This is a genomic window from Treponema rectale (genome assembly GCF_014202035.1).
GTDB classification, from domain to species: Bacteria; Spirochaetota; Spirochaetia; order Treponematales; family Treponemataceae; genus Treponema_D; species Treponema_D rectale.
Map to the genome: position 1 here is coordinate 1 of NZ_JACHFR010000002.1, position 57671 is coordinate 57671.

General features: G+C 40.3%; 44 protein-coding genes and 2 tRNA genes (1 of these 46 running past the window's edge). 14 read left to right on the forward strand and 32 right to left on the reverse strand.

Annotated features, from left to right (window positions below; all coding sequences use genetic code 11):
* Positions 1-583 precede the first annotated feature (583 nt).
* The 3 genes from HNP77_RS04600 to HNP77_RS04610 all read left to right on the forward strand — a co-directional run bounded on the left by HNP77_RS04600 (position 584) and on the right by HNP77_RS04610 (position 3575).
* A complete protein-coding gene (locus tag HNP77_RS04600) occupies positions 584-2017 on the forward strand; it encodes an MATE family efflux transporter (protein WP_184652001.1) in 1434 nt (477 codons plus the stop codon).
* Positions 2018-2131: 114 nt separating this feature from the next.
* Positions 2132-2614 carry a single-stranded DNA-binding protein gene (locus HNP77_RS04605; RefSeq protein ID WP_184652002.1) on the forward strand — a complete coding sequence of 161 codons (483 nt, stop codon included), beginning with the start codon at positions 2132-2134 and terminating at the stop codon, positions 2612-2614.
* A gap of 49 nt (positions 2615-2663) precedes the next feature.
* Positions 2664-3575, forward strand: coding sequence for a hypothetical protein (locus HNP77_RS04610; protein ID WP_184652003.1), 912 nt, complete (start codon positions 2664-2666; stop codon positions 3573-3575).
* A 113-nt stretch (positions 3576-3688) separates the two neighbouring features.
* Here the strand turns inward: HNP77_RS04610 and HNP77_RS04615 are convergent, their stop codons facing one another.
* Positions 3689-5962, reverse strand: a complete 2274-nt coding sequence (locus HNP77_RS04615; protein WP_184652004.1) for a peptidase U32 family protein — start codon at positions 5960-5962, stop codon at positions 3689-3691.
* 130 nt (positions 5963-6092) lie between these two features.
* On the opposite strand from HNP77_RS04615, the gene HNP77_RS04620 reads away from it, so the two are divergent.
* Both HNP77_RS04620 and HNP77_RS04625 read left to right on the forward strand, forming a co-directional pair.
* Positions 6093-7619 (forward strand): DUF5312 family protein, encoded by a 1527-nt coding sequence (locus HNP77_RS04620; RefSeq protein WP_184652005.1) that lies wholly within the window; start codon positions 6093-6095, stop codon positions 7617-7619.
* A gap of 1 nt (position 7620) precedes the next feature.
* On the forward strand, positions 7621-8016 hold the full coding sequence (locus tag HNP77_RS04625; protein ID WP_184652006.1) for an acyl-CoA thioesterase: 396 nt from the start codon (positions 7621-7623) through the stop codon (positions 8014-8016).
* A gap of 2 nt (positions 8017-8018) precedes the next feature.
* Here the strand turns inward: HNP77_RS04625 and HNP77_RS04630 are convergent, their stop codons facing one another.
* The 3 genes from HNP77_RS04630 to HNP77_RS04640 all read right to left on the reverse strand — a co-directional run bounded on the left by HNP77_RS04630 (position 8019) and on the right by HNP77_RS04640 (position 11004).
* Positions 8019-8216, reverse strand: coding sequence for a hypothetical protein (locus HNP77_RS04630; RefSeq protein WP_184652007.1), 198 nt, complete (start codon positions 8214-8216; stop codon positions 8019-8021).
* The gene (locus HNP77_RS04635) at positions 8213-9799 is read right to left on the reverse strand and encodes a hypothetical protein (RefSeq protein WP_184652008.1); all 1587 of its coding nucleotides are present in this window, start codon (positions 9797-9799) and stop codon (positions 8213-8215) included. The genes HNP77_RS04630 and HNP77_RS04635 overlap by 4 nt, the downstream gene beginning before the upstream one ends.
* 185 nt (positions 9800-9984) lie before the next feature.
* Positions 9985-11004, reverse strand: a complete 1020-nt coding sequence (locus tag HNP77_RS04640) for an FAD:protein FMN transferase (RefSeq protein WP_184652009.1) — start codon at positions 11002-11004, stop codon at positions 9985-9987.
* Positions 11005-11058: 54 nt separating this feature from the next.
* On the opposite strand from HNP77_RS04640, the gene dnaE reads away from it, so the two are divergent.
* The 3 genes from dnaE to recG are packed head-to-tail and all read left to right on the forward strand — an operon-like array spanning position 11059 to position 17581.
* The gene (dnaE, locus tag HNP77_RS04645) at positions 11059-14775 is read left to right on the forward strand and encodes a DNA polymerase III subunit alpha (protein WP_184652010.1); all 3717 of its coding nucleotides are present in this window, start codon (positions 11059-11061) and stop codon (positions 14773-14775) included.
* Between the two features lie 15 nt (positions 14776-14790).
* The gene (locus HNP77_RS04650; RefSeq protein WP_184652011.1) at positions 14791-15378 is read left to right on the forward strand and encodes a YggT family protein; all 588 of its coding nucleotides are present in this window, start codon (positions 14791-14793) and stop codon (positions 15376-15378) included.
* A 28-nt stretch (positions 15379-15406) separates the two neighbouring features.
* Positions 15407-17581: an ATP-dependent DNA helicase RecG gene (recG, locus tag HNP77_RS04655; protein ID WP_184652012.1), complete on the forward strand. Its 2175-nt coding sequence runs from the start codon at positions 15407-15409 to the stop codon at positions 17579-17581.
* On the opposite strand, the gene HNP77_RS04660 is transcribed toward recG, so the two are convergent.
* The 21 genes from HNP77_RS04660 to epsC form a co-directional block, all read right to left on the reverse strand.
* Positions 17555-18391 carry a sigma-70 family RNA polymerase sigma factor gene (locus tag HNP77_RS04660; protein ID WP_184652013.1) on the reverse strand — a complete coding sequence of 279 codons (837 nt, stop codon included), beginning with the start codon at positions 18389-18391 and terminating at the stop codon, positions 17555-17557. The genes recG and HNP77_RS04660 overlap by 27 nt on opposite strands.
* A gap of 312 nt (positions 18392-18703) precedes the next feature.
* A complete protein-coding gene (locus HNP77_RS04665) occupies positions 18704-18976 on the reverse strand; it encodes a co-chaperone GroES (RefSeq protein WP_184652014.1) in 273 nt (90 codons plus the stop codon).
* Positions 18977-19066: 90 nt separating this feature from the next.
* Entirely contained in the window at positions 19067-20809 is a 1743-nt protein-coding gene (locus HNP77_RS04670; RefSeq protein WP_184652015.1) for a tetratricopeptide repeat protein, read from the reverse strand.
* On the reverse strand, positions 20806-21258 hold the full coding sequence (gene nusB, locus HNP77_RS04675; protein WP_184652016.1) for a transcription antitermination factor NusB: 453 nt from the start codon (positions 21256-21258) through the stop codon (positions 20806-20808). The genes HNP77_RS04670 and nusB overlap by 4 nt, the downstream gene beginning before the upstream one ends.
* 12 nt (positions 21259-21270) lie before the next feature.
* Positions 21271-22362, reverse strand: coding sequence for an MOSP complex formation periplasmic protein, TDE1658 family (locus HNP77_RS04680; RefSeq protein WP_184652017.1), 1092 nt, complete (start codon positions 22360-22362; stop codon positions 21271-21273).
* Between the two features lie 69 nt (positions 22363-22431).
* A complete protein-coding gene (locus HNP77_RS04685; RefSeq protein ID WP_184652018.1) occupies positions 22432-24258 on the reverse strand; it encodes an alanine--tRNA ligase in 1827 nt (608 codons plus the stop codon).
* Between the two features lie 195 nt (positions 24259-24453).
* The gene (locus HNP77_RS04690; protein ID WP_184652019.1) at positions 24454-25458 is read right to left on the reverse strand and encodes an endo alpha-1,4 polygalactosaminidase; all 1005 of its coding nucleotides are present in this window, start codon (positions 25456-25458) and stop codon (positions 24454-24456) included.
* Between the two features lie 262 nt (positions 25459-25720).
* The gene (gene rpsG, locus HNP77_RS04695; protein WP_184652020.1) at positions 25721-26191 is read right to left on the reverse strand and encodes a 30S ribosomal protein S7; all 471 of its coding nucleotides are present in this window, start codon (positions 26189-26191) and stop codon (positions 25721-25723) included.
* Positions 26192-26208: 17 nt separating this feature from the next.
* Positions 26209-26583: a 30S ribosomal protein S12 gene (rpsL, locus tag HNP77_RS04700; RefSeq protein ID WP_184652021.1), complete on the reverse strand. Its 375-nt coding sequence runs from the start codon at positions 26581-26583 to the stop codon at positions 26209-26211.
* A gap of 124 nt (positions 26584-26707) precedes the next feature.
* Entirely contained in the window at positions 26708-31204 is a 4497-nt protein-coding gene (gene rpoC, locus HNP77_RS04705) for a DNA-directed RNA polymerase subunit beta' (RefSeq protein ID WP_184652022.1), read from the reverse strand.
* Positions 31197-34754 carry a DNA-directed RNA polymerase subunit beta gene (gene rpoB, locus HNP77_RS04710; protein ID WP_184652023.1) on the reverse strand — a complete coding sequence of 1186 codons (3558 nt, stop codon included), beginning with the start codon at positions 34752-34754 and terminating at the stop codon, positions 31197-31199. The genes rpoC and rpoB overlap by 8 nt, the downstream gene beginning before the upstream one ends.
* Before the next feature lie 225 nt (positions 34755-34979).
* The gene (gene rplL / locus HNP77_RS04715; protein WP_184652024.1) at positions 34980-35354 is read right to left on the reverse strand and encodes a 50S ribosomal protein L7/L12; all 375 of its coding nucleotides are present in this window, start codon (positions 35352-35354) and stop codon (positions 34980-34982) included.
* Positions 35355-35517: 163 nt separating this feature from the next.
* Positions 35518-36078 carry a 50S ribosomal protein L10 gene (rplJ, locus tag HNP77_RS04720; protein ID WP_184652025.1) on the reverse strand — a complete coding sequence of 187 codons (561 nt, stop codon included), beginning with the start codon at positions 36076-36078 and terminating at the stop codon, positions 35518-35520.
* Entirely contained in the window at positions 36078-36758 is a 681-nt protein-coding gene (rplA, locus tag HNP77_RS04725) for a 50S ribosomal protein L1 (protein ID WP_184652026.1), read from the reverse strand. The genes rplJ and rplA overlap by 1 nt, the downstream gene beginning before the upstream one ends.
* Complete coding sequence (gene rplK, locus HNP77_RS04730) at positions 36758-37192, reverse strand: 50S ribosomal protein L11 (RefSeq protein WP_184652027.1); 435 nt, start codon at positions 37190-37192, stop codon at positions 36758-36760. The genes rplA and rplK overlap by 1 nt, the downstream gene beginning before the upstream one ends.
* A 189-nt stretch (positions 37193-37381) precedes the next feature.
* On the reverse strand, positions 37382-37939 hold the full coding sequence (nusG, locus tag HNP77_RS04735; RefSeq protein ID WP_184652028.1) for a transcription termination/antitermination protein NusG: 558 nt from the start codon (positions 37937-37939) through the stop codon (positions 37382-37384).
* Positions 37940-37954: 15 nt separating this feature from the next.
* Positions 37955-38143 (reverse strand): preprotein translocase subunit SecE, encoded by a 189-nt coding sequence (gene secE / locus HNP77_RS04740; protein ID WP_184652029.1) that lies wholly within the window; start codon positions 38141-38143, stop codon positions 37955-37957.
* 36 nt (positions 38144-38179) lie between these two features.
* A tRNA-Trp gene (locus HNP77_RS04745) sits at positions 38180-38252 on the reverse strand.
* A 116-nt stretch (positions 38253-38368) separates the two neighbouring features.
* Positions 38369-38545 carry a 50S ribosomal protein L33 gene (gene rpmG, locus HNP77_RS04750; RefSeq protein WP_184652030.1) on the reverse strand — a complete coding sequence of 59 codons (177 nt, stop codon included), beginning with the start codon at positions 38543-38545 and terminating at the stop codon, positions 38369-38371.
* Between the two features lie 26 nt (positions 38546-38571).
* Positions 38572-38644: transfer RNA gene (locus tag HNP77_RS04755), tRNA-Thr, on the reverse strand.
* Between the two features lie 113 nt (positions 38645-38757).
* On the reverse strand, positions 38758-39621 hold the full coding sequence (epsC, locus tag HNP77_RS04760) for a serine O-acetyltransferase EpsC (RefSeq protein ID WP_184652031.1): 864 nt from the start codon (positions 39619-39621) through the stop codon (positions 38758-38760).
* 76 nt (positions 39622-39697) lie between these two features.
* Here epsC and HNP77_RS04765 point away from each other — a divergent pair, with 76 nt between their 5' ends.
* The gene (locus HNP77_RS04765; protein ID WP_184652032.1) at positions 39698-40183 is read left to right on the forward strand and encodes a hypothetical protein; all 486 of its coding nucleotides are present in this window, start codon (positions 39698-39700) and stop codon (positions 40181-40183) included.
* Positions 40184-40198: 15 nt separating this feature from the next.
* Here HNP77_RS04765 and radA read toward each other — a convergent pair whose 3' ends face one another.
* The 3 genes from radA to HNP77_RS04780 are packed head-to-tail and all read right to left on the reverse strand — an operon-like array spanning position 40199 to position 44513.
* On the reverse strand, positions 40199-41554 hold the full coding sequence (gene radA / locus HNP77_RS04770) for a DNA repair protein RadA (RefSeq protein ID WP_184652033.1): 1356 nt from the start codon (positions 41552-41554) through the stop codon (positions 40199-40201).
* An 18-nt stretch (positions 41555-41572) separates the two neighbouring features.
* The gene (locus tag HNP77_RS04775; RefSeq protein WP_184652825.1) at positions 41573-42799 is read right to left on the reverse strand and encodes a TraB/GumN family protein; all 1227 of its coding nucleotides are present in this window, start codon (positions 42797-42799) and stop codon (positions 41573-41575) included.
* A 43-nt stretch (positions 42800-42842) separates the two neighbouring features.
* Positions 42843-44513, reverse strand: coding sequence for a tetratricopeptide repeat protein (locus tag HNP77_RS04780; RefSeq protein WP_184652034.1), 1671 nt, complete (start codon positions 44511-44513; stop codon positions 42843-42845).
* Between the two features lie 55 nt (positions 44514-44568).
* On the opposite strand from HNP77_RS04780, the gene HNP77_RS04785 reads away from it, so the two are divergent.
* The 4 genes from HNP77_RS04785 (at position 44569) to ppk1 (ending at position 51627) form a co-directional block, all read left to right on the forward strand.
* Positions 44569-46305 carry a hypothetical protein gene (locus HNP77_RS04785; RefSeq protein ID WP_184652035.1) on the forward strand — a complete coding sequence of 579 codons (1737 nt, stop codon included), beginning with the start codon at positions 44569-44571 and terminating at the stop codon, positions 46303-46305.
* 212 nt (positions 46306-46517) lie between these two features.
* The gene (locus HNP77_RS04790; protein WP_184652036.1) at positions 46518-47948 is read left to right on the forward strand and encodes an MGH1-like glycoside hydrolase domain-containing protein; all 1431 of its coding nucleotides are present in this window, start codon (positions 46518-46520) and stop codon (positions 47946-47948) included.
* An 11-nt stretch (positions 47949-47959) separates the two neighbouring features.
* Positions 47960-49489: a Ppx/GppA phosphatase family protein gene (locus HNP77_RS04795; RefSeq protein WP_184652037.1), complete on the forward strand. Its 1530-nt coding sequence runs from the start codon at positions 47960-47962 to the stop codon at positions 49487-49489.
* Entirely contained in the window at positions 49486-51627 is a 2142-nt protein-coding gene (gene ppk1 / locus HNP77_RS04800) for a polyphosphate kinase 1 (RefSeq protein WP_184652038.1), read from the forward strand. Before HNP77_RS04795 ends, ppk1 begins: the two co-directional genes overlap by 4 nt.
* Positions 51628-51644: 17 nt before the next feature.
* Here the strand turns inward: ppk1 and HNP77_RS04805 are convergent, their stop codons facing one another.
* Genes HNP77_RS04805 through ptsP form a run of 4 tightly spaced genes read right to left on the reverse strand, consistent with a single transcriptional unit; the run spans position 51645 to position 56609 of the window.
* The gene (locus HNP77_RS04805; RefSeq protein WP_184652039.1) at positions 51645-53000 is read right to left on the reverse strand and encodes a small ribosomal subunit Rsm22 family protein; all 1356 of its coding nucleotides are present in this window, start codon (positions 52998-53000) and stop codon (positions 51645-51647) included.
* Positions 52990-53322: a MerR family transcriptional regulator gene (locus HNP77_RS04810; protein ID WP_184652040.1), complete on the reverse strand. Its 333-nt coding sequence runs from the start codon at positions 53320-53322 to the stop codon at positions 52990-52992. Before HNP77_RS04810 ends, HNP77_RS04805 begins: the two co-directional genes overlap by 11 nt.
* Positions 53322-54851, reverse strand: a complete 1530-nt coding sequence (der, locus tag HNP77_RS04815; RefSeq protein ID WP_184652041.1) for a ribosome biogenesis GTPase Der — start codon at positions 54849-54851, stop codon at positions 53322-53324. Before der ends, HNP77_RS04810 begins: the two co-directional genes overlap by 1 nt.
* A 51-nt stretch (positions 54852-54902) precedes the next feature.
* Positions 54903-56609, reverse strand: a complete 1707-nt coding sequence (ptsP, locus tag HNP77_RS04820) for a phosphoenolpyruvate--protein phosphotransferase (protein ID WP_184652042.1) — start codon at positions 56607-56609, stop codon at positions 54903-54905.
* Positions 56610-56696: 87 nt separating this feature from the next.
* Here ptsP and HNP77_RS04825 point away from each other — a divergent pair, with 87 nt between their 5' ends.
* A protein-coding gene (locus tag HNP77_RS04825; RefSeq protein ID WP_184652043.1) for an exonuclease SbcCD subunit D crosses the window boundary here: on the forward strand, positions 56697-57671 show its 5' portion. 162 nt of this gene lie beyond the right edge of the window; the window shows 975 of its 1137 coding nt (coding positions 1-975); the start codon lies at positions 56697-56699; its stop codon lies off the right edge, out of view.

Below are 57671 nucleotides of genomic sequence, written 5' to 3' on the forward strand. Positions count from 1 at the left end.
ACTTGCATGCTTAAGACGCGCCGCCAGCGTTCGTTCTGAGCCAGGATCGAACTCTCCATGATTATTCTAAAGCCCCGAAGGGCAAAAGATTACCATTTTAATTCTTCCCAAGCTTTCATTAAAAGAAATCTTTAGGTTTTCAGGATTTCTCCTGAAATCGTAGTTTTCTTCGCTGTGCTGACATATCACTCTTTGTCATTCTACTGTTGTATTCTTTCCATCCTTAGTGCTTTCAAAAAGCTGTTCAGCTGTTGTTGCTGAGTGATGAAGAATATATATCCGATTCGATTTTATGTCAACAACTTTTTAAATTTTTTTTGAAATTTTTTGATTTTTTTTATTTTTCTTCAAAAAGCCTTTATTTATGCGGGTTTCAGGCTTTTTCAGTACTGAAAAAAAAATATAGAAATGTTATTTTTCTGCATTTTTTTTGACTTTTTTTATGCCAGCCCTGATTGGAGGGGGCGCAAAGCGCGTCCGGAGCACCTGCTGCGCAGGACCGGCCGGGAGGGAAAGCCCCAGAAAGCAGGTTATTTTAGAAATGCTGCTTCAAATGATTTGTACAAAACTGTATAACGTTGCCATGAAAAATCAAATCGAACTTACAAATGGTTCTCTATATAGAAACATTCTGCTTTTCAGTATTCCTCTCATGATTACAAATCTGCTGCAGGTGCTTTTTAATATGGCGGATGTAATCGTTGCGGGTCGGTTTGCAGGTAAACTTGCTCTTGCCAGCGTAGGTTCTACTTCCATGCTGATTTTTCTTTTTACAGGTTTTCTTATAGGACTTGGAAGCGGCATCAACGTACTGTCTGCATTTTTTCTTGGAAGCCGTAATCAGAAGCTGCTTGATGAAACCGTTCAGACTTCATTCTGGTTCAGTATTCTCTGGGGGTGTATTTTCTTTGCATCCGGTTTTTTACTGGCAAAACCCGTCCTGATACTGATGCAGACCAGGGTAGAGCTTCTTGAAAATGCCGTCCTGTACTTCAGAATTTATATGTTTGCAGTTCCTGCTGCCGCGGTATACAACTTTGGTTCCGGGATACTGACTTCCGGGGGTGATACTAAAAGACCTCTCATAATACTTTCATGCGCCGGGGTGCTGAACGTAATCCTCAACCTGATTTTTGTAATTGTGCTTAAGCTTTCTGTTGCCGGTGTTGCGCTGGCAACGGTGATTTCTCAATATGTCAGTGCGGTTCTTGTCATTTCTGTTCTTAAAAAAGGCATTGTATTTCAGAAAAATGGGGACAAAATTCCTGACCGTAAGACCAGATTTTCAGAAAATGCCGGAACTGATGAAAACTTCTCGGGAGAACAGACGGAATTCAGCGGAAAAATCAGGCTAAACCCCGCTCAGTTTTATCTTTCAAGAAATATTTTTTTTAAGCTTATGAAACTGGGGATTCCGGCGGGATTTCAAAATGCAGTTTTTTACGTTGCAAATATTTTTATTCAGACAGGGGTCAACCATTTCGATGCGGCTGTTGTTGCAGGATGTGCAGCTTCTCATAATGCTGAAAGCATTACTTTTGACTGCATGGCAGCTTTTTATACGGCAGGGGCAAGCTTTGTCGGACAGAATTTCGGTGCGCAGAAAAAAGACAGGATATTAAAAAGTTATCTTATCAGCACCGGATATGCAGCGGCTGTAAGTCTGATTTTCGGTGGTCTTTTCCTGGCATTCGGAAGGGAATTCATAGGACTTTTCAACAGTAATGCAGAGGTTATTGAAGGAGGATATACAAGGCTGGTCATAATGGCCCTTTCCATGTGGATTTCTGCTCCAATGGATGCAACGACTTCTGCTTCCAGGGGGCTCGGGAAAACTGCAGTTCCTTCCGTCATAATAATTCTTGGCAGCTGCGTTTTCAGGATTTTCTGGATATACACGATTTTTAAACATTTTATGACTATAAAATCCCTGTTCCTGCTGTTTCCTATAAGCTGGGGAATTACGGCTATAGCCGAAGTAATTTATTTTATAAAAATTTACAGAAAATGCTGCTGATTTGTGGGGATTTTGAAAATTCAGTGAAAATATATATACAGGAAAATAAAACTCTGGCGCCGGGTAATTTTTCTAAAATTCTAAATGTGCTGCATTTGCGGCAGAGGGTATATTATGAATGCACTGAATCAAATTATTTTAGAAGGAAACGTATGCAGACAGCCTGAAAAGCGTACTTTTGACGGGAATTTCAGAGTCTGTACGGTACCGATTGCCGTGAGCCGCCGATTTAAAAACCGGGAAGGGAAAAATGACGAAGAAGTTTCTTACTTCGAAATTGACACTTACGGAAATCTGGCTGATGCCTGTGAAAAGTGGTGTCCGACAGGAAGAGGAATAAGGGTTGTCGGCCGTCTTAAGCAGGACAGATGGACAGGAGATGACGGTAAAAAAAACAGCAGGATTAAGGTAATAGCAGAACATATTGAGTTTAAGTACTTTAACAAAAAAGATGCCGACGGTAATGAAGAACCGGTACAGGAAACTGCGGATAATGTTGAACTTCCAGGCCCTACAAAAAAACAGAAACTTGCCATGCTTGCAGAAGCTGCGCAGGCCACTCAAAAAGATCAGGAATCAGGAGAATTAGCATTCTGAGTCTGCCTGACAAAAAATCCAACATTTAGTTTCTAACTGGAGTCAAATTATGAAAAACTCAAGATTTATAAAATCCATGACTCTTGCAGTCATGGCATGCGGAGGCATGGTTATTACCGGCTGCAATGAGCCTGAATCAAAAGAACAGCCTGAATTGTTTGAAAAATGCACTCTTCCTGAAAATATTGGAGACAACCCTTTCAGAGACCTGATTTTTGAAGACAATGCTACCCGCTTTGTTTTTTACGAAGACACGGCACTCATTTACAAAAATCTAAAAGAAGACGGATCGGAAGAAAATGAAGGAACAGACAACTGGCAGCCTTCTGCACGATACAGATACAGCTACAACACATTGAAAAATCAGCTCTATATGTCAGGCATAGGTTTCTTTAAAAGCGGAACTGAATGCTGCACACCTTCTGAATACTACAAAGACTGTATCGGTATTTACAAATCCCTTTTTGGAACAGAAGACATTCCTGACACTGCAAAAGACTATATCAGGAAAATTTCAGAAAAAGAGTTTTCAACCTGCCTGACTTTTGAATACGAAGAAGAAGGCGAATCCCTGACATTGAGTTATGTTCCGTCCTGCAGGTTCAGGACTTCTAAAAGCGACAACTACTACGGTTCTGATGACAGCTTCATCTATGATTTTTACGGAAATAAGTTTTCGTTTGTAGAAAAAAAATCAAAACATAAATACATCTTTGTTCCGGAATTCAACGAAACCAATTTTTCAGGACTGCTGCTTGATCATAAAACCTATCTGCCTGAAGGTACGGTAAGCGGTAAGTATTCATCTGTCATAACCTCTTCTGAGGGAAGATTTAAAGAGGGGTATACGGTTTTTACCTTTACGGAAGTACCGGAAATACTGAAAGAAATCTCGGGAAAGAAAATCAAGCTGAATTTTTTCTGCGGCAAAAAACTTGTGCTGACAAAAATATCTGAATAAAAAAAACAGCTGCGTTGAAGTACATCCCCTGAAATAAATCCCTGTTTATTCAAATTCGGGAGATGTACTTCATACGCAGTACCTGTTAAGCAACAACTTTTATGAAGTCAGAATTATCTGCGTCCTGTTTTTCTTTTCGGACTGCGCTTCTGAGAATGTTTTACCCCGGATTTTTCTTCCTGTTCTTTACGGGCTGCGCTCTGCTGAAATGCTTCTATCTTTTCAGGATCATAGAAACCGTCTTTCCAGTTGAATCTTGAAGCCCCCTGTACAGGCTGATGATTATTAATAAGCGAGATAAGAGTTTTAACATCACTTCTTGTTACGCGGGTTTTTGAAAAGTCGATAAGCTGACGGGACCAGCCCTTATTCTTCAGCGAAACCATTTTATCTACGATACTGTACGGAGATTCAGGCATAACGAAAGAACCGTCCGGTGTAGAATTAACCTTGAATGTCATCCGTTCCTTATCTGAAAAATATGTGAAGTCATAAGATTCAGGAAGCTTAAACCTGAGCCTGAACAAAGCAGGATAAGAGAATACAGAAACCAGAACACGGCTTCTCTCCGAAGAAGATTCAAAAATACGTTCCAGATTCCGTTCAGAATTTTCTATCGGAGTCTGCAGTGCCATTACATTCTGATTTTCGAGGAAACTTACAGCCCAGCGGTTAAACGTATACAGATACGGGCCTGCAATTACATTTACCTTCTTACCGCGAAGCATGGCCAGATGAGCAAGATTATTTGCAATAAATGCCGTATACCCCTTTTCTATAAGGAGATCCAGCGTCTGGCGGAGTTTTGCTTCCGTTCCTGCAGGCACAAAAGGATCAAGACTTATCACCACCATTTTCTTACTGAACGGAAGTACCGGCTTTTCAGCACTGTCTTTTTTGAGAAGGTCATATTCAGTATCAGAGTTAAGTTCAAGTATATATTTTACAGGATGAAGGGCCTGCACTACATGAGCATCTGCTACCGTAGAAACCTGAACATATATTCCTTCCGGAAACCAGTTCAGTTCATTTTTTGCCAGAGGCGTAAGATCAAGAACAGGCAGACGTTCCGGACCGGGCTGTTTTCTGAAACCTGTGAGATCTACAGGCAGAACCCTCTTGTACCTCTTTGACATGGATTTCGTCTGAAGAAGATACACACTGTCCCCCTGATTAAATCCCAGAGGAATATCTATCCAGCGGTTACCCTTTTCGTCAGTCGTAATTACCCGGACTTTATGACTTGCACGTCCGGTATCATCTTTTTTATGAAGCCTTATACTGTCTCCTGCATCAGGATCATAAGAACCGCCTTTTATTACAGCCATCTGAATGAAATTTGCCTTACGTTCTTCTTCTGTTTTAGGTTCCGGTCTTCCGGCTTCAGAAATCTTGCGCTCACTTTCAGAAGATTCACGGACAGATGCGATTTTTCCGAGATAAATACCTGTTCCGCCAGCCTGTTTAGGATTAAGTATTTTTGCTCCGGCGTTATCTACACCTTCTCCAATATCCTTAAAGCCATACCAGTAATCTGTTTTTGAACGGGCAAAATCCGTACTTAAAATACGCTTTCCTTCTGCAATAACACCCTTACGGTCTTCTTTATAATGATCCATGACGAATCTGTAAGCGGCCGTTACGGCACCTACATATTCTGCACTTTTCATACGGCCTTCAATCTTAAAGCTGTCTACCCCGGCCTCCATGAGTTCAGGAATATGATCTATAAGCTGAAGGTCACACGGGCTGAAATAATAACCGCTGCTTACTGACCCCGGAATTTCTGCATTGTAAAGACGACGGCATGCCTGAGTACACATACCGCGGTTTGCACTTTTTCCGCCGAGATAACTTGAAAAAAGACAGAGCCCGCTTTCACTGACACAGAGAGCTCCGTGAACGAACATTTCTATCTCTGCATTCGTGTTTGCCTTTATGTTTTTTATTTCTTCCAGTCCCAGTTCACGTGCAACTACTACACGCTTAAGCCCCTGTTTGCACAAAAGGTTTGCAGCTGCTGCACTGGCAACATTCATCTGAGTTGAAGCATGAAGTTCCAGATCCGGAGCAAATTCCTGACACATGCGGATAACACCAAAATCCTGCACTATAAGTCCGTCCGGCTTTATTTTATTAAGATAATTCAAAAAACGATAAAGCCGCTCTGTCTCTGATTCCTCACAGACTGTATTTACAGTTACATAAATCTTCTTTCCCATCTTGTGAAGGCTGTTAACCGCACCTTCAAACTGATTCCATGCAAAATTTGAGGAACGAAGCCTTGCATTAAAACTTTTAAGTCCTAAATAAACTGCATCGGCACCTTCACCGATTGCTGCATCTAATGCTTCCGGATTTCCGGCTGGAGCTAATAATTCTGACATAAGATACATTGTATCACATATTTTTTTGTTTAAGAAGAGATGATGTAAAAGTCAGAATTAAATGAACGGCTGTTTTCTGCACTGCTGCACGTACTTTCAAAACTCACGTAATTTTTATATAGTATCAGATATGAGCAGTTTCTTTTCTAATTTGTTCGCCTCTCTTTTTGGAGGAAATGATCCTGAAGCGCAGAAGAAGCGTATTCTCAAAAACATTGCAAAAAACCTTCAGAAAACAAAATTCCGTTTTTACAAATCCGGCAGTCATGAAGCAGAACCGGGACTTGCAAAATTCTTTTATGACATTTATAAAACCCTGTCCAACGCACAGAAAGCTTTTCAGGAAACAAATCCAAATGCACTGAAAAACGTTGTCATCAACTCCATGCTTTCTGACAATCAGAAGCAGATTATTGACAATCTTACGGAAGATGCAATAAATGACCTGGGCAAAAAAATGCCTCTTAAAGAACTTTCTGAAAAAGTAAAGAAAGACATTGAATCTTTTAATTCAGAATTTGACAACACAAAACTTACAAAAATCGATACACTTTATACAAAACTTATCGTAATGATGAATCTCTGTACTTACGACTACTATTTCATCATTAAAAAATTTGACAGCAGCTTCAAGGAACATAATTTTTCTGCACAGCCAAGATTTCAGGCAATCAACAGTTCCTATATCGCAGAAGACCTTAAAAACTTTATTGATGTCGCGTGGGGAATTCCTTTTGACGCAGACTGGGATGATGTCTTTAAGCTTTTAAAATTTATAAAAGGCACGGATATCATAGCTCCGAACCTCTGGCGCCGTATTCTTGCAAAAATCCGCACTATAAAAGACAAGCATGTTTTTGAAATGATGATTCAGCTCATTTCTTCAAATCCTGCTTATAAAGACACTTATAAAACTGAAGACCTGCATATTGCCGACGATTATCTTTCACAGATACGCAAACAGTCTGACGCTGCCCTGGATGCAATAAAAAAAAGACAGGCTGCAAGTAAGGTTGATTCACTTCTTTCTCAGGTTTTTGGAACAAATGCAATTCCTAAACTGAAGAACTACAACGATTCAAACTGTGATATTCTTGAACGCAAGGGAATCGGATCGTATCTTTATGCTACTCCCCTCAGTTATCTGAAGCAGTTCCTTCTTGAATACACAAAAAAAGAAGTGCGGGAAATCTCTGACATCCTTGTAATCCGCGGTGAATGGTCTAACCAGCAGATGAGCACACCTATGAGTGAAGCTTTTCATCAGCTTCTGGAACTTAATGAAAAAATAACTGTTCTAGACAACCACATGGGAGAAAATTCAGACTGGGGTATAAAAATAAAAACCCATCTTCCCCGTGCAGACCGTGACCGGGATTCGAAAGGAATAATCCAGACTACACTTAAAGATGCCAATAACATGGCAGCTCAATGCATAATTTCTGCCGTACAGAATTTTGTAATCTTTGACCGCAATCTTAAAATGCTTCTGGAAGATTTTGTAAAAATGCCGAGAAGTGAACTTCTTCTTAACTGGAAAGATCTGGATCACTTTGCAGAAGGTCGTCTCAAGCAAATGTGCGTTGATGTATACAAAAAAATATTCGGGTTCGTGCAGCTCATGCAGAACTTTCAGGTAAAAGTAGAGGAAGATTAAAATGAAGTGTTCCAGCTTTCTTACAGTCCGTTCATATGAATGCGACAGCTACTCCCACGTTAATAATGCCGTATATCTTAATTATCTTGAGTTTGCAAGAATGGACTATCTTAATCAGATAGGCTTCCCTTACAATGATGTTGTAAAAGCCGGATACTTTCTTTATGTAACTCATGTGGACATTCATTACAAAGCATCCGCATTTCTTAACGATAAAATAATTATAGAAACAACTCCCGTAAAACTTGGCGCTGTCAGCGGAACCCTGCACCAGATTATCCGTAAGGAAGACGGAACTGTATGTGCAGAAGCTGATGTAACATGGGCAAGCGTAAAGAACGGAGGAATTCCTGCTAAATTACCGAAAGAATTTCTTGTAGAAGGATTAAAGCCCTGATTTTAACGCAAAACTGAATCAACAAGTCGTTTGAATTCAGGATCTATGTTTATAAAATCTGAATGAAAGTTTTGATTAATAGATGCAATGCCGTCCTTGTTTTCGATAATGGCGGCATTTTTTATTTCCAATGCCTTGCTTAAAAGACCATGTGAAGAGTTTTTTGAATTCATAGTTTTTAAATCCTTATTTTCTGTCATTTTTGTATATTATCCATATCGGCAGTTTCTAAAGATTTTTCACCAGAAATTGAATCCAAATCGGTAAAATCCAGCGGAATTACAGAAAACTTCTGCTCTGATTCCATACGGCGCTTTTTTATCTCTTCATTTTCATCAGTATCTTCCTGCTCCAGTACATTTTCTGCCCTGAATTCATCCAGAGTCTGTTCTTTTATTATTACAGGCTCAATATTTTCTACAGGCAAATCGTGTTTCTTAACTTCAGGCTCACATTCCGGAAGTTCCTCAAGTTCTCCGGCATCTTCCAGTTCCTCTGCGTCTTCAAGTTCTTCCAGCTCACCTACTTCATCAGCAGACTCTGCTTCAGGCAGACCTTCAAGTTCCTCAAGGGGCATTACATCTTCAATCTGTTCCTGTTCAGGAAGCTCTTCCAGTTCAGCCGGTTCTTCAACATGAGAATGCGTAAATTCTGCAGAAGGTTTCTCATCCTGCTGTCTGCCGTAAACAACTTCTCCTGCCCCGGAAGCAGCTGCAAGTGCTCCCAGAACCTCAGCCCAGCTTTTATCCAAAAGTTCATCTACCTGCTGACTGTACAGTTTTCCGCGGCGTCCCAGGCTCTTTTTAATTTCTCCATTCAATTCAATCTTTCGGCGTGAAATATCTTTAACCATGGAAGCCCAGTCTGCACTATCCTTACGGTCAATATATTCCCGGAGCAACGAATACTGAAACCTCTTTATTCTTGAATCAATAACGACTGAATCATCATGGCGGAGATTAAAAATTATAAAAATAATCAAAAACAAAGTTATAAACACACTTATAACAAGAAGCGTCCTTTCTCCGTCTGAAAAAATGAAATCACTCTCAGGACAGACTTCACCGCAAAAAATCCCGCCGCTGTGACTTACGAGAACCAGAGTATCTTTATCAGTTCTCACCAGAGATTCTACACCGGTAATGTTTCTGGTCCATTTTGATTCAATCTGTTCCAGAAGAAGATCTCTTCCCACAACCGGCAGAGAAAACACAACACCCTTTCCGCCAACAATCACGCCCCGGACATTCAGCGAAACAACATCATGATTCACTAAAAACCTTGTAAAATCGTCTCCTGAATAATAAAAAACGAAACTTCCCCGGAAAATTGAAAACTCATCATAAAACGGAAGGCTGTAAATTATCCTGTTACGTTCTCCGTCAAAATATACGTGAATCCTGTTTCCCGGTTCTGAATTGCTTTCGGTAAGCAGATAATCAATTTCATTTATTGCATCATAGTTTTTGTAGGAAACAACTTCATCATCTTCCCGAAGCACATCATCTGGAAAGGAACTGTAATGAATGCGTCTTCCCTCTGTTTCTACAAGCCTTATTCCTTCCAGGCCCGGATTATTCTCAAAAAAACGTCCCGTAATGTCTGTCCTTTCAATTCCCACTGTTTCCGGGACTTCCCTGCTGAAATATGAAAGAACGCTTTTTTCTGCAATATAGTTTCTTGTATTTTTTTCAATCTCTGAAGTATATTCTGAAAAAGCTGAATCCACTTTCTTTAAGCGGCTGTCTATGTTTTCTAAAACACGGGGCTCGTAAAAATTCACTTCAAGAAATTTTATTCCTCCTGCAAAAATAAACATCATGCAGGCAACGGTGAGAAAAACTGATATTAAAAGACTAAACAATGTCTTCAACGACGATGACATTAAAACCTCTCTTATGAATCACGTTTAATTTTCTTATATTTTAGCCTTTTTGTAAATGTATTACATCCATCCTGAGTATAATATCATTTTCGTTTCAAAACTGTTACCGAAGTAAAATCAAAATCCATCTCAAGCTTTTTCTCAAGTCCCTCTGTATAAACGGCAGACCGGTCATTTTTCAAAAGTACCATTTCAAAATCAGAACACTTCTTCCACAGTTCAAAGGCTTTTTCCTCTCCCATTACAAAAACCGCTGTACTCAAAGCATCCGCGTACACTCCTTTTTCTGCTATTATCGTTGCAGAAACCAGGGAATTATCGACCGGTCGTCCTGTTGCAGGATCAAAAATATGAATATATGATTTTCCGTCATCAGCAACAAAGTGCCTTTCGTAACCGCCGCTGGTAATTACAGCACAGTCATGTACTTTTACAGTAAGTACCGGTGAACCGCCCCAGGGATTTCTAAGTGCAACCCTCCAGTCTTTTCCATCCGGCTTTTTTCCCAGGAGCTGAATGTTTCCGCCAAGATCAATTAAAGCCGACCTGACACCGTTTTTTTTATACAGTTCAACTGCAGCATCTCCTGCATACCCCTTGCCTACGGCACCAGGATCAAGCATCTGTCCTTCTTTCAGCGTTATAAAATTCCCGTCCAGCTTCAGATTCTTGTATCCGACATTCTTTAAAAGCGAATCTATCTTATCGGAAGACGGAACATGATAATTTCCGTTAGTAAATCCCCATTCACGAAGAACAGGATACATGGTTATATCCAAAGCCCCGTCCGTAAGTTCAGAATACTTAACAGACAGTTCCAGAAGGTCACGGGTACTGTCGCTTACAATAACCGGATATTCCGCAGCATCGTTCACCCTGTAAAAATCACTTTGAGAATCAGTAACTGAAAACAATGCCTCCAGCCGCTCAACTTCTGCTTTTACTTCCTGATTAAGTTTTTCAGGCTCTTCAGCACGGCACTTTAAAGTCATGAAGGTATCCATGGCCATAAAACTCAAAGAGGCTTCCCTTTCTGAAGAACAGGAAAAAAATAAAACTGCAGCTGCCGGAAGCAGAACAAATTTTTTACTTACATGCTTCATATTTTCAGTGTAACAGATGAATTCAAAATAAAAAACTGCTATAATTGCCGGACTATGGCAGATATACACATTTTTGACCCCGCCCCGGAAGGAACTCCGGTATCAAATTTCGTACACCTTCATGTTCATTCAGACTATTCCCTTCTGGACAGCTGTGCAAAACTGGACAAGCTTATTGCAAAAGCAAAAAAACTCAACATGCCGGCGCTTGCCCTTACTGATCACGGAAACATGTTCGGGGTCCTTAACTTTGAACATATCTGCCATGCAAACGGTATAAATCCTATTGTCGGAGAAGAATTTTACGTTGCATACGGAAGCCACCTTGAAAAAAAAGATGCTCCTTATGGTAAAAACGGAAAAGGATGCCACTATTTTCACCTGATTCTCCTCTGCGAAAATGAAACCGGATACAAAAACATGAGCTGGCTTTCTTCAATTGCATTTACAGAAGGACTTTACAGAGGAAAACCGCGCATAGACTGGGAACTGCTTGAAAAATATCATGAAGGCCTCATCTGTCTCAGCGCATGCATTCAGGGAGAAATTCCTCAGCTTCTTATGGCTGGCAGGGAAGAAGAAGCAAGGGAAGTTGCCCTGAAATATAAAAACCTTTTTGGACCTGACCATTACTATATCGAACTTCAGGATCACGGACTCGAGGACCAGAAACGTGTTGCTCCTATGCTCATAAAGCTGGCAAAAGAGCTGGATATTCCCATGGTTGTTACAAACGACATTCACTATGTTGAAAAAGATGACGCCGAGGCACAGGATGCATTACGCTGCATTGGATTCAAGCAGCTGCTGGATCAGCCGCACCTTACAATGGGAGAAGGCAGAAGTGAATGGTATTTTAAAACTGAAGAAGAGATGAGGCAGCTTTTTCCGGATTATCCGGAAATGATTGAAAACACGATAAAGATTGCAAATATGTGCAATCTTACCATTCATCAGTATAAAACCCAGGAATTAAAAGACTGTCTTCCACGATTTGAACTTCCTAAAGAATTCCAGACACATGGAGATGACTATACAAAAAACCAGGATGATTACGTCCGCTATCTTGTAGAAAAAGGACTGCGGGCCAGATATCCTGAAATAACTCCGGAAATACGACAGCGTGCAGAATATGAACTGGGAATCATCTTCAAAATGGGATTTTCAGGCTACTTCCTGATCGTATGGGAATTCATCAACTGGTCTAAATCCACCTGGGACAATGTAAACAACAGGCCCAAGCCATATATCCCTATAGGTCCGGGGCGTGGTTCAGGAGCAGGTTCCCTTGTAGCCTACTGTCTGACAATTACAGATATTGACCCTTTCCGATTCAAGCTTATTTTTGAACGCTTCCTTAATCCTGAACGTGTTTCCATGCCGGACTTTGACGTTGACATGGACTTCGACTACAGACAGGACATAATTCAGCATACCAGAGATCTTTACGGAGATCCTCAGGTAGGACATATCGTAACTTTCGGTACGCTTAAACCAAAACAGGTAATTGCAGATGTTGGCCGCGTACTGAACATTCCTCTGTCAGAAGTAAACATGTTAAAAAGCTTAGTTCCTGATTCTCCTAAAGCAAAACTTAAGGATGCCTTTCAGGAAACAGAAAAATTTCCTGCTTCAGAAGGCGGCGGACAGCTTGCCCAATACCGTCATGATCCGAAATACGAACGTCTGTTTGACATAGCTGAAAAACTGGAAAACGTAAACCGCAACACAGGTCTTCATGCCTCCGGTATGGTTATCGGACTTACGGCACTTCCTAACTGGGCTCCGGTTTTTCAGGATCCTAAGACCGGTGAAGTCGGCGTTCAGTATACAATGGATATTATTGAACCATGCGGACTTGTTAAATTTGACTACCTTGGATTAAAGACTCTTTCCCTGATCCGTTATGCAGAACGAATCATAAACAAGCACAGAAAGGAAGGTGAACCGGAATTTCACTGTGATAAAGTCAGCGAAACTGATGCAAAAACATTCGACCTCTTTAAAAGAGGAGACTCTGTAGCGGTATTCCAGTTTGAAAGTCCCGGAATGCAGAAAATCCTCCGCCAGTTTCAGCCGGAAAAGCTTGAAGACCTGGTAGCCCTTAACGCTCTTTACCGTCCGGGACCTATGAATTACATTCCGAATTATATCGACGGAAAATGGAAACCGGAAACAATCCACTATCCTGATCCATGCCTTGAAGGAATCCTTAAGGAAACTTATGGTGTCATGGTTTATCAGGAACAGATTATGCAGGTATCCCAAAAAATTGCAGGCTTTTCTCTTGGTGGAGCAGACATGCTTCGCCGTGCCATGGGAAAAAAGAAACCTGAAGTAATGATGGGAAAGAAAAAAGAATTTGTTGAAGGTGCCGTAAAACAAGGATTTGAAGCAAAACACGCTGAAGAAATTTTTGATATTATGGTTCCGTTTGCCGGATACGGTTTTAACAAATCACATGCGGCAGCCTACTCTGTTCTTGCCTATCGAACAGGATGGCTTAAGGCAAACTATCCTGCTGAATTCATGGCCGCAAACCTTATCAATGAAATTACTTCAACAGACGGTCTTCCTGCATACATCGAAGAATCAAGAAGAATGGGTATTCCAGTAGATCCTCCTGACGTAAACAGAAGTGATTCTGACTTTGACGTAGTTGACGGACACATAATTTTCGGTCTCCGCGGTATTAAAGGAATGGGAAACGGAGCTTCTGAAGCAATTGTTCATGAAAGAGAAAAAAACGGTCCTTACAAAGATTTTATAGATTTTCTAGACAGAGTCCTCTTTCTTAAAGATGAAATTCCTGAAGATGAATCAGAAAAAGCTCCGGGACCTAAACTTGCCGTAAACAAAAAAGCTATTGAAGTCCTCATAAAAACAGGAGGCTTTGACAAACTCGATAAAAACCGTGCAACCCTTATATTAAACTATGAAAGGGCAATTGAATATGAACAGAAAAAGCATCTTGGCTCAGAAAACGGACAGGCCAGTCTTTTTGAAGATGCAGGTATCAAGGAATTTGCAGATTTCAAATGGGAAGAAGTAGAAGAACTGCCTAAAATGGAACTTCTCAACATGGAAAAGGAACTCATAGGCTGTTTCGTTTCCGGACACCCCCTTGATGACTGGAGAAGCATTATAGAAAACAGTGCTACAGTTTCCAGCGATACGCTCATGCGTGCTGCAAAAGAAACTAAATCCCTGAAAGATGCAATCACGTCCGGAGGAAATCAGTGGCAGGCAAGAAATGCCGGAGCATCCTACATTGCAATAGGTATGATTCAGGGAATAAGATCCATAATAACAAAAAAAGGCAAACCTATGGCATTTGCAAAGCTTTCAGATTTCAAGGGTGACATGGACTTAACCTTCTTTCCAAACGTATGGGAACAACTGCATGATAAGCTTGAAGACGGAAAGGTATATGCCCTCAAAGGAAAAGCAGACTTAAGGACTGACGGTGAATCAGAAAAAGCTTCATTCCTTGTAGATTCTCTTGAAAACATAGAATCCCTGAAAGTAAAATCAATAACGCAGCTGCACATAAAAATAAACAGCAAGAACTATTCAAGTCCCCAGGAAATTACTCAGCTGAAAGATTTTTTATTTGGCGTACAGGGTAATTGTTCAGTATATTTTCATGTAGATGTAGACAATACATCTTACATTGTTAAAGCAAACCCTCAGATGTCTGCACCGTCAAACCCTGATTTTCTTCAGAAAGTAAAGGATATCGATCTGGTTGAAGACGCATGGGTAGAATAACACTCAGGAGAACAAATGAGTATTTTCAGATTTCTTGCAGCACTTGTAAACCTCTATACTATTCTCTGCTTTGCCTACATCATACTTACCTGGATTCCGGGCATAGGCTATAACGGAGCCGTAAGGTTTCTTTCGAGAGTCTGCAGTCCTTACCTTAACTTTTTCAAGAAATTCCGGTTCCTCATAATTGCAGGTTTTGATTTTACCCCGGCTTTAGGGCTATGTCTTCTGGGAGCCGCCTCATCCGTACTTAACAGTATGTCTCAATTCAGAGCATTCAGACCCGGACTTTTACTTGCACTTTTGATCTCTTCAATCTGGGCTGTTTTAAGTTCAATACTCATTTTTCTAATCATTATGCTGATTGTAAGACTTGTAATTGTTTTCCTTAAAGGTGAAAGCGCAAGATCTGACTCTCCGATACTCACACAACTGGATTATCAGATATCAAAAATAATCTACATGTTTTCAAAACCGTTTTCATTTGGAAGAACACTCCGTTACAGAACAGCACTTATAACTGCCATAATTGTCTTAGTCCTCATGAACATAACAGGAGGCATCATTATTACACTGCTGACAGGAATTCTCAGCACATTCTGATAATAAAAATTGAGGAATACTCCTGCCGATGAAACTTCAGGATTTAAAAAATACAATTGAATCTCTTTCTGGTGTAGGACCAGCTGCAGCCAGACAGTTTGCACGACTTGGGATTTTTACGGTTGCAGATCTTCTTCAAGTATTTCCAAGAGATTACGAAGACAGGACAAAAAAAGTTTCGCTTGCAGAATTTTCTGTTTATCCTAAAGTCCACACCATATGCAAAGTAACGGCTCATGAATGGTTTGGATATGGCCGCATGAGAAATCTTAAAATTGCAGTAACCGACGGCACTGCTACAGCATGGCTGATTGCCTTTAACCGCCCGTTTCTACAAAAATCACTTCCTGAAGGAAGCATCATAAGCGTTACGGGAAAATTCGAAATAAAATACGGCCAGCTTCAGTCATCTGCATTTGAAGCAGAAAAAATTGCAGATGAAGGTGAATTATCCGAATACGAAGAAGCTGCGGTTCCTGGCAGTAAAGTTCTCTCCGTTTATCCTCTCACAGAAGGGCTTTCACAAAAAAACTACAGAAAAGCCATATCCCAGTCATTACGTCAGTATGCAAAGGCTTTGGAAAATGATCTTCCTGACCACACAATTAAGGAACGGCACCTGCTGACAAAATCCCAGGCGATTCAAAAAATTCATGAACCGGAAACTTTACAGGAAGCAATGCAGGCCAGGCAGACTTTAATTTACGAAGAACTTTATAACTTCGAATACAAAATGCTCCTGCGTGCACTAAGACACCGGGGAAAACTTCCTGATGATACAGAAACCTCTTATTTAGAAAACAATGGCGCCGCATATTTTTCTACTCCGGATAAAAACTCAGACTTTGAAAAAAGCCTGTCTCCCCTTCAGCTGGAACTATACAGAAGGCTACCCTTTGAACTTACGGCAGATCAGATGAAAGTCATTCAACAGATGAATGAAGACATAGATAAAAGTGCCGCAGACAGAAATTCTTTAATAAACTCTCCGGAAAAAATAACGGGCACTCCATTTTCAATGCAGCGGCTTCTTCAGGGAGATGTCGGCAGTGGAAAAACCCTGACAGCTTTTTTTATATGTGTCCGGGTAATAAATTATGGCGGACAATGTGCTTTTCTTGCCCCGACAGAATTGCTGGCACGCCAGCATGCAGAAAATGCAGCAAAACTTCTTGAACCTCTGGGAATTAAAGTTGCATTCCTTACGGGAAATCTAAAATCTAAAAGCCGGCAGCCACTTTTAGCTGCACTTAAAGAAGGTACAATCAATCTTATAATTGGAACTCATGCACTCTTCAGCAAAGGTGTGGAATACAAAAACCTGCATCTCGCTGTAATAGACGAACAGCACCGGTTTGGTGTAGCCCAGCGTGAATCAATTATAGACCGGGGCAGAATTTCAAACGGTACAAAAACGCATACTCCAGACGTTCTGATGATGAGTGCAACTCCTATTCCTCAAACTCTCGCACTTACGGTATTTGGCGATCTGGACATAAGTATAATTAAAACCATGCCGGAAGGAAGAAAAAGTGTAAGAACATACCTGACTGTCATGGGCCACGAAAATAACGTATATGAAGAAGTGCGAAAACAACTCAGGCAGGGACATCAGGCATATTTCGTATATCCGCGGATTTCAGAAGAATCAGGAGAAAATACATCTGATGACAAAAACCTGAAATCTGCTTCAGAAATGTTTTCTTTCTTAAACACTCAAGTCTATCCGGAATTCACATGCGCACTCATACATGGAAAAATAGACGAAGACGAACAGAAACAGATTCTCGATGACTTCAAGACAGGAAAAATTCAGGTTTTAATCGCAACAACTGTTGTTGAAGTCGGTGTAGATGTGGCAAATGCTACATGTATCGTTATTGAACATGCAGACAGATTCGGACTTGCTGAACTCCATCAGTTAAGAGGAAGAGTCGGACGTTCCGACTTACAGTCTTACTGTTTTCTCATTTATGGAAAAAACATATCTCAAGATGGAATCAAACGTATGAAAGTTCTTCACGAAACAACAGACGGCTTTAAAATAGCAGAAGAGGATTTAAAAATAAGAGGTCCCGGTGAAGTTACCGGAACCATTCAATCAGGTTATCTGACACTGGGAATCGCAGATTTAAACCGCGACAAAGAAATCCTCAAAATTGCACGCTATGATGCATTAAGCAACATAAGAGCTGAGCTTTGAAAGTTTTCCAGGAACCCTCATGTGCTTGATGGCACTCTGTTCAATCTGACGGATTCTTTCACGGGTAAGATTAAAATGTTTTCCGACTTCCTTAAGAGACATCGGCTTAACACCATTAAGTCCGTATCTCATGCGGAGAACACGCTCTTCATTCGGCTTAAGGGATGAAAGAACTTTAGAAATATCAGACTTCATGCATGAATTCAAAGCTTCTTCTTCCGGAGCAGCATAACGTTTATCCTCAACAGTTTCTCCAAAGGATTTAACTGCACCGTCTGTAGTAATCTCTGCATCAAGGCTAAGCATTTCACGGGAAATCTCAACCATTTCCTTTACATAAGACGGATCAAGTTCAAGCATGCGGGCAACTTCAGCAAATTCCTCTTCCTCAGAAAGTTTTGAACCGAGCATCTTACGGGCCTTTTCAATACGAACAAGGTCATCTGCCTTATTCATCGGAAGCCTTATAGGACGGCATTTTTCACTAAGAGCTTTAAGAATTGTCTGACGAATCCACCATACTGCATACGAAATAAAGCGGAATCCTTTATTTACATCAAAATGATCTACAGCAATTATAAGTCCAACATTTCCTTCACTCACAAGGTCTTCAAGTTCCATTCCACGATGAATGAACTGTTTGGCAATATTTATTACAAAACGGAGGTTTGCATTTATAAGTTTATTCTTTGCAGCTTTATCTCCGGAAGCAGCTTTTACAGCAAGTTCTTTCTCTTCTTCTGCAGTTAAAAGCGGAATGCGGGCAATATCTTTAATGTAAGAGTTCATGATTGATAATTCGTTGTACATAACAGCCTCCTGATATCAATAATTAATATAGCAAGAATCATGCCAACAAATTGAAAAAATGATTATTTATTTTATATCCCGATATTCAGGAAAAAATGATGCAAAATGAATCAAAAAAATTTGAATTCAGTAAAAATCTGCACTGAAATAAAATGAATTTTGGAACAGAAAAAGTAACTTTATTCAAAAAATCATGAATAAATAATATCAGCAGAGTCAAACACGACAATGACACAGCAGGATAATAAAAAAAGTGAGTCAAAAAGACCCACTTTTATAAATTTACAATTTCGATGTATCAGAATGACACGATTATTCAACTACGGCAATAATATCGCTCATTTTAAGGATAAGATAATCATCCCCGTCAACTTTAAGATTTGTTCCTGCATATTTATCATACAGAATCTTATCACCTACATTTACAGTGATTTTATCTTTTTCAGTTCCAGGGCCAACAGCTTCTACCACAGCCTGCTGTGTTTTTTCCTGTGCTGTATCAGGAATAATAAGTCCGCTTGCAGTTTTTGTTTCTGCAGCAACCTGTTTTACAAGTACTCTGTCTGCCAATGGTCTGATTTTCATATCTACCTCCAAATAATTTTTAAAACATCATTTACTGACAATGTAATAAAATCTCATTCCTAAGTCAAATTTTTTTATAAAAATACTGTGCTAATTAAGGACATTTTTCAGTAAAAGCCTGGCTTTGTTATTCCCCGGATTAAGCTGAAGGGCATACTGAAGGGAACGAACGGCATTCTTTGTATCTCCAAGAGAATCACTTAAACGTCCCATCCTGTAAAGAATCTCTGATTTCGTAAAAGAATCTGCAGCAATGGAAGAAGCCTCGCTTAACGCCTCCACAGCTTTTTCTTCCCTGAAAGTTCCTGCATAAATAACAGAAAGATTTACCAGAGAAGTCACCTGTTTTCCATATCTTGAATTCAAAAAATCGTATATTTTTTCTGCAATATCAGCATTTCCATCCCGACAGGCAAACCAGGCAGCATATACCAGTTCATTACGGCGCATTTTTTCTATGTTATCTGCGATTATAAAATCCTTTCCGTATACAGCTTCAATATTCCTGTCAAATATCAGCTGGGCAGTATCCGCAGAATTTTCATGAATAAGCATTCCCACAGCATAATCAACAATTTCCGGCGGATAAAGATTTTTTCCAAGTTCATTCTGCTCAAGAAATTCCCACACCTTAGATGAACGCTGCTCTTTTCCATCAGAAGTATTTTTTTTATTCAGTACAGAATGATAAAGAACTTTCAGGGCTGCACTATCAGACTGAGCCAGAGCATTTTCAATTCTATATATTGCAATATCAACGGAAGCCCGGGGTCTTAAATCATTTTCTTCCATTTTTAGTGTCTTTAGCCCGGAATCCCTCAATTCCTGCATAAGGCGGTCTTCTGTATAGGGCTTACTGTCAAAAGCTTCCTGTGCATACAAAGCCAGTGCCGGAACATAACAGGAGTTTACTGACAGCAGATAGTTTATACCTGCAAATTCTCCTGCCGCATCACCTTTTGAAGCACAATACAATGCATCATTCATGTAGCACTTTGCAAGATTTTCATTAAATTCATCAGGAAGAATATTCAAAGCCTCTGCCCTGTCTATCAGCTCTCTACGGCATGCACTTTCATTTTCTTCATAATTCAAAACATGGTAACAATCAGACAAGAGCATAAGGTGTTCTTCAAGAGAAGGATAATCATCAAATACTGCCTCACATTCACCTGCAGCTGCACTTCTTACATAATCACCTGCATCATAAAGAACTTTCTGCCAGAATAAAACATCAGTTTTGCCGAATACATTTTCCGGATAAAGTTCCGCAGCTTCCAAAAATTTTCCGTCCCTAAGATAAAGAAGCGCTCCGTTTCTGAGCCACACAGAATCTCCAGAGCCTTTCCATGCCTCAATATAAACATTTATAAGGCTTGAATCTTTAAAAGCATCAGGATTTTTTTCATCCAGAAGCAGCTTAAGTGAACTTTCTGCATACAGAGAGGAATATTCCGTACCGTCAAGCTTTTTTGCTGCCTTAACTGCCTCCTTTGTTTTTCCTTCATCCAGCAGGAACTGAACGTACACGGCCCGGATCTGATTGTTATCAGGAAAATCTTTCAGAGCCTCAGAAAGAACGCTAACGGCCTTTTTCTTATCTCCAAGAATAATATAACGCTTGTATACTCCAAGACGCTCAAAATAGGTTGAAGCTGATTTTTCTGCCTGTTTTAATAACGAATACGCTTCTGATGAATTATTTAAAGAAATATATATGTCAACCTGCTCAAGAATCGCCGTAAGGGAAACAGATTTTGAATGAGATGAACAGGAATTAAAAAGCGGCAATATAAAAACTGCCGCTATAAATATCAAAAATATTTTTTTCAAGAAGCTGTCTCTTTACTTATCTTATCAAGAACTGCATTGATAAACTTGTATGAATCTTCAGCTCCGAAGTCCTTTGCAATTGCAACTGCTTCGTTTATAACAATGGAAGGAGATATCTCCTTTTGATTAAGCAAAGTAAAAACACTTATGCGCATTACTGCAAGTGCTACCTTGTTAAGTCTTTCCATCGTCCATTTTTCACTCAAATGACTTTGAATGATAGCATCAATTTCTTCAAGATGATTTATGGTTCCGGCAATAAGAATACGGGCATAATCATAAGAATCTTCTCTGGAAGCATTATCTTTAGAAGACTCTTCATCACCTTCTGTATCTATTTCATCAGCCTTGTCCCAATCAAACTTAAGCAACTCCTCAAGGGGTTTCTTAACAAGATCGTGTGTATACAAAGCCTGGAATGCAAGTATTCTACCTTTTCTTCTAGACACGTTTTTCTCCTGCTACCAGTCAAGAAGCTTATCCAAAGCTTCACCTGTCTTCTTACGTTCTACATTTGCAGCTGTATCCAGTTCCTTTCCAACATCTTTTGCTGCCTGAGAAAAATACTGATTCTGCTTCTGTGAAGTAAGGTTTTCTTTTATATACTCATACACAGTCACGTTGCTTTCCGGCTGAACTACATCGCTGATTCCAAGCATTTTTGCATCATATTTCTTAAGAACAGCATAAAACTGAAAATCCCTGTCAGTTTCTGTAATTTCACTAAGATAACCGGTTTCCTTACCAAAAAGTTCAAGAATCTTATCATAATTCCAGCCAAGCTGCTGTGCCTGCTGGGAAGTTTTCTGAACGATTATGTCACCTGCCCTATATGCAGTTCCATTCTTTTCAGAATTCTTAATATCATTAGCTGCAGTTGCCGGTTTTTTCTCATAAGAAGCCCTGAGATCCATTGCAGTTTTCTTTGCATTTGCTGCATCAGAATCTTTTGGAACCATAACAAGGAAAAGACGAACCATATCATTCCATACAAAGGTTGCCTTATTCATTTCATAGGCTTTTCTGATTTCTTCATCAGATGCCTGTACCCCTGCAATGGCATCATGCTTCTGTTTAAGAACATACTGCTGGGCAATAATCTGATTTTTAAGATAAGCCTTATATTCTGCAGTATTCATTCCGCTGTTTTCTTTAAGATATTCATCCAGAGATTTACCTGTACGCTGTTTGATAAGATCATTAAGCTGAGCCTCTGTTACATTCTGACCAAGCTGCTGACTGAAAGTCTTAAGAAACTGCTCATTAACCTGCGAATCAGTAATAGAAAGACCATCTTTTGCAGCTGCCTGATTAATAAGTTTTTCAGTAATAAGATTTTCAAGTACTTCTTTTTTCTGCTCAAGCGACAGTTCTGTCATTCCGTATGGTTCATACTGTTTAAGAACAAAATTTACACGAGCCTTAAGCGTTTTTACAGTAATAGTCTCAGGCTTGCTGAGCTTAACTACGGCAAGTGGCTGTAAATCATTCTGGGCAAAGGCACTTACTGCCATACCAAAAATAAAGGCTAATCCTAAAGCAAAACGTTTCATAACAATCCTCTTTTTAATAAATAAAACACCTTAAAATTAAAACGTTACAGATTAATTAAAAGGCTTCAGTTATTTATCCAGCGGAAGTCCTCCGGAAATAACTGCACGAATACGGCGGACACCAGCAGAAGAAGACTGTTCCTTCTGAATCTTAAAGTCACCAATCTGTGCCGTATGCTGAACATGAGGTCCACCGCATACTTCCTTACTGAACCAGTCAGTTTTAGGATCACGGCCAATCGTATAAACCTTTACATCTTCACCATATTTATTAGTAAACAAAGCTCTGGCACCTTCAGCCTTTGCTGCATCAAGAGGCATAACTTCCATTGTTACAGGAAGATCTTCCTTGATTTTTTCATTTACAATATCTTCTACTTTTTGAATTTCTTCCTTAGTCATAGGACGTTCAAAAGTAAAGTCAAACCTCATACGTTCACTATTAATATTTGACCCCTTCTGCGCAACCTGATCACCTAAAACATTAACCAGTGCCTGCTGGAGAAGATGTGTTGCTGTATGATACTTCGTTGCAACATCAGACTGCTCTGCAATACCGCCTTTTGCCTTTCCGGCCTCAGCAGTCTTACTTGCTTCCTGGTGCTTTTTTTCAGCCTCACGGAATCCTTCTACATCAACAGTAAATCCGTTTTCTGCTCCAAGTTCCTGAGTAAGTTCCAGAGGGAAACCATATGTTTCATAAAGATTATAAGCAACTTTTCCACTAATAATCTTTTTAGGATTCTTCATAAGATTTGGAAGAAGCTTCTGGAATTCTGCCTCACCCTTCTTAAGAGTAAGACGGAATTTTTCTTCTTCTGCAGTAAGTTCCTTAAATACCTTAGCTGCATTCTGCTCAAGTTCAGGATAAGCATTCTTGAAATTATCAATTACAACCTGTGCAACTTCTGCAAGGAATGCCTTCTCAATTCCAAGTTTCATTCCATGACGAACAGCACGGCGGATAAGACGGCGAAGTACATAACCCGCACCAACTCTATCAGGGCTTACACCCTTCTGATCACCGAGAATAAATACTGATGCACGGCTATGATCTGCAATAATACGAACACTCTTATCTTTTTCTGAATCAGTACCATAAACATAACCGTCTGCAAGTTCACCTATTTTCTGAATGATAGGCTGGAAAACCTCAGTAAGATAAACAGAAGTCTTTCCCTGAAGAATACAGTTAGTACGTTCAAGACCCATTCCGGTATCAACATTTTTCTTCGGAAGAGGCTCAAGAGTCTTTTCGTCTACACGATTAAACTGCATGAAAACATTGTTCCATATTTCCATCCAGTTTGCAGAATCCGTACCTTTATTGGAACCTTCAGGAGGAAGTCCTTCTCCAACCCAATAGAAAATTTCTGTGTCAGGACCGCATGGACCTGTAGGACCGGCAGCCCACCAGTTATCACTTGCAGGAAGATATGCAATTTTATCCTCAGGCATACCCACTGACTTCCATACAGAAGCAGCTTCTTCATCACGAGGTGCATTTTCATCACCGGCAAAAACTGTTACCGAAATCTTACGCGGATCAAGTCCAAGCCATTCCTTGCTTGTAAGGAATTCATAAGAAAAAGATATAGATTCTTTTTTGAAATAATCACCCAGAGACCAGTTTCCCAGCATTTCAAAACATGTAAGATGCGACGGGTCTCCAACTTCATCAATATCACCGGTACGTACACATTTCTGATAATCCGTAAGACGAGTTCCGGCAGGATGCTTTTCTCCAAGAAGATAAGGAACAAGCGGATGCATACCCGCAGTTGTAAATAAAACAGAAGGATCATTCTCCGGAATCAAACTCTGTCCGGAAATAACAGCATGATTTTTTGATTTAAAAAACTCAATATATTTTGAGCGTAATTCATTTGCAGTCATAATTCGATAATTTAGCACTTTTATTCAAGTTATTCAACAAAAGTGTCTTTTCTTCTATGAACTTAGTTTAAAATAATACGTCGAGTCAAGGCACGCTAACGCTTAAAGCCTTGACTTCGCCGTTTTGAGGGTTTGTACTACCCCCTCAATAAAAAAAAGCGGCATTCTCTGCCGCCTTACAATCATACAATAACTCTAAAGAGTTCCTTTTTCTTCAAAATATTCAAACGCATCTATAATATCCAGATACACACCGTCAAAACCAGAGTCAAGAATTTTAGAAAGATAGCCATTCTCTCCGCAAATTATTTTCTGCCAGTCCGGATCCCAGTAACACACTTTATAATTTCCCTTCCACTCGGGATTTTCTTCATAAAGATACTTTTCCTCTACCTGACTCCAATACCAGCGGTAATCCTCTGCTTCTCCGATGCTCATATAACATATTACAAGGCGGGAACCTCCATTTTTCTTTGTTTTTAATGCATCGATATCCTCTTTAGACAACTGATTATTCGTTATAAAAAGATCCATTATAATTACATCATAATCAGTTTCTTTCAAAGCCGAAATAAAAGTTTCTTTATTGTAATCATCAGGATTTATAATATAGAGAAAATTCTTTGCATCAGACAGTTTCTTTATATCAGAAGTATTTTTGTTATATGGTTCATAATCAGGGATGACATTCAGATTTCTCTCTGTTGCAGCAAAAGAAATATACCCCCTGGCTGCATTTTTGCTGAAGGAATCCTCGATATTCTGCGTAACAGCTTTAGTGTAATCAGTTGATAAAACCACAAGTCCGGCATTCACATAAACATCACACATTTCCTGAATTTCAGCAGACAGATTTTCAGGAGTTTTCTCTCCGTCTGCAATATCATAGGAAGAATTCATACCATAAAAAGTATCCTCTCTTCCACAGCCATCAATCGCATTAAAATATGAAGAATCAGGCTCAAGCTCTTCTGCATCATCATCCCAGGCAACATTCTGACCATTTTGAGGAATGACTATAAAATCAGAATCAACTTTGCGTGCTGTATCAGAAATTTGTATTACGAAATCACGCATTGCTTTTCTATAATCATCACACAACACTCTCTGAACGTTCTTTGATGATTCGCTGCTGCAGGAAAATACAGCCGAAGCCGCACAAACAGTTAAAAATGCTGCAAATCCAACTCTAGTCTTCATAAACCATTCTCCTTAATAAAGCCTATACGGAAAAAAAGCAGCTGCAGGCTTTAAAATACAACTACAAATGATAAAAATACAGCGCAGTACTTTTTATCATGCCTCCTTTTTTATAAATGTAATATAAAAAAATAATATTTTAAAGAATATTTCAATAAAAAAATCATTCCTGTAAAAATTCACACCAAATACAACTACGAATTTAAAATAAAAAAACCCGCTCAGCATAAAGCAGAACGGGTATTCAAAAAAGAAGGTAATTCTACCAGCGATAGTGAGCAAAAGCCTTGTTTGCTTCTGCCATCTTGTGTGTATCTTCCTTCTTCTTGTAAGCAGAACCTGTGTTGTTGAATGCATCAAACAATTCAGCAGCAAGAGTTTCTGCCATTCCGCGGCCTGAGCGGCTGCGTGCAGCACCAATCATCCATCTCATAGCAAGAGCTTCGCGACGAGCATCACGGATTTCGATAGGTACCTGATATGTAGCACCACCTACACGGCGGCTTTTTACTTCTACCATTGGTTTTACATTGTCAAGAGCCTTAAGGAATACTTCAAGAGGATCCTTGTCTGTCTTTGCCTTAAGCTTGTCTAATGCTTCGTAGATAATCTTCTGGCAAGTCTGTTTCTTACCATCAAGCATCATACGTGAAACAAATTTAGCGATTACAACGCTGTTATATTTTTCATCTGGCATAACCGGACGATTTACTGATTTCTTATGTCTTCCCATAGTAATCCTCCTTCTTATTATGCCTTAGGTTTCTTAGCACCGTACTTAGAACGAGCGCGTTTGCGTCCGTCTACACCAAGAGTATCTTTTGTACCGCGGATAATATGGTAACGTACACCAGGAAGGTCCTTTACACGTCCACCGCGTACCAATACTACAGAGTGTTCCTGCAAGTTATGTCCAATACCTGGAATGTATGCAGTAACTTCAATACCATTTGAGAGTCTAACACGAGCAATCTTACGAAGAGCTGAGTTAGGCTTTTTAGGTGTCATAGTCATTACACGTGTACAAACACCACGTTTCTGCGGACAAGACTGAAGTGCGGGAGCTTTAGTTCTGTTTGCAGCTGACTGACGACCTTTACGAATTAACTGATTAATTGTAGGCATCGCCTATTCTCCTATATTTTCCGGGCAGCACTCCCGGGATTTAACTATTAGAGTGCCGAAAGTTTACTAAATTCAGAGGGAACTCGTCAATAGAATTTCTGGAATTCCCCCTGAATTTAATGAATTAGTCATCCATTCCTGCTGTATCTTCAGGACCGTACATTACTTCTTCAGGATGAGCTTCAAGTTCTTCCTGTCTGCGAAGTTCAAGAATCTCTTCCATCTTTGCATCAAGGTCTACATTTGATTTATCTGTAAGCTTGATGTTGTGGTACTGTCTCATACCGCTTCCTGCAGGAATCATATGTCCGATGATAACATTCTCTTTAAGACCGCGAAGATGATCAACGGAACCTGCAATAGCAGCATTTGTAAGAACACGGGTTGTTTCCTGGAATGAAGATGCAGAAATAAAGGAATCAGTAGCAAGAGCTGCCTTTGTAATACCCTGGAACATAGGGCGTGCAACGGCAGGCTGTCCACCTTTTGCAATAACCTCTGCATTTTCCTCACGGAATGTATACTTGTCAACCTGCTGACCAAAGATAAATCTTGTATCACCAACATTAACAATTTCTACTTTCTTAAGCATCTGGCGGATAATTGCACCGATATGCTTGTCGTTAATATCTACACCCTGTGCACGGTAAACGCCCTGGATTTCATCCATAAGGAAGTTCTGAAGAGCATCTTCACCGAGTACATTAAGTACGTCATGTGCATCTACTGATCCGTCACAAAGTTTTTCTCCGGCTTCAACTTTATCACCATCACGTACAAGAAGACGCTTTGTCATAGGAACAAGGTGGTTGAACTGCTTACCGTATTCATCAGTTACGATAACAGTACGCTTACCTTTAACAACCTTACCGAAACTTACTTCACCAGTAATCTGTGAAATTACGGCAGGGTTCTTTGGTTTACGTGCTTCAAACAATTCTGATACACGTGGAAGACCGAGAGTAATATCGTTAGCTTTTGCAGCTGCCTTAGGAAGCTTAGCAAGAACAAATCCTGCTTCAACAGACTGTTTATCTTCTGCAAGGAGAAGAGCTCCAGCCGGAAGGTGATAACTACCAAGTTCGTTACCATCTTCATCACTAATGATAAGACGAGGCTGTTTTACATCAAGATGAAGATCACTGATATGACGTTCTGTATTACCAGTCTGAATATCAGTATGTTCTTCCAGTGTTACACCCGGAATAATGTCTTCATAGTGAATGTATCCTGAAACTTCAGCAATAATAGGCTCACTGAACGGATCAAATTCACCGACAGGAACATTTGCATCTGCAACACAGTCTGCATTAACGTATGCGGCATAAATCTTCGAACCGTTGGAAATCTCAACCTTCTGATCATTACTTACAAGGTACATAACTTTGCCCTTAAGGATAATGCGTCCGTTATCTGAAGCAACTTCTTCTTTAGAACCATTTCTGATAACAGGAGTATCCTTACGAACACGGGCACCATCTTCAACAAGAACTTCTGCTCCAGACGGAACGTCATACTTATTGAAAAGTTTTGTAACTATCATAGAACCACGACGTGTGAAGAGCCAGTTACCTTCTTTTGTTTCTACGTGTGTTCCGGATACGCTTTCAATGTAAACCGGATACTTCATTGTAATATGGTTGTCTTCAGAAGAAGTATCAGCCGCACCACCAGTATGGAATGTACGGAGTGTAAGCTGAGTACCCGGCTGTCCGATAGACTGAGCTGCAATTGTACCTACAGCTTCACCAATTTCAACAATCTTGTTACGTGCAAGGTCTTTTCCATAGCACATTACGCAGATACCATGCTTGCTTTCACAAGTAAGGACTGTACGAAGCTTAACTTTTTCTACACCGGCTTTATCAATTTTTGCAGCAAGAGCTTCATCGATGTATTGGTTTACATCTGCAAGAAGTTCTCCTGATACAGGGTCAATAACACGTTCAATTGTGTAATGTCCGGCAATTCTTGTTGCAAGTGGAACAACTACTGTTTCACCGTCTTTAATTGCTGTGTAATCAATACCGTTGATTGTACCGCAGTCCTTTTCATTAACAACAACATCCTGTGCAACATCAACAAGACGACGGGTCATGTAACCGGCATCGGCTGTCTTAAGAGCTGTATCTGAAAGACCTTTGCGGGCACCGTTTGAAGAAATAAAGTACTCAATAACCGAAAGACCTTCCTTAAAGTTTGACTTAACCGGAAGTTCAATAATATCTCCGTTAGGCTTCTGCATAAGTCCACGCATTGCAGCCAGCTGAGACATCTGTTTCTTAGAACCACGGGCACCAGAATCGGCCATCATGTAGATTGTATTAAATCCGTCTCTATGTGCAGCCATGTTCTTATACATAGTTTCTGTAAGTTCGTCGTTGACGTGACTCCAGATTTCAGTTACGCGGTTATAGCGTTCATCAGCAGTAATGGATCCCTTTGACCATTCATTAATAACTCTTTCTGCTTCCTTATTTGCTTCTTCAACCTTCTTAACCTTAATATCAGGAACAAGAATGTCGTCCATAGAAAGAGTTGCACCATAGAATGTAGCGTTTTTATAACCACAAGCCTTAACGGCATCAAGCATCTGAATTGTAAGCCATGCACGGTCAGTAGCATAAAGACTGATAATAAGCTTACGAAGCTTTGATTCTTCAAAAGGTGTTTCTCTATTGTAAAGAACTTCAATCTTCTTAATGAATGAAGGTTCAGCCATAAGTTCATCAAGAGCTTCTGCTGTAATTTTATCAAAAGGCTTTCCTTTTTCTGCAAAGAACTCAGAAATCATTGCCTTAACTTTCTTATCAGAAGTCTGTTCATTGTGATAAACATCCTCAATCATCTTCTTAAGTTTTTTATCACCAAGCTGATCGTTCTGATAATCTACTTCTTCAGGCATGAATTCATTGAATGCAAGACGTCCTGCTGAAGTTTCAATGTATTTATCTTCAAGATTTTCATCCCCAGAAACACACTTATTAAGGATGTTCTTATGAATCTTAATCTTTGCCTGCCATTCAATTGCGCCGCTTGATGCTGCAAGACGAACTTCATCTGCAGAACTGAAGAATTTTCCAGTTCCCTTGGCATTTGGCTTAATGGAAGTCATGTAATAAATACCAAGAACCATGTCCTGAGATGGAGCAACGATAGTCTTACCGTTAGCAGGGTCAAGAAGGTTACGTGCAGAAAGCATCAATGTCCAGCATTCCATCTGTGCTGCCTGAGTAAGAGGAACGTGAATAGCCATCTGGTCACCGTCGAAGTCGGCGTTGAAAGCCTTACATGCAAGAGGATGAAGCTTAAGAGCCTTTCCTGGAACAAGAACAGGTTCAAATGCCTGAATACCAAGACGGTGAAGTGTAGGAGCACGGTTAAGCATAACCGGATGTTCACGAACAACTTCATCAAGGATTGCGAATACTTCTGTAGCTTCGCTTTCAACAAGCATCTTTGCCTTTTTAATATTAAATACTACACCCTTATCAACAAGCTTTTTCATAATGAAAGGCTTGAAGAGTTCAAGTGCCATTTTTTCAGGAAGACCGCACTGCCAGAGCTTAAGTTCCGGACCAACAACGATTACGGAACGACCTGAGTAGTCTACACGTTTACCAAGAAGGTTCTGGCGGAAACGACCCTGCTTACCCTTAATCATGTCAGAAATTGACTTGAGAGGACGGCTTGATGCTCCCTTAACAACACGATTCTTACGCTTTGTATTATCAAAGAGTGAGTCTACTGATTCCTGAAGCATACGCTTTTCATTACGGATAATGATATCAGGAGCAGCAAGGCTCTGAAGTCTCTTAAGACGGTTATTACGGTTAATTACACGGCGGTAAAGATCGTTAAGGTCAGAAGTTGCAAAACGACCACCGTCAAGCTGAACCATAGGACGAAGATCCGGCGGAATTACAGGAACAACGTCAAGAATCATCCAGCTTGCTTTGTTTCCGGAAGCACGGAAATTTTCTACAATTTCAATGCGGCGAAGAAGAGTTTTGTCCGTCTTTGCACCTTTTTCAATCATCTTTGCACGAAGTTCTTCTGCAAGTGCATCAAGATCAAGGTTTTCAAGAAGAGTCTTTATTGCTTCTGCACCCATACCTGCTGTGAAGGTTTCACCAAAGCGCTCAAGAGCTTCATTATATTCATCTTCAGAAAGAAGCTGTTTTTTCTTCAGGTCTGTATCACCCGGATCAATAACAATGTATTTTTCGTAATACAGGATTGAGCGGAGATCTGCTACCTTAAGCCCGAGGAGTGTACCCATGCGGCTTGGAACTGCCTGATAATACCAGATGTGGCTTACAGGAGCTGCAAGTTCAATATGACCTGTGCGTTCACGGCGAACCTTAAAGTGAGTAACTTCTACACCACAGCGGTCACAGATTACACCCTTATAACGGATGCTCTTGAACTTACCACAGTAACATTCCCATTCCTTTGTAGTTCCGAAAATGCGTTCACAGAACAAACCGTCACGCTCCGGACGAAGAGTACGGTAATTAATGGTTTCCGGCTTTTTTACTTCGCCATAAGACCAGTTACGAATCGTATCCGGTGAAGCAAGCTTGATTTTAAGACTTGCAAAATCCTGAATGTCACGCATCTTCATTCTCCTTGTCAAATCCAGCATTTGACTTGTCAATTATTTCCTGATCACGCTCAGTAAGAGCAATCTGCGTGCCCTTGTCATCATAAATAGTGAAATCCAAAGCAAGACCGCGCAATTCCTGAACAAGAACGTTGAATGATTCAGGTACACCGATAGGAGCACTAGGATCACCCTTAACGATTGATTCATACACTTTAGAACGACCGTTCATATCATCAGATTTGATTGTCATCATTTCCTGAAGTGTATTTGCTGCACCGTATGCTTCAAGAGCCCAAACTTCCATTTCTCCGAGACGCTGTCCACCAAACTGTGCCTTACCACCCAATGGCTGCTGAGTAACCAGTGAGTATGGACCAGTTGAACGGGCATGCATCTTATCATCAACAAGGTGATGAAGTTTCATGAAGTAAATTACACCGACAAAAATAGGGTTTACAAATGTTTCACCTGTAAATCCGTCATGTACAAGCTGCTTACAATCTGGAGAAAGACCAGCTTCAACAAGCTTTTCTGCAATCTGTTCCTGTGAAGGTGTCTGGAATGCAGGAGAATTGTACCATTCATTAAGTACCATACCTGCACGACCAAGCTCACTTTCCATAATCTGTCCGATATTCATACGGGAAGGAACACCAAGCGGATTAAGACAAACATCAAGTGGAGTTCCATCATCAAGATACGGCATGTCTTCAACAGGAAGAATACGTGCAACGACACCCTTGTTTCCGTGACGACCGGCCATCTTGTCTCCGACAACCAGCTTACGCTTGTCTGCAATTACAACCTTTACAACTTCGTCTACGCCAGGATTAAGTTCATCGCCTTCACTTCTCTTAAGACGTTCAATACCGATTACAACACCCTGAACACCGTGTGGAAGTTTAAGGGAATTATCACGTACTTCTTTAGCCTTTTCACCGAAGATTGAGTTCAAAAGCTTGAATTCCGGAGTTGTTTCAGTTTCTGATTTAGGAGTTACCTTTCCTACAAGGATATCTCCGGAACGTACCTTTGCACCGACACGAACGATACCTTCTGCATCAAGATTATCAAGTGCTTTTTCTGATGTATTAGGAACATCACGGGTAATCTTTTCAGGACCGAGTTTTGTTTCGCGAATTTCTGTCTGGAATTCGTGAATATGAATGGAAGTATACATATCTTCCTTTACAACTCTCTGGCTGATAAGAACAGCGTCCTCATAGTTATATCCGTTCCAAGGAACGAAACCTACGAGAATATTGCGTCCAAGAGCAAGTTCACCATTAAATGTAGCTGAACCGTCTGCAATTACATCGCCTTTCTTAACCTTTTCACCAACCTGAACTGTCGGTCTCTGATGATTACATGTATCACTGTTAGTTTTCTGGTACTTGAGGATTGGATATTCATCAAGCTCACCATTTTTAGCACCATTAGGCTTAATCTTAATAAGGTCACTTTCTACCCAGACAACTTCACCGTCACGCTTAGCCTTAATAAGAACACCTGAATCATAAGCAGTCTTTGCTTCCATACCGGTACCTACATGTGGTGGTTCCGGGAAAATAAGAGGAACAGCCTGGCGCTGCATGTTACAACCCATGAGAGCACGGTTAGCGTCATCATGTTCAAGGAACGGAACGAGAGATGCAGATACAGAAATTACCTGACGAGGAGAAACATCCATGTACTGGATATCTTTCGGAGCACGGCTTGTATAGTCACCGCGATGACGGCAGGAAATAAGATCTGTAGGGAATGAACCGTCTTCTTTCATTCCTTCTGTAACCTGACCTACGTAGTACTTTTCTTCATCCATTGCAGAAAGGTATTCAACTTCATCAGTTGCCTTTCCGTCTACAACCTTGCGGTATGGTTCTTCAAGGAATCCGTAATCATTTACGCGGGTAAAAATAGCAAGAGAAACAATCAAACCGATGTTTGGACCTTCAGGAGTTTCAATAGGACACATGCGTCCATAGTGAGTCCAGTGTACGTCACGAACTTCAAAGCCTGCACGGTCACGAGAAAGACCACCAGGACCAAGAGCGTTAAGACGACGTTTATGTGTAAGTTCTGCAAGAGGATTACACTGATCCATAAACTGTGAAAGCTGTGATGAACCGAAGAATTCGCGTACTGCAGAAACGATAGGCTTAATGGAAATAAGATCCTGAGGTTTAAGAGTTTCTGTTTCTTTAAGGTTCATGCGGTCTTTTGCAATACGTTCCATACGTGCAAAAGCTGTCTTGAACTGATTTGTAAGAAGTTCACCTACTGAACGGATACGGCGGTTACCCAAGTGATCAATATCATCAAGAGGCTCATCGCCTGTATAAACTTCAATAAGATGCTTCATTGTCTGAATGATATCGTCCTTTGTAAGAACAACATCTTCAACAGTTTCCGGGAAATCAAATTTTTTGTTAAGCTTATAGCGACCTACGCGGCCAAGATCATAGCGGCGGTTCGTAAAGAACATGCTTGTAAGATCTTTTTCTGCTGCCTCATAAGTAATAGGCTCACCAGGCATAAGAACCTGATATACTTTTGCAAGACAGTCTTCTTTTGTAGGTTCATCAAGAACTTCCTTTCCGTCTTTTGCAAAAATAATCTCTTCGCGTTCAAAACAGTTAACGATCATTTCGCTGTCAAGAGAAGGATTCTTTTCGTCCTTATTGTCAGGATCTTTCTTTGCATTGAACTTAATTACATTAATTTCAGTAATTCCGTTTGCAACGAGGTCATCCAGATCATGCGGATGAAGTTTATCACCGGCACGGAAAAGATTTTTATCTTCACCAGAATCAGCATCTTTAATGAGAACTGCAGATGCAAGAACTCTTCCTACAAGGGCTTCACGCTTTGTAGAATCTGAAGGAACCTTTACAGTTTCTGTCTTATAGAAACAGCTGATGATTTCTTCACGGGAAGAATAACCGAGAGCTCTGAGGAATATAGTTCCAAGAATCTTCTTCTTGCGGTCAATCTTTGCATAAATAAGTTCTTTTTTCTGATCAATTTCAAATTCGAGCCATGATCCGCGGTAAGGAATGATACGGCTTGAGTATACACCCTTATCATGCTGGAAAATAACTCCAGGAGAACGGTGAATCTGACTTACAACAACGCGCTCAGCACCATTGATTACAAAGGTACCTCTGTCTGTCATAAGCGGAACATCGCCCATATAAATATCTTTCTGCAGGATTGCTCCTGTTTCAATAAAATTCAAATTGATGCGGGCCTTGAGAGGAACTGCATAAGTAAGGCCTTTCTTTTTGCACTCTAATTCGGAAAATTTAATATTGGCAAAATCAAGTTCATAGAATTCATATTCCAGAACCATGTCGCCATTAGGACTTTCAATAGGGAATGTTGAGTTGAAAACTTCCTGTAAACCCTGATTAAGCAGAGGTTCCTTTTTCAACTGTCTGTCTTTCTGAATAAATTCTTCAAATGAAGAAAGCTGGATGTCAATAAGATTCGGAAGCGGCATGAAGTCTTTAATATCCTTTCCGATATACTGACGTACGATTTTTTTGCTTTTAGCGAACATCGTTTCCTCTTGGGTGGGTAAACTGGTACCTGCGGAACCGCTACAAGTCTGTCAGACAACACTTAACAAGCATTTCTTCAGCTCAGCACGAGATCCACTGACCTTGGGTATTTTTGCCCGATATAACGTCCAAAAGCTTCAGGAAAAGTACGCGACTTCTCCTGAAGCTCAATATAAAGATTTGAGTATATTAACTAAATCTCAAAAAGGTAAAACTAAGCAAAATTATTTCTTGCTTGCTTTTCCACCAGCTGCTTCGATGTCAGCGATCATCTTGTCAGCATCTGCCTTAGAAACATTTTCCTTAAGAACTTTTGGTGCGCCTTCAACAAGAGCTTTTGCTTCACCAAGTCCGAGACCTGTGATTTCGCGAACAGCCTTGATAACAGGGATTTTCTTTGCTGCATCAAATGATTCAAGAGTAACTGTGAATTCTGTCTGTTCTTCAGCTGCAGCTGCTGCTGGACCTGCTGCTACTGCTACAGGAGCTGCTGCAGATACACCAAATTTTTCTTCCATTGCTTTTACGAGATCAGCTGCCTGCTGAACTGTCATGTTTGCAATTGCTTCAAGGATTTCGTCGTTTGTTAAAGCTGCCATATTGTCTTCTCCATTAATCAATATATGATTAGTATAAAATCCGCGTAAAATCCAAACAAACTGTTTCTTATGTTCTACGTCGGTAAAACTGCGGACAGTCGACAGCTATGAAGCCTGACCACAGTGAAAAAAGATAAGCTCTGGGATATCCCACTGAGTAAAATTACTCAGCTGCTGGAGCTGGTGCAGCTTCTGCTGCAGGTGCTGCTGCTGCAGGACCTTCTTTTTCCAATTTTTCAACATAAGCCTGCAATGTACCAGCAAGTTTTCTTGCAGGACCATTGATAGCAGACATAAGCATAGCGATGAGCTGTTTCTTTCCAGGCAGTTTTGCAAGAGCCTCAATTTTAGCAGCATCATAAAGCTCGCCGTCAACCCAAGCACCTTTGATTACAAGGGCAGGAGTATCTTTAGCAAAGTCAAAAAGAACTTTTGCAGATTCGTTAGCTTCATCCTTTATAAGAGCGATAGCTGTTGGACCAGAAAGATACTGTGCAACTTCATCATTCTTAAGTTCGTCAAAAGCAAGACGAGCAAAATTGTTCTTAAAAACTTTAAGCTGTGAATTCTTTTCACGAAGACCAGCACGAAGTTTTGTAATCTGTTCTACTGTGAGACCACGGTAGTCAACGAATACAAAGTTAGAAAATTCACCAAGAACTTTCTTTGTTTCTTCGATTGCAGCTGTCTTAGCAGGCTGAAGTTTTTTTGCCATGATAGCCATTATTCACCCTCCTTATAGTCAACCCAAACACCAGGTCCCATAGAAGAACTGATAGAAACTGAACGTACAAATCCAATTGCAGCGTCAGCAGGCTTCTTACGGTTCAATTCTGTAAGGAAAGCGTTAACGTTTTCTGCTGTATCTTTTGTATCCATAGATACTTTACCTACAGCAATGTGAACTACTCCACCTTTATCAGCGCGGAATTCTGTTCTACCCTTTTTGAGTTCAGCAACAGCTTCTGCGATATTTGGTGTAACAGTTCCTGTCTTAGGGTTAGGCATAAGACCTTTGCGTCCCAAAACCATACCAAGACGACCAACGTCCTTCATCATGTCAGGAGTAGCAACTGCTACGTCAAAATCAAGCCAGCCACCCTTAACTTTATCAAGGTATTCTGTAGATCCGGCATAAGTTGCACCGGCATCAAGAGCTTCCTGTACGCGGTCTTCTTTACAGAAAACGAGTACTCTCTTTTCGCCTTTGAACTGATGCGGGAATACTAAAGTATCACGTACAGTCTGGTTTTTCTCGAGTTTGAGAGAAACTGAAAGTTCAACAGTTTCGTCAAACTTTACATAGTGAAGGTCCTTTACAAGCTGACAAGCTTCAGTAACATCGTACTTTTTAGCCGGGTCATACTTTTTAAGTGATTCGCGGTAATTCTTTCCGTGTTTCATTATTCAGCCTCCACTTCTACACCCATACTGCGTGCAGTACCAGCGATGATTTTCTTAGCTGCTTCAACGTCATTTGCGTTAAGATCAGGAAGCTTCTGTTTTGCAATTTCCTCAAGCTGTTTCTGTGAAATCTTTCCAACCTTGTCGCGGAGAGGATTTGCAGCACCCTTCTGAAGTCCAGCTGCTTTCTTGATAAGAACAGCTGCAGGAGGAGTCTTGAGAATAAATGTAAATGATTTGTCCTGATAAGCAGTGATTACTACAGGGATGATAAGTCCCTTTTCCATGTTCTTGGTACGGTCGTTAAATTCCTGAACAAACTTTGGAGCAGGAACACCGTGAGGTCCAAGAGCAGGGCCGATTGGTGGAGCTGGAGTTGCAGCGCCTGCAGGGCACTGTAATTTGATGACAGCTGTTACCTTTTTTGTGGCCATAATATATCTCCTTATCTTGGTGTGGATTTCCGCACAAAACGGATAATCCTAACGAAGTGCCTATGTCCGACGGACGTGCACCTCTCCCAAATTAAGAACGGGTTTTTACCCTATTCTATCAAAAATCAAACGGTTCATTTAAAACCGCAACGGGTTATCTTTGTAAAAGACAACCCACATTACCTGAAATTAGATCTTCTCAACCTGAAGAACATCAACCTCAACAGGAGTTGCTCTTCCGAAAATCTGAACGTTAACACGAAGTTTATTTCTTTCTGCGTTAACTTCTTCAATAGCTCCGCTAAATGTTGCAAAAGGACCTTCGATAATCTTAACCTGATCACCGATTTCGTAATTCTGCTTAACGCGAACTGATTTCTCGCCTTTAATTTCTCCGGCAGCCTGAAGAAGTCTCTTAGCTTCATCCGATGTAATAGGACGAGGTTTTACAGAAGGATCTGTTCCTACAAATCCAGAAACACCCTGAATGCGACGGATTGTTGAGCAAGGATCTTTCCATCCGATCTGAGGAAGATCAAGTTCAATCATAAGGTATCCGGGAAGAAGAAGATTGTTACGTGTAACTTTTTTTCCGTTACGAACTTCAGCAACCTCTTCACAAGGAAGCTTTACATCACAAACGATAGAAGAATCAAGCGTTCCGTCTGCTATAAGCTTGTTAAGAGTGCGATAGATTTTCTGTTCATAACCTGTATAAACCTGAAGGATATACCAGCTTTTAGACATTTACTCCACCTTATATTATTTAGAGCCAAGGAGAGTTGTAGCGCCTGTAGTAAAAATCCAGTCGAAAACACCAAGTGCAACAGCTACGACGATTGTAGAAATAAATACAACTTTTACAGAAGAAAGAGCTTCACCTTTTGTAGGCCATGTTACCTTCTTAAGCTCTGCAATACACTCTTCAAAAAATCTAATAATCTTCTTCATTTTATTTCCTAAACTCGTATTTCAAAAAAAAGTTATCAGGCCAGGCAGGACTCGAACCCGCGACAACCGGTTTTGGAGACCGGGACTCTACCAACTGAGCTACTGACCTAAGGTTTAGCATGAAATCCTAATAAAACATCAGATTTCATGCTAAACCTCCAATCATTTTCAGGATTGGACGGCTGCTTCTCCGAATATACACCACGGAGAATCTATAAAAACAAATTATTTTGCCTTTGTTTCTTTATGAAGAATTGACTTACGGCAGAAAGGACAATACTTTGCCTTTTCAAGTTTACCTGTAATATTCTTACGGTTTTTGTATGTTGTATAATTCTTTCTTTTGCACTCTGTGCACTGCAAAGCGATAATTTCTACGGCTGTCTTTTTCTTGCTTGCCATATCTTGCTCCTTAAAAAATAATGCAAAGCTCCCGAGCGGAATCGGACCGCTGACCTCATCGTTACCAACGATGTGCTCTACCGACTGAGCTACAAGAGCGAAATAAATGATTTTTGTTTGGCTACTATAATTTAATAAGTAAATTATGTCAACATAATGAGGCTTTGTTTTAAGGGGAATTCCCGAATTTTTTCTGAATTTACCGTAAAAATTCAGCTTCCATAACAGGTCTGGACTATTGTCGTACCAGCAGGAACAGATTTTGTAACCCAGGTATTTCCACCAATAACACAGCCTTCTCCAATAACAGTTTCTCCGCCTAAAATAGTTGCATTTGCGTAAATCGTAACATTATCGCAGATTGTCGGATGCCTTTTTTTATTCATCAGTTCCTTTTTTACGCTTAAAGCGCCCAGAGTAACACCCTGATAAATCTTTACATTATTTCCGATATTGCAGGATTCACCTATTACAACACCGGTACCATGGTCTATGAAAAAACTTTCACCGATTACTGCAGCAGGATTTATATCTATACCGGTCCGGCTGTGGGCATGTTCACTCATAATACGCGGAATTACAGGAACCCCGTTGGAGCAGAGAAAATGTGCTATTCTATAAACAACTATTGCTTCAAGCCCCGGATAACTTACAATAACATCTTCCGTAGACTTTGCAGCCGGATCTCCTGCATAGGCAGCCTGTACATCAAGACCGATTTTTCTGCGGAGTTCCGGAATTTCTTCTATAAGGGCAAGGGCCGTCCTCTCTGCAAGACTGAAACAGTACGAATTTTCAACTTTATCATCCTGAAGTGAAAAATAAAGTGCTTTTTTTATTTCCCGGGAAAGAGTTGAAATAATACGGTTAACCCTTTCTCCCGTAACAAAACGAAGGGTTTCATCATCAATTTCTTCGGCAGTGCGGTATCCTGGAAAAATCAAAGTCTGAATATCATGAAGAACATCTATTACATTCTGCCGGTTAGGAAAAATCTTAGTTTCATCAAGATTGATTCCACCGTATTTTTTGTAAGAATCCAAAATATTTGATACAAATACATCAATTTCTGCCATGGAAAAAAAATATCATTTATCTGTGAGTTATTCAATTCAATTTGTAAATTCCCGGCTTACACGCTATAGTTAAAACATGAAAATAAAGCTTGTCCTTATTCTTTCAATTCTGACTGTCCTGTGCAGCTGTGAAAAACCTGTCCAGTGGAAACAGAAAAAAGCAGAGTCTCATCTTGAATTCCTGACATTCACAAAAGGAACTTCAGAGAGAACGATAAAAGGAAAACTGGACGAATGGAAAATAGATTACACCTGTGAATCAGGCAAGCTTTTCTCTGCAATCGAAACTGACTGGATAACATTCCGCAAGATTGAATATTCACAGATTTTCTTCTACCTTGACGAAAACAAAAAGCTTTTCAAAATCAAGGCATACATTCCCGGAGAAGAAAACGGAAAAAAACTGCTGAAACTGTTCAGCTCCAGATTTACAGAAAGCAGGCGAAAAGGACAGAAACCAAGAGAACACTATTTTGCAGGCATCAGCAGCGAAAGCTGTTCATTAAAATATAACCGGGACGATGAAGTCTGGTTCATGGAAATGAATTTCATTCCTGACTGAAACAGCCCGCTGCATCTATTTAAACAGAGTTGCAAGCAGGGATTTTATATCCGTAACTGCCTTAACGCCATTTTCTTTTTCAGGACAGATTATTGTCGAATACCCCAGTTCCCTTCCCGTTTTTATACGCTGCTTCAGCCGGGACACAGGACGTATTTCTCCGGCAAGGCTAAGTTCTCCAAGAATAAGCGACTTTTCCGGCAGAGGCAGGTCTACCCTTGCGGAATACAATGCAGCGGCAAGAGCGGCATCTATTGCACTTTCAGACAGCCTGACTCCACCGGCTACATTTACATAAATATCCTGATCGCTGAATTTTATACCCGCCCGTTTTTCAAGAACGGCTGCAATCCTGCTTACTTTCTGCGAATCTATTTTTTCTGAATAAACGCGGTTAAGGGAAGCTTTTGCAGGTACAGTAAGCGCCTGAATTTCTACAACGAACACCCTGCTTCCCTCAAAAACCGGCACACAGGCAATTCCTGCCGGCGTTCCATCCTGACGCATTGTTATAAAAAGGGAGGCAGGATCGCTTACGATTTTTAAGCCGTCACTTTCCATCATGAAAATTCCAAGTTCATCCACAGATCCAAAACGGTTTTTCTGAGCCCGGAGAAACCTTACTTCATCTGAACTGCGCTCAAAACTTAAAACTGTATCTACCATGTGCTCAAGACTCTTAGGACCTGCAATCACACCCTCTTTTGTAACGTGAGCAGTCATTATCAGGACACTGTCTCTTTCCTTTACCCAACTTATAAGTTCATTTGCACAATATTTAAGCTGACTTACGGTTCCCGGTACTATGCCGGCCTGCACTGAGTAAACTGTCTGAATCGAATCTATGATGACAAGAGAAGGATTTAAGGAATCCAGGGCATCCAGCACATCTTCCAGACGCAGAGTACACAATATTTCCACATCGTCTACGTTAAGGTTAAGTCTTACAGCCCTGGCTTTAATCTGAGATGCTGACTCCTCACCGGATACATAAAGCACCCGGCTTTTAGGATTATCTGCAAGGAAGGCTGCTGATGTCTGAATTAAAAGCGTCGACTTGCCTATTCCCGGTTCACCGCCGATAAGAACGGCACTTCTTTTTACGGCACCGCCGCCTAACACACGGTCAAACTCGCTGTTGCCGGTAGAATACCTGGCACTGTCTTCCAGAGCCACAGTTTTCATAGGAACAGGTTTTACCTTTACGGAAGTTCCGTCCTGATGCACAAGAGGAGAAGCTGCATTGGGATCAACAATGCATTCTTCCATTGTATTCCACTCACCGCATTCAGGACAGCGGCCAAGCCAGCCTGGCTGAGTATAACCGCAGCCGGAACATTTATAAACGACGGAACCTTTTTTCTTTGCCATAAGTAATTTCTAATATACTTAAAAAATTCCCTTTATCCAAGAAACAATTTTATTAAAGAAAGTTGTAACGGATGCAACAAGAGAAGCTCCCGCCGCAAAAGTTCCTATTGAACTTCCAAGAGAAGATAAAAAGAATACCAGAAGTACGCGGAGAATTCTGTTTTTATAAAAGCCCCTTACAGAAGAGGCATCCTGCTGAAGATTTTCCATATCAAGCACTGCAGGTTTTTTCAGTACAGCCTGAAGAAGCCCCGCAACAAGACCAATTCCTACAAACGGACACAAAGACGTAACTGGAGCACCTATTATCGAAATCAATATTACAAGCGGATGTGCAAGAGCAACGGCAGCTCCGATTCCTGCAAGAGCCCCGTTCCATATTACCCACGCACTGAGCATATCCCAGCCTTTACTTTTTCCGCCAAAATAAAAACCTGCAGCGATCAGGGCAATTATAAGAAGTGGAATAAACCACATTGATATTTTAGCAGCTGCTGTTTTTTTAGGAGCCGAATCTATATCAGAACAGTCAGAAGATATTTTACCTTCTGCAAGTTTTTCAAGACAGGCCTGCACGCCGGGAAGATGACCTGCACCTAATACTGCAAGAACCCGGTTTCCTTTGCATTCCCATATTTTTGAAGCAAGATAACGGTCTCTTTCATCAATAAGTACTTCCTTTACAACCGGAAGATACCCTGAAAGTTCCTTCATCAGAGAATCCATTTCATTGTTTTTCTTAAGTTCTTCGATTTTTTCCGGAGTAGCATCCTCATCATCACTGACAAATGCCGTTCCTAAAAGCGTTGCCAGTAGCTTGCATTTACCCCAGAGAGAATTTTTTGACCAGGCACGCTTTAATGTAACTCCAATAGGACGGTCAACCATTGTCTGGGGAATTCCGGCTTCCTTTGCTGCATGAATGGCTGCTGCCATTTCTTCTCCAGGCTTTACACCGGTTCCTTCTCCCATGCGTTTCTGATAGCCTGCAAGAATTATATTTGCAAGCATGAGGAATCCCATTTTGTTTTTAAGTACCTGAACTATATCCATCTTACGCCAGCTGTCAGGATCTTCAATAGACGCAAGACGCTTTTCATCAAGCTCAATGGCTACATTATCAGGGTTATTTTCCCTTACGGCAGCCTTTACTTCTTCAATACTTTCTGCAGATACATGGGCAGTTCCCACAAGAATTATCTGTCTGTCTCCAAAAGTAAGAAACTTTTGAGTTGCCGTATTCATTTTATTGTCTGTCTTATTTTCTTCCATGTCTGTTCCGTATTCCTCATTCATCTGCCGGGGCTTCTTTTACAGCCCATTCTGCAAGCCTGTATTCAAAAAACATAGGGCTGTTTAATTCAAGGACTTTTGCATAATACTCGTTTGCTGCGGATTTTGAACCGAACATATCATAAAGCAGTCCTATGTAAAAATACATCTTTGCCCTGTCATTCAGATTAGAAATTCCTGCAACCTGCTGAGGAAGATTCTGATAGCCGTTTTCGTCGTGATAAACACGCAGCATCTTATAGTCAATACTGTTTATGTTTCCCATTTTTCTGAGAATGTCATTTGAATATTTTTTAGCCTGTTTTTTATCACCAAGCTTGTAATAGCAGTAAGTAACAAGAAGCGGATACGAAATATTATTTAAATTGCGTTTGCGGGCTTCAAAAAAAGCTTCCCCTGCAGCCTTCCAGTTCTTATTATGAAGTTCAAGAACTCCTATGCTTTCGTAAGCATAATAATAATCAGGATTAAGTTTTACGCACATGCGGTAATCTTCCAGGGCTTTATCCAGCTTGTCCTGTTCATCATAGATTCCGGCACGGTAAACGTAAGCAAGAAAATAATCCGGCTGAAGTTCTATACATTTTGTCCAGGATTTTTCTGCATCACTGAAACGACCCATATAACGCTGATACATTCCGCAGTCAAGATTATAGTCATAATTATCCGGCTCTATTTCGAGAGCCTTCTGTACATAATTCAGGGCTATAAGGTACTTATCATTTGCATAGGCAATTTTTCCAAGATAAGAGTATGCCATGGAATTCTGAGGATTAATTTCAAGAAGCTTGTTCAGATTTCTTTCTGAAGCAGCATCATTCTCAAGATAGTATTCCATCTGTCCCAGACCAAAAAGTGCGTCCTCGTTCTGAGGTTCCTTTGCAAGGGCTTTCAGATAATACTGTTTTGCAGAGCCGTACTGCTTTTTTATGGCACTGGACTGTCCGAGGGCAATATTTGCAGGGGCATTATAAGGATCTTTCTTTATTATCTTCTGAAGCATTGCATTGCGGTTTTTTGAATCCCCTTTTCTGTCCATTATTGCAAGGCGGATCTCAAGAACATCTACCGAACCTTCCTGTATTGAATCAAGATGATCACATTCCTTTTCGGCATCATCGTATTTTCCTGCACCCACAAGAAGCGAAGCCTTTATGAGATTTATACTGAAGTCGTCCTTAAGCTGCTCATCAAGACCTTCATAAAGCGCAAGGGCACTTTCGTCACTGCCTTTTTCCAGTTCCGTACTGAGTTTTTCCATAAACAGCGTCTTGCGGATTGAAAAAGACATTTTCTTAAGTTCTTCATTCTTCGGATAACTCTTTAACAGTGAATCAACCTGACTTTTAGCATCTTCAAGCCTGCCCGTAACCTGAAGAAGCTGTGCCTTAAGCATGAACATATCCAGATCAGAGGCATACTTTTTCTTTGTACTGCCCGAAAGTTCATCATATTCAGCAAGTGCACCGCTGTAATCACCGGATTTTGCCATGTTCTTTACACGGGCAATAAATTCTTCTTTGGAAAAAACACCATTTTCTACAGAAACCACCTCTTCTGCCCTGTCCTCTGCCGGCTGACCGGATTCCTGCTGTGTCGAACCGCATGATACTGTAAGCGTAACTGCAGCTGTAAAAATACTTATGGCACTTAAAAACTTTTTCATAACCCTTCCTGATTAAACATTGAATTTTATAATATGAATAACTAAAATAGTCAAAATGCGTAAACATCCTTTTAGAAAGTTTATAGGACTTCTGCTGCTTACATCTGTAATATTAATCGGCATTTTTGTCCTTCAGTTTAAGACTCAGTCCGTAATTACAAGAACAATAGGTTCCCTTCATGTTTCAATATACCAGAAGGAAAATGAACAGCACCAGATGGTCGTAAAAAATCAGTTCGAAGCTGAATATAAAGGTATCGTCTTTTACTGTAAGGAAGAAGAACCGGTTACAGCCGTAAATTCTTCAGGTGAAAAAATAAATCTTGAACTCACAGACTGGAATGCAGAAAAAAAATCCCTCAGCCTTATATTTGAAAACGGAACGGAAATAACCTTTGATACGGCAAAACACGAGGAAACTTTATTTTCAGTCGGTCTTTCAAAGGCTGATTCCATAAAATCCGTAACAATTCCTTATAAATTCTCGGGCAGTTCAAAAATAGATACTTCCGACAGCACAAGAATCCTTATCTACGAAAAGAAAAACGGATATGAATTCAAATCTCCATCCCTTTCTTCTTCTTCCATAACCATAAGCAGCAGTAAAAATCCTGCTGTCGTCAGAGCATATAATCCGGTACAGAAATTTGCATTCACGCAGCTTGCAGGCCTGCCTGGAACTGGAACGGCAGAATATAATTCATCAATAAAGGCTTTACGCTCACTTGCCGTATCAAAAATAAGTGCAGCCCTTGCTTCACAGCCGGACAGCGTAAACGAAATGGAAATCGCAGTCTTTGTAGCCGAAAGCTCTCTTTCCGGCAAATTTAACGAGGCAATAGATGAAGTCCCTGTATCATTCAGGAACGGTACGAAAAGAACATACTTTACGGCACCATATTTTAACAATCTGGCTTCCATGACACCTTCTCTGGACAGGCACATATCAAATCTCGTTTCCATGACTGACAATGCAATAAGCCGGAAAAACCTTGACATCTTTACGATAGACGGAATCAGTGACTTTATTCTTCAGGAAAAAAAGACAAACCGCATCAGAAATCTTCTGGCAATGGCCGTTTCTGCAGGAACACCAAACCTGACTCAGGCAGCCGCAATACTCAACGTGTACGAGAGAATATACTCTGCAGCCCCGGAAACTGCAGCAAGCCTTACATCCCTTACAGAAACATGTGCTTCCGTTATCGAAGACAACTGTTCGCTAAAAAATGAAGTTATTTCCCTTAACGGAGTACCGGCAGATTCACTGCTCACCTACATACAGACCGGTTCCGCACTTATCGAAGCCGGACAGATTGAAGGAAAGCCTTCCTGGTGTGATGCAGGACGTCTTCTTGTAAATACAGCATTAAATTCAGTATCTTCAATGAATTTTCATATGCTTGCTTCCGCATACCAGATTCTCATAAAAGACAACCAGTTCTTCCCTCACTGTGACATTCTCGGTTACTACGGAAACTCTGCTGTATGGGCATGGACCTGTGCCGCAGACATAACCTATAAGATTGACGAAGAAAGCATCGTAAACATAAATATTGACTTCCCGCTTTCATACAGTCATTACATAATCTTTAAGGGAATTCCGACATTCCACGGGCAGATAGAAATTCAGCAGCAGATGTTCCGCACCGACTCAAGATTTGAAACTTACAACTCTTCCGGTTACGTCTACCTTGCTGATGATGAAACGCTTCTTATCAAGAGCCGCCATAAATCCCAGAAAGAGCTCATACGGCTTTTCTGTGACCCGACTGCAAATTTCAGTAATTAATTAACTCTGTAGTGTCATACCGTTTTTTTTGTCCGGTATGACATAAATGTCAAGTAAAATTCCCCTAAAACAGTAAATTTTTTTTGTAAAACTGTGCCCTTTTTTACCATTTTATGTTATACTGTACGAAGCGTTTTATCAATTTATAGAAAAAAAGTGTCACGGCTTGCATCTGAATCATTTTTACAGGCAGCCCTGAAGCAGGAGTAATTGTGAACAAGAGAGATTTTCCGAAGATCCATTTTTATGACCAGGACTTTGTAGATATATACGATAAATCTTGGAACTGGCTTTCGGACTTTTGGCTGGATCCGGCCAGCGATGAGATTTCACCGGACGGCTATTTTGTATATCCTACAAAAAATCAGCTTGTTCTTGATCAGTTTGAATCAATTTTCTCTTCATTCTTCCTTGTTTATTCAAACAGAAACTACCCTGCAAACAAAAATATTGATTATTTCTATGAACACCAGGAAGAAAACGGAGCAATCCGCTGGAAGTACGACCTTAAGACATCAAAACCTATTACTACTAAACAGAACCCGGAAGGAGTAGGACTTCCACTTTTTGCATGGGCAGAATTTAATCTGTATCACAAGAGTGCAAACAAAAGACGCATCAAGGAAATCATGCCTGTCCTTCAGAAATATATGGACTGGCTTGACCGCACTTTCAAACAGCAGAACGGACTTTATGCAGTTCCTCATGAAGCTTCTACAATGTTCAACTCCCCGAGAAAAGGCTGCGTTTATCCGGTTGATTTCAACAGCTGTGTCGCAATAAATGCCGCACACATGTCTGCTTTAGGTGATATTCTCAATGATAAAGACATCAGTTTCCAGTACAAAAGGATGTATTTCAGCCTGAAAACCCGCATCAACGGTCTTATGTGGGATTCTGAAACAGGCTTCTATCATGACCTTGATAAAAATGAACAGCGGCTTCCTCAGAAAACTGTTGCAGGATTCTGGCCGCTTCTTGCAGAACTTCCGAATGCAGACAGGGCAGACACTCTTATAGCACATCTTACAAATCCTAAAACTTTCGGTACGGATCATCCGTTCCCTACCCTCAGTGCAGACAGCCCGGACTTTAAGGAATCTGGAGAAGGATACAAAGGCTCAGTTATTCCTCCTATAAACTTTATGATTATAAAGGGGCTTGAAAAATACCAGCAGTATGGCTTTGCACGTGAATGTGCAATACGTCACCTGTATTACATTCTTGAAGGCCTCAGTCCTGCTGATTCAAAGAAAAAAGGCGACCTTTACGAAGGTTATCTTCCGTGCAAGGAAGGTGCTGCCGTATGTAAAACAGACAGTGCTTTCCCGAGAGCCAGGTTCATGCATTATGTAGGTCTTTCTACAATTGCACTTATGATTGAAAACGTTATAGGTCTTAATATCAGTCTTCCACGCAAAACGGTTGACTGGATTATTCCTAACCTTGAAATTATGGGTATAGAAAAACTTTCTCTTAAACGGAATCTTGTTACAATTCTCAGTAACAAAACTTCCCGCGGATGGGAAATTCAGATGGAAAGTGAAAAGCTTTACTACTTTACGATTAACATTCTTGATCAGAAAAAGAAAACGCTTCCTATTCCGTCCGGAAAGTGTTCCATGCTCATCGATAAACTCTAGGAAGCTTACGGATGAATGCATTACGGGCAGTTATAGAAATTGGCTCTACCGGCATTCGTCTGTTAGTAGCCGAAATCACCAGTGACAACAAACGCAATATTCTCGACAGAAGCGAACAGCTTGTAAACCTTGGAAGGGATGTATTTACAACAGGTTCCATTTCAAGCCAGACTCTTCATGCCTGCATACGTATTTTAAGCCGTTACGTAGAGCAGCTTAACGGATGGGGACTGAAACCTGAAGATGCAACTGTTATCGGAACCAGTGCCGTCAGGGAAGCTGACAACAGGGATCCTTTTCTTGACAGAATCAAAATAAAAACCGGCTTTACCGTAAAAGTAATCGACGGAATTGAAGAAAACCGCCTCATGTACATTGCAGTTACGGAATGTCTTAAAGATGAAAGCCCTTCTATGCAGAAAAACGATTCCATAATTCTGGAAATAGCCGGTGGAGCAACAGAAATGATGCTCATGGAAAACGGACGCATGGCTGCCGCTCACAGCATGAGGCTTGGAACCGTAATCATTGAACAGAAAATCCATGCACTGTCAGGTAATATTGATGATGCAAAACGGTTCATCGGAGAATTTATCCTCAACACCCGCAACAACCTCAACATAGAAATGAATCTTGCAAAAGTAAAGCGTTTTATTGCAGTAGGCGGAGACATGAAACTTGCAGCAATATTTGCAGGAAAACCGGTTTCTCCTTTTATGTGGGAAATTCAGCGGGAAGACTTCAATAATTTTGTAAACGAAGTTCAGCACTACACTCCTGAAGAATGCGTTGCCCGCTTTAAAATCAACTACAATGAAACTTCAATTTTTCAGATCTCACTGACTGCTTACAATCTTTTTGTTCAGCTCACAAACGTTTCTTCTGTTTTTGTTCCTGATATTTCCATCAGGGAAGGCGTAATAATCAGTTCCACAAATCATGTGGATGAGACCCTTCAGGCAGAATTTAATTCTCAGATTTTTGCAAGTGCTTCCTCTCTTTTGAAAAAATATCAGGGAGATGAACGACATGCAGAATTCGTAAAGAATGTTTCACTTAAAATATACGATGCCCTGCAGGAAGAAAACGGGCTTGAAGCACAGGACAGGATTCTGCTTGAGGTAAGCGCAATCCTTCATGATATAGGAATGTTTATTCAGGCAGACAATCATAACCTTCACGGAAAATACATAATAAACAACTCTGAAATTTTCGGACTTAGCCGTGAAGAAAAAGCAATAGTTGCCTTCATTACCTGTTTTCATAAGGGAAAAATTCAGGTCAGCGAAAATCAGGAATTCAGACTGCTGTCCCGCTCAACACGAATGTCCATTCTTAAACTTTCGGCAATATTAAGGCTTGCCGATGCTTTGGACAGAAGCCACAGCCAGAAACTCAGCGATTTTACGATTCACTTTGCACAGGACAGCATTACATTCAGAATAAAAGGACACCACAACCTTACCCTCGAAAAGCTTGCCGTAGAAGAAAAATGTGATTTATTTGAAAACGTATTCGGATACAAGGTCGTACTGGTATGAAAAAAAAGTCGGAAACAAACTATAAATATTTTAACAGGGAACTCAGCTGGGTAGAATTCAATTACAGGGTTCTGCTGGAATCTGCAAAAAAAGATCTTCCTCTTTTTGAACGGCTCAAATTCATATCCATCGCTTCTTCAAATTTCAATGAATTTTTTCAGGTACGTATTGCTTCCCTAAAGCAGGCCCTGAAATCAAATCCCCGGGTTACAGATTCAAACGGATATAATCCAGGAGTAATATTAAAAAAACTCAGCACAAGAATTCATCAGGTTGTTCGACAGGCCTATGATATTCTCTATACGGAAATTCTTCCGGAATGCGAAGAAAACAGAATTTTCTACATCAGGCCTGACAAGTATACCCCGGCTCAAAAATCTTTTACCGAACATCTTTTCAGACACGATATATTCCCGCTGCTTACACCTTTAAGAACAGACGGCGACTCTTTTCCTCAGCCTGTAAACCTTAAACTTCACGCTGCTTTTCTGTTAAAGCCTATGGAAAACGTTCATCATCTTCAGAACGCTTTGACGGCAAATACACAAACTGAAATCGCAGCCCTTGTTCCTCTGCCTGCAGGACTTGAACGTATAGTATGGCTTCCTTCTTCCGACGGATCAAAGCAGTTTACGACTCTGGATGATATAATTACCTGTTACGGAAAGGAACTGTTCTCTGGTTTTAGTGTAACGGAAACAATGGTTTTTAAAATCACGAGGGACGCCGACTTTTCTGTTAACGAAGACGACTCCCGGAATTTTATTCAGGCAATGCAGGAAGTACTGGAAAAACGGCAGTCTTCTTTTGCCGTAAACATGGTCTGTACGACAACCAGTGAAAAACTGCTTAAACTCATAAAAGAAAAACTTTTTTTGACGGACGATGACATCTATCAGGTACCTGCCCTCATAGACCCTTCAACATTACTTGGAATTCTTGATATAGAAGATTCCCAGAAATTTCTCTGGCCGGAATGGAAACATTTTAATTCTCCGGATCTTCCTAAAGATGAAACCTGCTGGAATACCCTCAGGCAGCATGATGTACTGCTTCATGTTCCTTACGAAAGTTTTGATTCCGTAAAAAAATTCATAAAAGACGCCTGTGAAGACCCGAATGTTCTTGCCATAAAAATGACGCTTTACAGAACCGGTACTGGCAGTGAAATTGTAAAATCCCTTATTCACGCTGCAAAAAACGGAAAGCAGGTTACAGCCTTTGTAGAACTTAAAGCCCGCTTCGATGAAAAAACAAACATATCCTGGGCTGCAGAACTTGAAAAAGCAGGAGCAATAGTTATTTACGGAGTTGTAAACCTTAAAGTTCATGCAAAAATATGTCTCGTTACAAGAAAAGAAAGTGACGGTTTAAGGCAGTATGTTCACCTCAGCACAGGTAATTACAATGCAAAGACAGCCCGCCTTTATCAGGACTTTTCGCTCTTTACCGCAAACCATGATATTTCAAGAGATGCAACTTTCTTCTTTAACGTTATTTCAGGATACAGTGCCCTGCAGACAATGCATCATCTTTATATGGCTCCAGTTACACTGAAATCTAGACTGATAGAACTTATTGAAAGGGAAATCAGTTTAAGTACAAAGGAACGCCCCGGACTTATCATTGCAAAAATGAACAGCCTCTGTCACAAAGAAATAATAGACGCTCTTTACCGTGCAAGCTGTGCAGGAGTTCAGATAAAACTTAATGTAAGGGGAATCTGCACTCTCGTACCCGGCATTCCGGGTCTGAGCGAAAACATAACTGTTGTAAGTATAATAGACAGATATCTGGAACACAGCCGGGTTTTCTATTTTCAGAATGACGGAGAAGAAGAACTGTTTTTAAGCAGTGCTGACTGGATGGACAGAAACCTTGACCGCCGTATTGAATTAATGTTCCCGATAACAGACAGAAATATTTTTAAAACTGTTAAAGACACTCTCAATCTTTACTTTCAGGATAATACCCACTCCCACACTCTTCAGAAAGATGGAACCTGGAAATCAAATGCACCTGCAAAAAAAGAACAGAGCGTCCGCGTACAGGAAGTCATTTATAAAAAATACAAAAAAAGAAATGACTCATCAAAAAACATTCCTGCTTCTGAATTTTCTGTACGCAGAAACAACTAGGACTGAATCAAAAAAAACTAATCAAGATAGATTATTTTTGCACCGCTCTTCCAGTCTTCGTGAAATTCCTTTTTCGGATATGGAATTTTAAACTCTTCTCCAGAAAGAAGGGGGCGTGCACTTTGAACAAGAAGCAGACCTTCTGAAGAACAGGCATAGTAGCCCGTCCTGTTTTTAGGAAGACGAATTGGATCACTGGCAATCCTGAATCTCAAATCTTTCAGATCTGAGGGATTCTCATTTTTCTTTAATTCTTCTTCACGACGGCAGGCAATGAAGGTAAGGACAGCCCTTTCTTTTGGAAGGGAAGCTTTTTCTGATAAAACACGAAGTTTTTTTGGCGCATCTTCCGTACTGAATGCGAAATTGCACCATTTTCCACCTGCTTTTCCGTCCATAGGACATTCCTCACAATGAGTACATGGCGCATACATAATACACTTCCGCCTTAAAAATGCATCCCTCAGCAGCGAGATAAAACGGGCTGCCTTAGGAAACCCCGGCTCAACAAGAAGAACGCCGCAGTCTTCCTTAGCATATAAAAGTATTTTTTCCGCATATTTTTTTGCAAGATAATCAGGAGGCATTTCAAAATCCTGAACAACTTCATTAAACATATTTGCACTGGCAACAAGAGAAACTTTTTCTTTTAAAGAAGCTCCGAATTCACCTTTTACACGAATGATGTTCCAGCCTTCACACTGAAGGGCTGCAGCAACTGAAAGAAAAATATTTTCTCCGATGGAAAGTGCTCCCTGAGAAATATCCATGCAGTACCAGGTAAGCTTAAGTTTTCTTAATTCTGGTCTTGCAAGAAAAAGAGCCGTTACCAGAGTAAGAGGACCGGAACCTGCATCTAAACACACATCTCCATCCTTTAATTTAAAAAAGTCAGGACTTAAATTTGCAAAAAGTCTTGTCAGGCGGACGAGATTCCACTGCATGAAATAATGAACATATGCCATTAAGAATTCCGGGCTGTTCATGTAACCGACCCTTCTGTCTCCGCGTTCATCCGTAAGTTTATGACTGAGGGTTCTTATCAAACCCGGAAGCTGAGCCCGCTGTTTTGAATTTAATGGATGTGTCGATGAAATCACTGAATCGAATTTTTCAAGCAGTTCAGCTGCATCTGACGGAATGTTCTTTACATCAAACAATGAACCTGTTTTTTCAACTTTCTTCTGAGATGAAAAATATTTTACCTTCGGCTTTTCTTTTTCTGCAGGAGTTTCTGGTTTTTCAGCCGACTTTGCAGCTTTTCTTGCCGCATGTTTATTTGCTTTTTTTTCAAGAGCTTTCTTCTTTAAATACGGGGTCATTCCCTGCTTTACTTCCCACCATTTAAGCTCGACTTCTTCATCATTTTTCATTTAATTTTGTCTCCTGAAGTTTCAGATACAACTCACTTAAAGATTTTCTGATTGAATGAATTTGTTCCAGTGATGCAGCATTTTCTGAAAACTTCGCACTTTCTGCAATAATCCTGTTTCTTGCATTTTCAATCGAAAGACCTTTTTTCTGAATCAAGTATTTCATCCGAAGAATAATATCAAGATGACGCTGAGTATAGACACGCCGTCCGGAATTACTTTTTTGAGGAGCAATTGCCGGAACAACTTCTTCCCAGTATCTGAGGACATGAGCCTTTACGCCTGTCAGTTTTTCAATTTGACCAATCGTAAATTGTGCCATTAATTATTGTTGTTTTCCCTGTCCTGCCATTTCTGACGGCTTGCTTTCATTTCTATCTGAACCGGAATCTGATCAAAACCAAGGTCTTCGCGAATTCTGTTTTTCAGATATGTAACATAACTCTGAGGAACATTATCCGGGCGTGTTGCAAAAATCAGAAAATTTACCGGATTAATACTGGTCTGAGTCATATAACGAATTTTAAAATGAATTGCCTTTGTTGCAGGCGGCGGATACTTAAACAGCCAGTCCTGAAGAGCCATATTAAGAGCTGCCGTATCCACTTTACGGGTAAGCTGTTCATAAAGAGTAAGGACAGTATTCATAAGATTTTTTATTCCGTCTTTATTCTTTGCACTTAAAGGAATTATCGGAGCCCAGTTCATCTGACCGAACATAGTTTGAATCCAGTCCTGTGTTGCCCGGACAGCCTTATTACTCTGATCCTCCATAAGATCCCACTTATTGAGAACAAAAATTACCCCGCGGCCTTTTTCGAATGCAAGAGATGTAATTTTTTTATCCTGCTCTGCAAGACCAAGCTGCGCATCAATCATGATGAAAGCAATATCACATTCATCAAGAGTTTTTATGGCACGGTTAACAGAATAATACTCAACATTCTCTTTTACTTTTGCCTTTCTTCGTATTCCTGCCGTATCAAGAATCTGAATATCCCTTCCATTGTAGCGGAAGTTTCCTTCAACAACATCGCGGGTTGTTCCGGCATAATCACTTACGATTGAAGCTTCTGTATGAGTTAAAGCATTACTTAAAGTTGATTTACCGGTATTTGGTTTTCCGAGAATTGCAATACGGATAGGCCGTTCTTCCTCACTGCCTTCTGTAACAGCAGAAAAATCAATTCCTGAAACCATATGTTCCTCAAGTTCAGGAAGATTATCTCCATGACGGGCAGAAATAAAAATCAAATCCTTAAAACCGAACTTCGCATAATTATATGCAAGATTTGTATTTTTACCGCCTTCCGTTTTGTTAACGGCAGCAATCAGTTTTCCCCAGTAAGGTCTGAGGCGTAAAATAAGTTCCTCATCTTCCGCAGTAACTTCTGTTGCATCAAGAAGAAGAAGTATACGGTCAGCCTTTGCAAGCATCTGTACAGTTTTTTCTACAACCAGATCATCCATTTCACTTTCGCGGCTTGTAACATCACGGGTAAGTTTATAACCGCCGGTATCCATAAGATGAACCGGTTTACCTGCTATAAAACAGGTTCCCTCAACAGGATCTCTCGTTACACCTGGAGTAGGATCTGTAATTGCCCTTTTTGTATGAGTCAGTGCATTAAACAAAGTAGATTTACCGACATTCGGCCTTCCCGCAATAACAATAAGCGGAAGATTAAAATAAACCTTATCCGGATAAAACTTCTGAACATTCTGCTTGCGTTTACTTTCTACATCCAGAACAGCTTCTCTTTTTTCTTCAACTTCTACAATTGTTTCTGAAACTGTTTCAGCCTTTACCGGCTTCGGTTTTGAAAAATCAGGCTTGCGTTTTTTTTTCATCGCACACACTTTTAAACACCCTTCAAATAAAATTTATAAGAATCATTAAAACTAAAAAATTGAATTAGAAGAAAGATTTTCTAATTCTTCAATTGAAAACTGCGAAAGAATTTCCTTTATGACAGAAATCTGTTTTGGAGCCATACTTAATTCCCTGATTCCGAGACCTGCAAGGATTATAACGCTCTCTTTTTTTCCTGCCATTTCTCCACAAATAGAAACAGGTATCTTTTCATGTTTTGCAGCATCTATTGTCATCTTTATAAGACGGAGAACAGCAAGATTGAATTCATTATAATAAGGAGCAACGGAAGGATTTTCTCTATCAATTCCTATTGTATACTGGGTAAGATCATTAGTTCCGAGAGAAAAGAAATCACAATGAGTTGCAAAGCAGTCTGCACATATTGCAGCGGCAGCAGTTTCAATCATAATTCCCACAGGAACATCTGCCCTGAAAGGAATATTATCTTCTTTCAAACTGTACTGAACTCCTTTTATTATTCCGAGAACAGTATCAACCTGAGAAACATCTGTAATCAACGGAAGCATGATGCGCATGTTTCCATATACACTTGCACGATACAGTGCCCTGAGCTGAGTTCTGAAAACCTGTGGATAAAAAAGCGAATGCCGGATTGCACGAAGTCCCATAAGAGGATTTTTTTCTACATTCGACGGTATTTCTTTTGAACCGATGTCTTTATCTCCACCGGAATCAAGGGTTCTGATTGTAACAGGCTTATCTCCCATAATTTCAAGAACTCTTTTATATGCCTGAAACTGCACTTCTTCACTTACGGAATTACTGTAAGATGCATTTTTATTTCCATTTGCTTTCATGGAATCCATAAACAGGAATTCCGTCCTGAAAAGACCGATTCCGTCTGCACCTTCTTCAAGAGCAATCTCGGCTTCTTCAGGCGTACCGATATTTGCATAAAGCTTAAAGATAACGCCGTCTTCCGTCATGGCCGGCTTATTTCTAAATTCCTTTAAGCGTTCCACACGTTTCTGTTCTGCGACAATTTTTGACTGAGACTGCATGAGGGTTGCCGAATCAGGAGCAACAACAACTTCACCAAGATTACCGTCTACTATAATCTGCTGCCCTGTCTCTACCTGAGAAGTAATGCCATCAAGACCTACAACTGCAGGAATTCCATAAGTGCGTGCAAGTATGGCAACATGGCTGGAACTTCCGCCTTCTATAAGTGCAAGTCCTGCAATTTTTCTTTTATTAAGAATGACTGTATCCGAAGTCTTCATGTTACGGCCGACAATGACTGCATTTTCCGGAACCAGTTCTATGTTGAAAGGATGATAATCCAAAAGAATATCAAGAACCTGGCCAAATACGTCTTCTATGTCTCCAGCCCGTTCTGCAAGATAATCATTGCCGCTGTTTCTCAAGCGGTCCGCATATTCATCAACCTTCTGGCTGATGGTATATTCAATATTATACTTATTCTTTTCAAAAGAAGCTTTTACTTCCTGTAAAAATACCGGATCTGCCAGCATAAGGAGGTACGTCTCAAGAATAACGCGGTTCAAATCTTCCTGAGAAAGGCCGGAAAGAGATTTTTCTATAGATTCCTTTACTTTTATACAGGCAGATTCAAAACGGGACCATTCATATTCAACTTCTTCATCAGAAATTCTATTTTTATATATTACACGTTCCGGTGTTTCCGGTAAAACAAAGGCATTTCCTATTCCAATTCCGCCAGAAGCAGAAATTCCAAGTAAAACATTCATTCCTATATATTACCCATATTTTTTTATGTGGTCAATTTTATATTTTAGGGGTATATTAGTTTAGGGAAAAAACGGCAGGGGACAGAGTTGAAACTTATCCATACATCAGATTTACACTTAGGGATTTCACTTTACGGCTATTCACTTATAGAAGACCAGAAATACATTCTTGACCAGATTATTCAGATTGCAGAGGACGAAAAAACCGATGGAATAATAATAGCAGGAGACGTTTACGATAAATCAATTCCATCAGTTGAAGCTATAAAACTTTTTGAAAATTTTCTGAAAGAAGCAGCAGAACGTAAAATAAAGGTCTTTATTATCAGCGGAAATCATGACAGCGCGGAACGGCTTACCTTCGGTTCTGAATTTATGAAAAGCAGCGGGATTTATTTCAGTGACAGCTTCTGCGGTTCGGTAAAATCCGTGCAGTTAAAAGACAGTTTCGGAAATGTAAACCTCTGGCTTCTTCCCTTCATAAGGCCTCAGAATGTACGTCCATACTTCAGCGACAGAGAAATTCCTGATTACAATACCGCTGTAAAAACAGTCATCGATTCTATGGGAATCAACGGTACTGAACGCAATATTCTTGTAACGCACCAGAATGTTACAAATGCAATAAGATGCGACTCAGAAGAACTTATCTTCGGCGGACTTGATAATATAAATTCAGATATTTTTTCTGACTTTGATTATGTTGCTTTAGGACATATTCATTCACCACAGCACATTCAGAAAGAATCCGTAAGATATTGCGGAACACCATTAAAATATTCCGCATCAGAAATCAATCAAAAAAAATCCGTTACTGTTATTGAACTTAAGGAAAAATCAAACCTGAGCATCAGAACAAGAGAACTTCAGCCCTTACATGACATGCGTCAGATTAAAGACAGTTTTGATTCAATAATAAAAAATGCATCAGTTGATACAAAGGATCATGAAGATTACATCAACATTGTTCTTACGGATGAAACAGATATTCCTGATGCCATGTCCCGATTAAGGCAGGTTTATCCGCGTACTCTTCAAATCGAATACGACAACTACAGAACA

Bases quoted from the DNA above. Each gene is read 5' to 3' on its own strand.
- rpoC (WP_184652022.1), bottom strand. From the start codon at position 31,204: ATGCGTGACATTCAGGATTTTGCAAGTCTTAAAATCAAGCTTGCTTCA.
- HNP77_RS04665 (WP_184652014.1), bottom strand. From the start codon at position 18,976: ATGAAAATCAGACCATTGGCAGACAGAGTACTTGTAAAACAGGTTGCT.
- rpsG (WP_184652020.1), bottom strand. From the start codon at position 26,191: ATGGGAAGACATAAGAAATCAGTAAATCGTCCGGTTATGCCAGATGAA.
- HNP77_RS04775 (WP_184652825.1), bottom strand. From the start codon at position 42,799: ATGAATACGGCAACTCAAAAGTTTCTTACTTTTGGAGACAGACAGATA.
- nusG (WP_184652028.1), bottom strand. From the start codon at position 37,939: ATGTCTAAAAGCTGGTATATCCTTCAGGTTTATACAGGTTATGAACAG.
- HNP77_RS04625 (WP_184652006.1), top strand. From the start codon at position 7,621: ATGAAGTGTTCCAGCTTTCTTACAGTCCGTTCATATGAATGCGACAGC.
- secE (WP_184652029.1), bottom strand. From the start codon at position 38,143: ATGAAGAAGATTATTAGATTTTTTGAAGAGTGTATTGCAGAGCTTAAG.
- HNP77_RS04640 (WP_184652009.1), bottom strand. From the start codon at position 11,004: ATGAAGCATGTAAGTAAAAAATTTGTTCTGCTTCCGGCAGCTGCAGTT.
- HNP77_RS04795 (WP_184652037.1), top strand. From the start codon at position 47,960: ATGAATGCATTACGGGCAGTTATAGAAATTGGCTCTACCGGCATTCGT.
- der (WP_184652041.1), bottom strand. From the start codon at position 54,851: ATGAAAAAAAAACGCAAGCCTGATTTTTCAAAACCGAAGCCGGTAAAG.
- HNP77_RS04690 (WP_184652019.1), bottom strand. From the start codon at position 25,458: ATGAAGACTAGAGTTGGATTTGCAGCATTTTTAACTGTTTGTGCGGCT.
- HNP77_RS04660 (WP_184652013.1), bottom strand. From the start codon at position 18,391: ATGTACAACGAATTATCAATCATGAACTCTTACATTAAAGATATTGCC.
- rpmG (WP_184652030.1), bottom strand. From the start codon at position 38,545: ATGGCAAGCAAGAAAAAGACAGCCGTAGAAATTATCGCTTTGCAGTGC.
- HNP77_RS04810 (WP_184652040.1), bottom strand. From the start codon at position 53,322: ATGGCACAATTTACGATTGGTCAAATTGAAAAACTGACAGGCGTAAAG.
- HNP77_RS04605 (WP_184652002.1), top strand. From the start codon at position 2,132: ATGAATGCACTGAATCAAATTATTTTAGAAGGAAACGTATGCAGACAG.
- HNP77_RS04600 (WP_184652001.1), top strand. From the start codon at position 584: ATGAAAAATCAAATCGAACTTACAAATGGTTCTCTATATAGAAACATT.
- HNP77_RS04630 (WP_184652007.1), bottom strand. From the start codon at position 8,216: ATGACAGAAAATAAGGATTTAAAAACTATGAATTCAAAAAACTCTTCA.
- HNP77_RS04620 (WP_184652005.1), top strand. From the start codon at position 6,093: ATGAGCAGTTTCTTTTCTAATTTGTTCGCCTCTCTTTTTGGAGGAAAT.
- dnaE (WP_184652010.1), top strand. From the start codon at position 11,059: ATGGCAGATATACACATTTTTGACCCCGCCCCGGAAGGAACTCCGGTA.
- HNP77_RS04780 (WP_184652034.1), bottom strand. From the start codon at position 44,513: ATGAAAAAGTTTTTAAGTGCCATAAGTATTTTTACAGCTGCAGTTACG.
- rplL (WP_184652024.1), bottom strand. From the start codon at position 35,354: ATGGCAGCTTTAACAAACGACGAAATCCTTGAAGCAATTGCAAACATG.
- epsC (WP_184652031.1), bottom strand. From the start codon at position 39,621: ATGGCAGAAATTGATGTATTTGTATCAAATATTTTGGATTCTTACAAA.
- ppk1 (WP_184652038.1), top strand. From the start codon at position 49,486: ATGAAAAAAAAGTCGGAAACAAACTATAAATATTTTAACAGGGAACTC.
- rpsL (WP_184652021.1), bottom strand. From the start codon at position 26,583: ATGCCTACAATTAATCAGTTAATTCGTAAAGGTCGTCAGTCAGCTGCA.
- HNP77_RS04785 (WP_184652035.1), top strand. From the start codon at position 44,569: ATGCGTAAACATCCTTTTAGAAAGTTTATAGGACTTCTGCTGCTTACA.
- HNP77_RS04680 (WP_184652017.1), bottom strand. From the start codon at position 22,362: ATGAAACGTTTTGCTTTAGGATTAGCCTTTATTTTTGGTATGGCAGTA.
- HNP77_RS04765 (WP_184652032.1), top strand. From the start codon at position 39,698: ATGAAAATAAAGCTTGTCCTTATTCTTTCAATTCTGACTGTCCTGTGC.
- HNP77_RS04805 (WP_184652039.1), bottom strand. From the start codon at position 53,000: ATGAAAAATGATGAAGAAGTCGAGCTTAAATGGTGGGAAGTAAAGCAG.
- recG (WP_184652012.1), top strand. From the start codon at position 15,407: ATGAAACTTCAGGATTTAAAAAATACAATTGAATCTCTTTCTGGTGTA.
- ptsP (WP_184652042.1), bottom strand. From the start codon at position 56,609: ATGAATGTTTTACTTGGAATTTCTGCTTCTGGCGGAATTGGAATAGGA.
- radA (WP_184652033.1), bottom strand. From the start codon at position 41,554: ATGGCAAAGAAAAAAGGTTCCGTCGTTTATAAATGTTCCGGCTGCGGT.
- HNP77_RS04615 (WP_184652004.1), bottom strand. From the start codon at position 5,962: ATGTCAGAATTATTAGCTCCAGCCGGAAATCCGGAAGCATTAGATGCA.
- rplJ (WP_184652025.1), bottom strand. From the start codon at position 36,078: ATGGCTATCATGGCAAAAAAACTTCAGCCTGCTAAGACAGCTGCAATC.
- rplA (WP_184652026.1), bottom strand. From the start codon at position 36,758: ATGAAACACGGAAAGAATTACCGCGAATCACTTAAAAAGTATGACCCG.
- HNP77_RS04685 (WP_184652018.1), bottom strand. From the start codon at position 24,258: ATGACTGCAAATGAATTACGCTCAAAATATATTGAGTTTTTTAAATCA.
- HNP77_RS04650 (WP_184652011.1), top strand. From the start codon at position 14,791: ATGAGTATTTTCAGATTTCTTGCAGCACTTGTAAACCTCTATACTATT.
- rplK (WP_184652027.1), bottom strand. From the start codon at position 37,192: ATGGCCACAAAAAAGGTAACAGCTGTCATCAAATTACAGTGCCCTGCA.
- rpoB (WP_184652023.1), bottom strand. From the start codon at position 34,754: ATGTTCGCTAAAAGCAAAAAAATCGTACGTCAGTATATCGGAAAGGAT.
- HNP77_RS04610 (WP_184652003.1), top strand. From the start codon at position 2,664: ATGAAAAACTCAAGATTTATAAAATCCATGACTCTTGCAGTCATGGCA.